Origin of the sequence: Vibrio sp. Vb2880 (assembly GCF_033337975.1) — a bacterium.
Taxonomy (GTDB): domain Bacteria; phylum Pseudomonadota; class Gammaproteobacteria; order Enterobacterales; family Vibrionaceae; genus Vibrio; species Vibrio alginolyticus.
On sequence record NZ_JAWORT010000015.1, the window covers coordinates 57,672 to 115,342 of the forward strand.

At 39.4% G+C, this 57,671-nt stretch carries 56 protein-coding genes (1 of these 56 only partly in view); 18 read left to right on the plus strand and 38 right to left on the minus strand.

The window, feature by feature from the left end; translation table 11 throughout:
• From R7M92_RS16445 to R7M92_RS16585, 29 genes are all read right to left on the minus strand, one after another.
• On the minus strand, positions 1-210 hold the 5' portion of the coding sequence (locus tag R7M92_RS16445) for a hypothetical protein (RefSeq protein WP_025636793.1). It extends 36 nt beyond the left edge of the window; 210 of the gene's 246 nt are visible here — the first part of the coding sequence; it begins with the start codon at positions 208-210; its stop codon lies off the left edge, out of view.
• Between the two features lie 72 nt (positions 211-282).
• A complete protein-coding gene (locus R7M92_RS16450) occupies positions 283-723 on the minus strand; it encodes a hypothetical protein (protein WP_025636794.1) in 441 nt (146 codons plus the stop codon).
• Positions 724-1,263: 540 nt separating this feature from the next.
• Positions 1,264-1,638, minus strand: a complete 375-nt coding sequence (locus R7M92_RS16455; protein ID WP_025636800.1) for a hypothetical protein — start codon at positions 1,636-1,638, stop codon at positions 1,264-1,266.
• A gap of 10 nt (positions 1,639-1,648) precedes the next feature.
• The gene (locus R7M92_RS16460; RefSeq protein WP_025636798.1) at positions 1,649-1,987 is read right to left on the minus strand and encodes a hypothetical protein; all 339 of its coding nucleotides are present in this window, start codon (positions 1,985-1,987) and stop codon (positions 1,649-1,651) included.
• 579 nt (positions 1,988-2,566) lie between these two features.
• Complete coding sequence (locus R7M92_RS16465; protein ID WP_025636717.1) at positions 2,567-3,748, minus strand: DGQHR domain-containing protein; 1,182 nt, start codon at positions 3,746-3,748, stop codon at positions 2,567-2,569.
• Positions 3,749-4,216: 468 nt separating this feature from the next.
• Positions 4,217-4,747: a hypothetical protein gene (locus R7M92_RS16470; RefSeq protein WP_025636817.1), complete on the minus strand. Its 531-nt coding sequence runs from the start codon at positions 4,745-4,747 to the stop codon at positions 4,217-4,219.
• Between the two features lie 1,228 nt (positions 4,748-5,975).
• Complete coding sequence (locus R7M92_RS16475) at positions 5,976-6,173, minus strand: hypothetical protein (protein ID WP_025636691.1); 198 nt, start codon at positions 6,171-6,173, stop codon at positions 5,976-5,978.
• Positions 6,170-6,760 carry a hypothetical protein gene (locus tag R7M92_RS16480; protein ID WP_077202324.1) on the minus strand — a complete coding sequence of 197 codons (591 nt, stop codon included), beginning with the start codon at positions 6,758-6,760 and terminating at the stop codon, positions 6,170-6,172. Before R7M92_RS16480 ends, R7M92_RS16475 begins: the two co-directional genes overlap by 4 nt.
• Positions 6,761-7,235: 475 nt before the next feature.
• Entirely contained in the window at positions 7,236-7,445 is a 210-nt protein-coding gene (locus tag R7M92_RS16485) for a hypothetical protein (RefSeq protein WP_025636820.1), read from the minus strand.
• A gap of 36 nt (positions 7,446-7,481) precedes the next feature.
• The gene (locus R7M92_RS16490; protein WP_025636822.1) at positions 7,482-7,775 is read right to left on the minus strand and encodes a hypothetical protein; all 294 of its coding nucleotides are present in this window, start codon (positions 7,773-7,775) and stop codon (positions 7,482-7,484) included.
• 788 nt (positions 7,776-8,563) lie between these two features.
• Complete coding sequence (locus tag R7M92_RS16495; protein WP_138058894.1) at positions 8,564-10,084, minus strand: LPD25 domain-containing protein; 1,521 nt, start codon at positions 10,082-10,084, stop codon at positions 8,564-8,566.
• A 513-nt stretch (positions 10,085-10,597) separates the two neighbouring features.
• Positions 10,598-10,726 (minus strand): hypothetical protein, encoded by a 129-nt coding sequence (locus R7M92_RS16500; protein ID WP_257390153.1) that lies wholly within the window; start codon positions 10,724-10,726, stop codon positions 10,598-10,600.
• A 50-nt stretch (positions 10,727-10,776) separates the two neighbouring features.
• On the minus strand, positions 10,777-11,208 hold the full coding sequence (locus tag R7M92_RS16505; RefSeq protein WP_025636572.1) for a hypothetical protein: 432 nt from the start codon (positions 11,206-11,208) through the stop codon (positions 10,777-10,779).
• Between the two features lie 184 nt (positions 11,209-11,392).
• Complete coding sequence (locus R7M92_RS16510) at positions 11,393-11,524, minus strand: hypothetical protein (protein ID WP_254919935.1); 132 nt, start codon at positions 11,522-11,524, stop codon at positions 11,393-11,395.
• 88 nt (positions 11,525-11,612) lie between these two features.
• Entirely contained in the window at positions 11,613-12,803 is a 1,191-nt protein-coding gene (locus tag R7M92_RS16515; RefSeq protein ID WP_025636575.1) for a class I SAM-dependent methyltransferase, read from the minus strand.
• 501 nt (positions 12,804-13,304) lie between these two features.
• The gene (locus tag R7M92_RS16520; protein WP_025636763.1) at positions 13,305-13,739 is read right to left on the minus strand and encodes a hypothetical protein; all 435 of its coding nucleotides are present in this window, start codon (positions 13,737-13,739) and stop codon (positions 13,305-13,307) included.
• A 26-nt stretch (positions 13,740-13,765) separates the two neighbouring features.
• A complete protein-coding gene (locus R7M92_RS16525; protein WP_025636765.1) occupies positions 13,766-14,158 on the minus strand; it encodes a hypothetical protein in 393 nt (130 codons plus the stop codon).
• 465 nt (positions 14,159-14,623) lie between these two features.
• Positions 14,624-14,917 carry a hypothetical protein gene (locus R7M92_RS16530; RefSeq protein WP_025636768.1) on the minus strand — a complete coding sequence of 98 codons (294 nt, stop codon included), beginning with the start codon at positions 14,915-14,917 and terminating at the stop codon, positions 14,624-14,626.
• A complete protein-coding gene (locus tag R7M92_RS16535; RefSeq protein WP_025636769.1) occupies positions 14,917-15,561 on the minus strand; it encodes a hypothetical protein in 645 nt (214 codons plus the stop codon). Before R7M92_RS16535 ends, R7M92_RS16530 begins: the two co-directional genes overlap by 1 nt.
• Before the next feature lie 441 nt (positions 15,562-16,002).
• Positions 16,003-16,698 (minus strand): hypothetical protein, encoded by a 696-nt coding sequence (locus R7M92_RS16540; protein ID WP_025636716.1) that lies wholly within the window; start codon positions 16,696-16,698, stop codon positions 16,003-16,005.
• Between the two features lie 71 nt (positions 16,699-16,769).
• On the minus strand, positions 16,770-17,255 hold the full coding sequence (locus tag R7M92_RS16545) for a hypothetical protein (protein WP_025636715.1): 486 nt from the start codon (positions 17,253-17,255) through the stop codon (positions 16,770-16,772).
• Positions 17,256-17,769: 514 nt separating this feature from the next.
• Positions 17,770-18,843: a hypothetical protein gene (locus R7M92_RS16550; RefSeq protein WP_025636739.1), complete on the minus strand. Its 1,074-nt coding sequence runs from the start codon at positions 18,841-18,843 to the stop codon at positions 17,770-17,772.
• 484 nt (positions 18,844-19,327) lie between these two features.
• Positions 19,328-21,184, minus strand: coding sequence for a DNA cytosine methyltransferase (locus tag R7M92_RS16555; protein ID WP_025636632.1), 1,857 nt, complete (start codon positions 21,182-21,184; stop codon positions 19,328-19,330).
• 625 nt (positions 21,185-21,809) lie between these two features.
• The gene (locus R7M92_RS16560) at positions 21,810-22,391 is read right to left on the minus strand and encodes a DUF2913 family protein (RefSeq protein WP_054574998.1); all 582 of its coding nucleotides are present in this window, start codon (positions 22,389-22,391) and stop codon (positions 21,810-21,812) included.
• 299 nt (positions 22,392-22,690) lie between these two features.
• Entirely contained in the window at positions 22,691-22,954 is a 264-nt protein-coding gene (locus tag R7M92_RS16565) for a hypothetical protein (protein WP_025633930.1), read from the minus strand.
• Positions 22,947-23,120 carry a hypothetical protein gene (locus tag R7M92_RS16570; protein WP_155486753.1) on the minus strand — a complete coding sequence of 58 codons (174 nt, stop codon included), beginning with the start codon at positions 23,118-23,120 and terminating at the stop codon, positions 22,947-22,949. Before R7M92_RS16570 ends, R7M92_RS16565 begins: the two co-directional genes overlap by 8 nt.
• 255 nt (positions 23,121-23,375) lie before the next feature.
• Positions 23,376-23,693: a hypothetical protein gene (locus R7M92_RS16575; RefSeq protein WP_025633931.1), complete on the minus strand. Its 318-nt coding sequence runs from the start codon at positions 23,691-23,693 to the stop codon at positions 23,376-23,378.
• A gap of 18 nt (positions 23,694-23,711) precedes the next feature.
• Positions 23,712-24,431, minus strand: coding sequence for a hypothetical protein (locus R7M92_RS16580; RefSeq protein ID WP_025633933.1), 720 nt, complete (start codon positions 24,429-24,431; stop codon positions 23,712-23,714).
• A 215-nt stretch (positions 24,432-24,646) separates the two neighbouring features.
• Positions 24,647-25,726: a hypothetical protein gene (locus R7M92_RS16585; RefSeq protein ID WP_025633934.1), complete on the minus strand. Its 1,080-nt coding sequence runs from the start codon at positions 25,724-25,726 to the stop codon at positions 24,647-24,649.
• A gap of 742 nt (positions 25,727-26,468) precedes the next feature.
• Between R7M92_RS16585 and R7M92_RS16590 the strand changes: the two genes are divergently transcribed.
• On the plus strand, positions 26,469-27,479 hold the full coding sequence (locus tag R7M92_RS16590; RefSeq protein ID WP_158083951.1) for a RepB family plasmid replication initiator protein: 1,011 nt from the start codon (positions 26,469-26,471) through the stop codon (positions 27,477-27,479).
• 1,121 nt (positions 27,480-28,600) lie between these two features.
• On the opposite strand, the gene R7M92_RS16595 is transcribed toward R7M92_RS16590, so the two are convergent.
• The 3 genes from R7M92_RS16595 to R7M92_RS16605 form a co-directional block, all read right to left on the minus strand.
• Positions 28,601-29,365 (minus strand): hypothetical protein, encoded by a 765-nt coding sequence (locus R7M92_RS16595; protein ID WP_025633937.1) that lies wholly within the window; start codon positions 29,363-29,365, stop codon positions 28,601-28,603.
• A gap of 116 nt (positions 29,366-29,481) precedes the next feature.
• Positions 29,482-29,823 carry a hypothetical protein gene (locus tag R7M92_RS16600; protein ID WP_042776211.1) on the minus strand — a complete coding sequence of 114 codons (342 nt, stop codon included), beginning with the start codon at positions 29,821-29,823 and terminating at the stop codon, positions 29,482-29,484.
• Positions 29,820-30,971 (minus strand): DGQHR domain-containing protein, encoded by a 1,152-nt coding sequence (locus R7M92_RS16605; RefSeq protein ID WP_077202323.1) that lies wholly within the window; start codon positions 30,969-30,971, stop codon positions 29,820-29,822. The genes R7M92_RS16600 and R7M92_RS16605 overlap by 4 nt, the downstream gene beginning before the upstream one ends.
• A gap of 147 nt (positions 30,972-31,118) precedes the next feature.
• Between R7M92_RS16605 and R7M92_RS16610 the strand changes: the two genes are divergently transcribed.
• Positions 31,119-34,826: a hypothetical protein gene (locus R7M92_RS16610; RefSeq protein WP_139351517.1), complete on the plus strand. Its 3,708-nt coding sequence runs from the start codon at positions 31,119-31,121 to the stop codon at positions 34,824-34,826.
• 7 nt (positions 34,827-34,833) lie between these two features.
• Positions 34,834-35,304, plus strand: a complete 471-nt coding sequence (locus R7M92_RS16615; protein WP_025633942.1) for a hypothetical protein — start codon at positions 34,834-34,836, stop codon at positions 35,302-35,304.
• A 243-nt stretch (positions 35,305-35,547) separates the two neighbouring features.
• Here R7M92_RS16615 and R7M92_RS16620 read toward each other — a convergent pair whose 3' ends face one another.
• Positions 35,548-36,243 (minus strand): hypothetical protein, encoded by a 696-nt coding sequence (locus tag R7M92_RS16620; protein WP_025633943.1) that lies wholly within the window; start codon positions 36,241-36,243, stop codon positions 35,548-35,550.
• A gap of 210 nt (positions 36,244-36,453) precedes the next feature.
• On the opposite strand from R7M92_RS16620, the gene R7M92_RS16625 reads away from it, so the two are divergent.
• The 3 genes from R7M92_RS16625 (at position 36,454) to R7M92_RS16635 (ending at position 39,259) form a co-directional block, all read left to right on the plus strand.
• Positions 36,454-37,089 carry a hypothetical protein gene (locus R7M92_RS16625; RefSeq protein WP_025633944.1) on the plus strand — a complete coding sequence of 212 codons (636 nt, stop codon included), beginning with the start codon at positions 36,454-36,456 and terminating at the stop codon, positions 37,087-37,089.
• A 155-nt stretch (positions 37,090-37,244) separates the two neighbouring features.
• Complete coding sequence (locus tag R7M92_RS16630) at positions 37,245-38,363, plus strand: AAA family ATPase (protein ID WP_025633946.1); 1,119 nt, start codon at positions 37,245-37,247, stop codon at positions 38,361-38,363.
• A 2-nt stretch (positions 38,364-38,365) separates the two neighbouring features.
• On the plus strand, positions 38,366-39,259 hold the full coding sequence (locus tag R7M92_RS16635; protein WP_025633948.1) for a DUF4435 domain-containing protein: 894 nt from the start codon (positions 38,366-38,368) through the stop codon (positions 39,257-39,259).
• Between the two features lie 62 nt (positions 39,260-39,321).
• Here the strand turns inward: R7M92_RS16635 and R7M92_RS16640 are convergent, their stop codons facing one another.
• The 3 genes from R7M92_RS16640 to R7M92_RS16650 all read right to left on the minus strand — a co-directional run bounded on the left by R7M92_RS16640 (position 39,322) and on the right by R7M92_RS16650 (position 43,247).
• A complete protein-coding gene (locus R7M92_RS16640; RefSeq protein WP_025633950.1) occupies positions 39,322-40,593 on the minus strand; it encodes a phospholipase D family protein in 1,272 nt (423 codons plus the stop codon).
• Between the two features lie 352 nt (positions 40,594-40,945).
• Positions 40,946-41,992, minus strand: coding sequence for a ParB N-terminal domain-containing protein (locus R7M92_RS16645; protein WP_025633951.1), 1,047 nt, complete (start codon positions 41,990-41,992; stop codon positions 40,946-40,948).
• Positions 41,993-42,002: 10 nt separating this feature from the next.
• Positions 42,003-43,247 carry a ParA family protein gene (locus tag R7M92_RS16650; protein ID WP_025633952.1) on the minus strand — a complete coding sequence of 415 codons (1,245 nt, stop codon included), beginning with the start codon at positions 43,245-43,247 and terminating at the stop codon, positions 42,003-42,005.
• A 254-nt stretch (positions 43,248-43,501) separates the two neighbouring features.
• Here R7M92_RS16650 and R7M92_RS16655 point away from each other — a divergent pair, with 254 nt between their 5' ends.
• The gene (locus R7M92_RS16655) at positions 43,502-43,795 is read left to right on the plus strand and encodes a hypothetical protein (RefSeq protein ID WP_025633953.1); all 294 of its coding nucleotides are present in this window, start codon (positions 43,502-43,504) and stop codon (positions 43,793-43,795) included.
• 296 nt (positions 43,796-44,091) lie between these two features.
• Positions 44,092-44,343 (plus strand): hypothetical protein, encoded by a 252-nt coding sequence (locus R7M92_RS16660; RefSeq protein ID WP_025633956.1) that lies wholly within the window; start codon positions 44,092-44,094, stop codon positions 44,341-44,343.
• 281 nt (positions 44,344-44,624) lie between these two features.
• On the opposite strand, the gene R7M92_RS16665 is transcribed toward R7M92_RS16660, so the two are convergent.
• Complete coding sequence (locus tag R7M92_RS16665; RefSeq protein WP_025633958.1) at positions 44,625-45,305, minus strand: hypothetical protein; 681 nt, start codon at positions 45,303-45,305, stop codon at positions 44,625-44,627.
• Between the two features lie 135 nt (positions 45,306-45,440).
• Between R7M92_RS16665 and R7M92_RS16670 the strand changes: the two genes are divergently transcribed.
• The 10 genes from R7M92_RS16670 to R7M92_RS16715 all read left to right on the plus strand — a co-directional run bounded on the left by R7M92_RS16670 (position 45,441) and on the right by R7M92_RS16715 (position 56,928).
• Complete coding sequence (locus R7M92_RS16670; protein ID WP_225455763.1) at positions 45,441-48,356, plus strand: hypothetical protein; 2,916 nt, start codon at positions 45,441-45,443, stop codon at positions 48,354-48,356.
• A 44-nt stretch (positions 48,357-48,400) separates the two neighbouring features.
• Positions 48,401-48,721, plus strand: a complete 321-nt coding sequence (locus R7M92_RS16675; RefSeq protein ID WP_025633960.1) for a hypothetical protein — start codon at positions 48,401-48,403, stop codon at positions 48,719-48,721.
• Complete coding sequence (locus tag R7M92_RS16680; protein WP_138058892.1) at positions 48,711-49,163, plus strand: hypothetical protein; 453 nt, start codon at positions 48,711-48,713, stop codon at positions 49,161-49,163. The genes R7M92_RS16675 and R7M92_RS16680 overlap by 11 nt, the downstream gene beginning before the upstream one ends.
• The gene (locus R7M92_RS16685) at positions 49,112-49,987 is read left to right on the plus strand and encodes a hypothetical protein (RefSeq protein WP_138058891.1); all 876 of its coding nucleotides are present in this window, start codon (positions 49,112-49,114) and stop codon (positions 49,985-49,987) included. The genes R7M92_RS16680 and R7M92_RS16685 overlap by 52 nt, the downstream gene beginning before the upstream one ends.
• Positions 49,988-50,353: 366 nt before the next feature.
• Entirely contained in the window at positions 50,354-51,352 is a 999-nt protein-coding gene (gene recA / locus R7M92_RS16690; protein ID WP_044129452.1) for a recombinase RecA, read from the plus strand.
• On the plus strand, positions 51,324-51,944 hold the full coding sequence (locus tag R7M92_RS16695; protein WP_148299822.1) for a hypothetical protein: 621 nt from the start codon (positions 51,324-51,326) through the stop codon (positions 51,942-51,944). The genes recA and R7M92_RS16695 overlap by 29 nt, the downstream gene beginning before the upstream one ends.
• Positions 51,945-52,080: 136 nt before the next feature.
• Positions 52,081-52,983, plus strand: coding sequence for a hypothetical protein (locus tag R7M92_RS16700; RefSeq protein ID WP_025633967.1), 903 nt, complete (start codon positions 52,081-52,083; stop codon positions 52,981-52,983).
• Positions 52,984-52,994: 11 nt separating this feature from the next.
• Positions 52,995-54,467, plus strand: a complete 1,473-nt coding sequence (locus tag R7M92_RS16705) for a S8 family peptidase (protein ID WP_077202322.1) — start codon at positions 52,995-52,997, stop codon at positions 54,465-54,467.
• Between the two features lie 121 nt (positions 54,468-54,588).
• Positions 54,589-56,094 (plus strand): 3'-5' exonuclease, encoded by a 1,506-nt coding sequence (locus R7M92_RS16710; protein ID WP_025633969.1) that lies wholly within the window; start codon positions 54,589-54,591, stop codon positions 56,092-56,094.
• A gap of 36 nt (positions 56,095-56,130) precedes the next feature.
• Entirely contained in the window at positions 56,131-56,928 is a 798-nt protein-coding gene (locus tag R7M92_RS16715; RefSeq protein ID WP_025633971.1) for a hypothetical protein, read from the plus strand.
• Positions 56,929-57,142: 214 nt separating this feature from the next.
• Here the strand turns inward: R7M92_RS16715 and R7M92_RS16720 are convergent, their stop codons facing one another.
• Positions 57,143-57,397 carry a hypothetical protein gene (locus R7M92_RS16720; RefSeq protein WP_203347291.1) on the minus strand — a complete coding sequence of 85 codons (255 nt, stop codon included), beginning with the start codon at positions 57,395-57,397 and terminating at the stop codon, positions 57,143-57,145.
• Positions 57,398-57,671: the final 274 nt, after the last annotated feature.

The window sequence follows — 57,671 nt, forward strand, 5'->3', positions numbered from 1 at the left end:
TATCGCCAATTTTACTCTTTGCTTTGTACTCGTTTTCGTTTTGATAGTTTCTACAATTTTATCTATTAGACCGAAAGCCTCTGCAAACCCAACAATTAGTACAAATACTGTAAAAGCATCAGCCACATTTGAGAAACCCAAACGCTCAAAAATAAATGTTAGAGCGTCAGCTACTGCGTAAATGCGTAATAACAATGCTGCTAAATTCAATATGTTCCCCCTACCCTTAATATATTCCTTTTCAATTAGCTAGTATGTTCAATTGATATATGTCAGATATCACTAGATAAGTTTGAAACTAGATAATAATGAATCTGGCTCATTGGTCTGTTCGATTATTAAGGGTTGTCCTGACACATCCCATTCATAAGTAGAAACCGTCTTTCCCCTAAACTGTTTCATCACTTTTAACCTAGGTTCATTAAACTTCTTCCCTAGAAGAAACTTACCTATTGAAATTACTTTTGATAAAGAAGAACCACGATGCCCTTCCTCTGATAAGCAACTTAGGATTTCTACGATATTATGTCTTGTGTCGATATCCGAGTTAGTACCTAAGATAAAAGCTATGTCTGAGTCCATGTATATTGAATCATTGATCACCTTTTCATAGGTAATCGAAATAAACTTACCCTCTACTAAACCGACATTGTTTTTCCCAACATAACCGAATAAACGACTGCAAATAATGGTGTAATTATTGATGATAACTTCTAATTTCATACTGCCCCCAAGCCTATGATATTTATTTGTTCAGAGTATGTATTATAAATAAACGCAACTATAAATACCATATTAGAACACACAATAAAGTAAAATATACTTAACTATTCTAGTTGACTTTAGACCGGACAAAGACGACACAATAGGGCTCGACAGAGGGTCAGCTTTTTAGGCGAAGCCGTTAAGAAAAGCGATACAAAAGCTTCTAGCTCGCCGAAGGCGATTCATTTAGACCACCAGCACCCTGCCATAGCAATGACAACGGGGTTTATGTTGGCATTGCTATGGCGCTGGAGGTCTAACAGCCTTGAGCGATACATTGAAATTCATCAAACCTTACCACTGCACTATGGATGACAACGGATTTTTGTTGGCGTCCATAGTGATTTAGGTTTGAATGAAATTTCAATGACAGCACTTAGCGAGGCACGAGCTTTAGTGATGTAGGGGTAAGTCCGGCGGGTGGGCCTCGGTGGCGACTAGGGGGAACCCCTGTTAGTGGAGAGCAAATATTGCCCAGTAAATCTGAGCAATATTTATCTATTGATGGTCGAATGACAACGCTGCTCTTTCAAGCTCCTTCTCTAGCTCCACAAGGCGTGTCGGAAGTAACGCAAAAGAAAACAAGGTCAATAATGATTCGATTGAATCCCGCCATTGAGCCGTTGACTGAAGTATTTCTAGAACCCCGAAATCTGCACAAATCTGTTTTAGCTTAACTTCATTGTTAGCTTTTTCTTCACGCTTAAGGGCAACCTTCAAGAATTCATCGAATTTATTCTGAGACATTTCTTTGACTGAAACAAAGCCAGTTCCTTTTTCTGTCCATACCATTAGATGCGGTTCTCCGCTGAATACACTGATCTGGTCTTTATAGTGCTTACTAATTAGCTCAATCTGTTTCTCAGTTCTCATAGTGGTGCCCCTACTTCAATAAACTAATGTGATTTGGTTTGTTACTCAATAGCTCTGCGATCTCAAACTGCTCCGCTACATACTCGACATTAGGGATTAAGGTAGGCTCCCATGTACTAAGCGCGACCTTTCTGCCTTGTTGAACATCATCAACAATGTTGTCTAGACTTTTGACGCTACATACCTCATACAAGCTTGTACCAAATTCATCATTCTCTACTACACATGTAGCGAACGTGCCAACGTCCTTAGATTCAATGATTAATAGACGTACTTCTGACTCCTGTTTAACCCCGCCTACTATATGACCAATAGTCACTTTTTCAATGTTTTGAATAACTGTCTTCATAATGCCCCCAAGCAATTTAACAATATAAACAGTAACTTACTTGTATTTATTATATCAAACCACCCAGTTAAATACCACATAATAACACGATGTATTGAAAAATAAGTATTGTCCTTTCGATTGACATTAGCCCCGACAAAGGCGACACAATAGGGCTCGATAGAGGGTCAGCTTTTTAGGCGAAGCCGTTAAGAAAAGCGATACAAATGCTTTTAGCTCGCCGAAGGCGATTCATTTAGACCACCAGCACCCTGCCATAGCAATGACAACGGGGTTTATGTTGGCATTTCTATGGCGCTGGAGGTCTAGCAGCCTTGAGCGAGATAAACTTTTGCACCCTAGGGTAGCAATCTGAATGACAAATTCTTTTCTTTGGCAATCAGATTGCTCTAGGGTTTCATTAAATGAAGCACTTGAAGAGGAACGATTCTTAGTGCTTAGGGGTAAGTCCGGCGGGTGGGCCTCGGTGGCGACTAGGGGAAACCCCTGTTAGTGGAGAGAAAATTGTGAATGCGTTATATTGTTTACTCGCAACAAAAAGCCCTGAACTTAGTCAGGGCTTCTCTAATTAAAGCTTGGTTAAGCGGCTTGTTCTGTTGCTCCATTAATGTCACCACTATCATCGCTCATACTTTGAGAACCAAAGTACTGATCCTCTAACTTTTGCCGTGCTTCAGAAAGTGGTACACCCAGGGTTGTAAGGAGTTTATTTGCAGCCAAGTCAATGCTAGTTTTATTCACTGACATATTGCCACTCTTGTCATCTATGATGCGGCCAGTAAAGTCAGACGTACCTAGATCGCGTGAGTAGTTAAGTTCTTCAAGCTTATCCCACTGAACTGCTTCGAGAGAGCCATAGTGATTCATTGCGATATTTCCAGCTACTGCAACAGCCTTTAGTGTAGCTACATGAGTTAGAATACAGGTATTACGGAATTCTTCTGCTGACGTATCGCTGAATGCTAAGCCTCCCCAACCCATGGCTCTAGAAACAGTAGTCCAAAACTCGTTTGCTAGCTGGTACTTTGAATCAGAGATTTCTTTTACTTCCTTACTCAACCCCAGCAGGATTTGGTTGATATCTTTGATAGCTTTCAAAGGAAAGTACTTTTCAGACTTCTTGGTGATCGTATTGTGCTCCATATCAACCAGGTCTTTAAACGCAACGCAGTTCTCAGTTATGTAACGAGCTAAACATGGAAGAGGGTCACGTGTATTAAAGGCATCTGAAATACTTTGTTGAGGTTTGGCCAAGTTTTGGTTGATGTCACAAAAGCCCAACTGCCTCTCTTTAAGTGTCAAGTTCGTATATAGCATAATAGGAACATCTACGTTCTCTAGATCAAAACCTAACTCGGCGAGTTCATCACACAACATTTCTAGAGCGAAGTCGATTCCAACAGAACGATGTTGGCCATCGAATAGCTTAATGGAACTATCCATAGATATATGAAGTAGACCAACTCGCGCTCCTTCCATAACCTCTTCAAATTCAGGCTTTTTATCTTTCTTCGACACAACCACACCAATGATAGTTGGGATGATGTAAAAACGCTTATAGTTGTTCACAAGGTATTTCGCGAAATCTTTCGCTCGCTTCATATTTACCTCTCGCTGGCTACGTTTAAGTACACTACCCTTGTTATCGATGTTTAGTAGTGAGACCAATACTGAAGCTGGAACATTCACTAGATGAAATGGTTTGAATTGCTTACCTACAGTACAAGGAAGTGAGTATGCGAAGTTTTTATCAATTGACATATTTTAGCCCCCAAGCTATTTAAAAATCAGTTAACATGAAAACTATGCCTTTGTTTTCATGTATTTATTATACACCCTCACCCCAAAAAATACCACATTGTAACACCAAATATTTAATAATTATTGTTGCCTTTTTTGATTGACATTAGCCCCGACAAAGGCGACACAATAGGGCTCGATAGAGGGTCAGCTTTTTAGGCGAAGCCGTTAAGAAAAGCGATACAAATGCTTTTAGCTCGCCGTAGGCGAATCTTATGACCACCAGCATTCTGCTAGGTCGGTGACAACGGGGGTTTGTTGGCAACGACCTAGCGCTGGAGGTCAACAGCCTTGAGCGGCAGCACTTAGTGAGGAACGAACCTTAGCGCTGCAGGGGTAAGTCCGGCGGGTGGGCCTCGGTGGCGACTAGGGGAACCCTGTTAGTGGAGAGCAAATCAACAACCTGCCGCTTTGGGCAGGTTGTTGATATCAAGCACAACAAGAGTCTACTGATACACCTTCTAGGTATTGATGAGCCTTACCAATGTCTGACCAGTAAGTCAGCTTTTTGAGCCTCATTGATGGGAACTGCGTTAATGACCAGATTTTATCAAAAGCGCTATTTGCCTTTTCTTCGTCATCATACGCTGAATGAATACTCCCAGTTATTGAGTTGTATAAGACGATAGCGTTATATTGTTTTGTGTTTGTTGACTTACTAACAGTACCAAATTCTGTTGCTGTGCCTGGTTCACATGAGCCTAGCTTGATTGTTTTTTTAGTGTCCTCTTTCTGTCCTACTTCATAAGCCGATGCTAGTTGAAGAGTACCAGCAACGCCTCCATTGCAAGCTGCTTCAGTGTCAGCTGGTAGGAATAAACCCCCATTGATACAAACAACCGCCTTTAACTCTTCGCAGTACATCACTGATAAGCGCTGGTTCGTGTTAGGGATGAATACCATAGCAGGTATAAAAGTTTCCTCTCCAGTAACCATATGTGTAAAAGTATTTAATTCCATACATGCCCCCAAGCATTTAAATAATTGATTAAACTGGCGTTATTATATACTAACCCTTACAAATATACCATATGATAACACAATATTTTATAAATTATTGTTCCCATATTTTATTGACTTTGGGAAGGACAAAGGCAACACAATAGGGCTCGATAGAGGGTCAGCTTTTTAGGCGAAGCCGTTAAGAAAAGCGATACAAATTCTTTTTGCTCGCCGAAGGCGATTCATATGGCCACCAGCATTCTGCTAGGACGGTGACAACGGGGGTTTGTTGGCATCGTCCTAGCGCTGGTGGACAACAGCCTTGAGCGGCAGAACTTGGTGAGGGACGAGCCTTAGGGATGCAGGGGTAAGTCCGGCGGGTGGGCCTCGGTGGCGACTAGGGGGGACCCCTCTTAGTGGAGAGCTAAAATCTCACAAACCCACCTAATAAAAAGAGGCTCCCTTGGGAGCCTCTTTTTAGCGTATGATAAAAATCATCGATATAGTCATGTTTGAGTAATCAAGCACTCTTTATGACCAAATAGTGTAAAACACCCTGAATATGTCAAATGTTCATTCCCGGTAAATCTATTCAGATACACTCTCATTTGAACTAGGTAGTAACCGGTATCAAAATGCTCGTTGCAAACTTCACAGTCGCCAAACTTACATGTACCACTGCCAAGCTGTGTTAGCCTATACACATGTCGTAGATCACTTGTATCAGTCATCACTCAATTACCTTGTAGTTTAATCTATCCTAGAACTGTAAAGCCTTTAAGTTTTGCAAACTTGTTTGACACACTAAATCCTTTGACGACATCTAAAGGTAATCTCTGTCTTTTTATTATCCACCATGCTTTTCTTATGTGTAGCAATGCGAGTCTACGTTTTTTATTTATCGTCTCTTCTTGCTTTGTTGGTCCGCAATTTCGTAGGTAACTAAGAAGCAAACAATACAGACCATCTAAGCATTCGACCTGAAACCAGATGTCACTGCCAAAACTTGGAATGTCCTCCAGTTCGAAACAAACCTGTTGCTTTCCATCAATTTCTCTAAATTTCATATTGCCCCCAAGCAATTGCTAACAACTATTATATATTATAGCAAGTGGCCGAGTTAAATACCACATTTATACACATGTAATTTTGGTAGTCTATTGAGAGCTTTGATATTGAAAGAGACTGATATTATGTTTTCTTCTGGCTTAAGGCTCGATAGCGGACCTGAGCCGCTATCATAAGGTTATTTTATTCTTAGATGCTCACCACGCTCATCCGGCTTTAGAGTGAAGAGTATGTAATCAACCTGCTCTATACAGATCTCATAATCATCGTTGATTAGTAGCACCTCCCTATCATCAGTACTGGATGTGTATTGCTGGGTAACCTTCCCTTTTAATACTTTATCTTTATTGAATACCTTTAATCCTACTAATCTCATACATTCTCCTTACTAGCAGTGATTGAATGATGAACGGCCTCCTTATGGAGTTCTAATATCTCCTTGCTTGTAAGGTAGCTATGAATCTCATTTATTTTCTTAATTACTTCAGAATGATCGTTGAAAAGTTGTTTGCGCTTATCCCATACGACTTCGTGGTGTGCTAGCTGTCCTGGTAGTGTCTTGTCATGAATGCCATAGACATATGTCCCTTCTCTGATTTTCTTTTTGACCAGCATCTTAGACATTAAAAAAATGATGAGTAGGTCCGTTTCTATGATCTGAGTAGTGAGGATAATACCGAAGAATAGACAGTCCTCCCGGTCTACGTCATCGATGTGAATCCCATTGTAACCATTCGAAAAGTAATACACTGGACTGCCTGGTTCCAGATTGTATGAAAAATAGAGATATGCATTTTCATTCTTCTGGAACAGCTCTTTCCTTCTCGCAATCTGAGTACCATATTGATCCATGTAATTATAGTTACAGATGTGCATTTCAGGGCACAACGATATGGTCTTTCCGCAGGTAGTTATGTACTTCTTTCTCTTGCTTATAGATAAGCTGCTTATTGTTTTGGTCATATTGCCCCCAAGCAATTGTTTTTCAAATGTATTGTTACATTAGCAATTAAAGAAATTATACTAAAACATGCCATAAGATACCACATTCACACACCTAATATGGTTAAATATACTTAACTATATTGATTGACTTTACCTCGGACAAAGGCGACACAATGGGGCTCGACAGAGGGTCAGCTTTTTAGGCGAAGCCGTTAAGAAAAGCGATACAAATGCTTTTAGCTCGCCGAAGGCGATTCTAATGGCCACCAGCATTCTGCTAGGACGGTGACAACGGGGGTTTGTTGGCAATGTCCTGGCGCTGGTGGACAACAGCCTTGAGCGGCAATACTTGGCGAGGCACGAGACCTAGCATTGCAAGGGTAAGTCCGGCGGGTGGGCCTCGGTGGCGACTAGGGGGAACCCCTGTTAGTGGAGAGCAGGTAAGCCGCAATGTTTACTCATTGCGGCTTACCTGGGGTCAAGTACCCATTAATTAGTAAACACTTAGGTTTATTACTTCCGTACCGCTTTCAGCCAATGTGGCAATTTCTGGCTCAATATCTACCAGTTGGTCATATACTGAAAGCTCCTTGGCAGCGGCTATGTCTAGATAATATTCAGTTTTATCGGGGGTAGTAGCAATTGCATTCGTCTCTGGCAACGATTCAGCTTGAAAAGCTGCTATTGGTAAGTACTTAAACATGTCTTTCCTCCTAACATTTACAAATGATCTTGCTTGTCAGATGACACTCATTGCTCTTTCGTAGAACAGACAGAAGTTCGCTCTGTCTGTTTGAATTCTCTCTTTAACCTTATCTTGCGTTGATTCTCTTAGCGCATCTAACACCTTTACTAATATGGAAGCAGTGAATGCGTCTATCAGTAGTGGTTGAAGACCTAGTTCTTTAGATTCATCAGTAAAAGAAATTGTTGTGAGTGATTTATTGATTAATTCATTTGGCCAAACAAAGAGCATTGCTTGGCCTTGAGCGACTTTTTTAAGATTATCGTAATTGCAGAACTCTGTTTTCATATTGCCCCCAAGCAATTGTTTTCAAATAGATAGTTACATAAGCAACTAAGGAAATTATACTAAAACACGCCCTAAAATACCACATTTACACATTTTACATAGTAAAATATACTGAACTATATTGATTGACTTTGGACCGGACAAAGGCAACACAATAGGGCTCGATAGAGGGTCAGCTTTTTAGGCGAAGCCGTTAAGAAAAGCGATACAAATGCTTCTAGCTCGCCGAAGGCGAATCATATGGCCACCAGCATTCTGCTAGGACGGTGACAACGGGGGTTTGTTGGCAACGACCTAGCGCTGGAGGTCAACAGCCTTGAGCGGCAGCACTTAGTGAGGAACGAACCTTAGCGCTGCAGGGGTAAGTCCGGCGGGTGGGCCTCGGTGGCGACTAGGGGTATCCCCTATTAGTGGAGAGAAATTTTTATGTTTCGATTGTAGTTGATTGGTTTTATGTACACCAGAGAAAAAAAAGCCCCGACAATATTGCCGGGGCTGGTCGCTTGGGGAGCGGTTATTCTGGTGCTGGTTCTCTATATACCAGCAATCTTCCACTAATTGACTTTTGATTGCTCTTTCCCTTATGGGGGACACAGATAGAGTACAAGGAAAAATGTTTAGCCTTCACCACTTCTGTTAGGCATTGGCTTTTAAACCTACGCTCGAGAATGTTCAGGCTGTCTTCTAAAGTATGCGAAAGAGGTTCAGGCTTTCTCTCTACTGCTGACCCACCTAAATTGTAATAATATAATTTCCACATAAAAAACAACCCAAAACCAATACCAAGTCTAATGTACATTCAAGCTAATGTTTGCTTCAAGTTCGAGTGTGAAAATCGTATCTTCATAGCTATAAACCACAGTGTTATTACTAACGATTGGTTCTGACATTAAGAACAACTCTGACATATCGAGAAATGACTGCTTATCTATCTGTTCCTGTGGAAAGCTACCCACCTGTACTGTGATAACCTTAGTAAATCCAATCCATTTCTTTACATCTTCATGTTGCTTTTTCTTATTGGCAATCATAGATTTGATGTAGCTACTTCCTTGCCCTTCCTTCTCTTTTCCACTTTCGACGCTGACGACTTCGGAATGATTAAGCTTGATAGGCTCCTTGTTAGAGTTGTCTTGCTGACCATTACTAGATGGCTCGTTAAGGCATGAGTAATCAGCCAACATACCAATGCATTTGAAGAAGCCATTTACATCCGAACGGTCAGTAAAATGAAAACCTGGGATAGCGCCATCAGATTTAAACTTTGAGTAATACCCATTGTTCTCCTTAGCCACTGAAAGCAACGACTTAAAAACATCAGGGCTTTGTTTTTCTTCGAAGTTCACCACGAAAACTAAATGGCCTTTTTTTGTGTGATGCATCACCTCAATTGGCTTGGCCTTCCCAACAATAGAGTTCTTAAGGTCTACTTCGGATTGATTACTACTGTTTTCTGTTTTCTTGCCAGTAACCTTCTTTTCTGGAATAGCTATTTCTCCATAAGGAACACTTGATTTTTTATCGTTCGTGTTGAGCACTATCTTTCTAATTTCTATACCGCAACGAATGTAATCTTTATTTGTCAGATAAAAGCCTCGTCCCATAGAATACTTTTCTCTGTGCTCTGTACTAAGCTCTTTGTCGGATAGGGCTGCGGTGTCTTGGTGGTTTAGCGCTGCTTTACGCATCTCAGAAAATAGATCTCGGGTGTGCTTTGACCATGCCAGGATGATGGTTCTATTAGTTTGTGTTTCATAATAATCAGTATAAGGGTCTGATCTATCACTCATAGAGGTAAATTTGGCAACGATAACCGCCTGGGCATCTTCAGGGATAGATAAGTTGTCCTGGAAAGCCTCTACCGCTTTCCGATGTTCCATTATGCGCTTTTGCCTTTCTTCGTATGCTTTCTTTTCTTCCTCTTCCTTGCGCTTAGCTTCTTCGGCAATAATAGAGGAATAAAGTGCCTTGTTCTTGCTGTTGTCGATATCTTCTAAATCGACCTTAGTTAGAAAACCAAACTCAAGCAGCTCTTCTCGTGTCAATCGCTCCTTGAATTCTTCTACATACGATTTCAACTTCCCTAGGCGCTCTTTTATACTTTTGTCGCAACCACGACCCAGGCTTAGGTCAATATTGAAAATCGTGCCAGAATCGAAAGTTACCTTAACATCTGTCTTTTCATACCCTAGTTCGCATTTTGCAGCTACTTCATGAGCAAGTTGTTCAAAATCTTCGATAGAGTAATCTTTCTCTTCAAGCATTTTTGATTCAGAAAATAATACAGTAACTGAAATTGGTTTAATCATCGTTGCCCCCAAGCATCGGAAAAATAGATTAAGAATAAGTTGTTCTCTTAACTTAAAAACATTATAACTCACACCCCCAATAAATACCATATTAACACACTATAAATAGTAAAATATACTTAACTTTATTTATTGACTTTGGCCCGAACAAGGGCGTCACAATAGGGCTCGATAGAGGGTCAGCTTTTTAGGCGAAGCCGTTAAGAAAAGCGATACAAATGCTTTTTGCTCGCCGAAGGCGATTCATATGGCCACCAGCATTCTGCTAGGACGGTGACAACGGGGGTTTGTTGGCATCGTACTAGCGCTGGTGGACAACAGCCTTGAGCGGCAGCACTTGGTGAGGAACGAGCCTTAGGGATGCAGGGGTAAGTCCGGCGGGTGGGCCTCGGTGGCGACTAGGGGGAACCCCTATTAGTGGAGAGAAAATTCATCTCAATATCTTGTTCACAGGACAAAAAAAAACTCAGTGCTTAACACTGAGTTTTTTTGAGGGGTTTTGAAGTATCTCTACTACTTTTGGTTCAGATGATGAACCGTTGGTATTGAGGTATATTTCACGTTCTCATCGATTTGACCCACCGCGCTGACCGAGGGAGAAAGTGCTGCTATTAATAAGAAAGCGATAATATTGTTACTCATAAGATTAGCTCCTAGTTGCCGAACGAAATAAAACTTTATACTGGTAATCCTCAAGAAACTTTAGCTCGAGGTCGAAGGCTTAAAATTCTCGTGTAAATAGCATATTTCTGTTTTGCCAAATCTTTAGTAGTAACATGTGAGCTCTTACCTAACTTAGGTTCTGTTTGACTGTCAGTGCCTAGCATTTCTTTTAACACTTCAAGCTCAGCCTCGAGGGTGTCATTTGATGAAATGTATCCAATATAGTTGAATACATCCTGGGAAGAGAAACTTAAGCCATCAGCTTTCTGGTGCTCATGCCGGGAGATATAGCAGCGCTTACCGTTAATGATATCGATATGATAAGCCTCTACAATGCGGTCACCGTATCCATCATCCCAGCCATTATCTTTGTTACGGCCATATAGCCGTGAATGTCTGTAATGAAACTTGAGAAATTGCTTCATTTCTTCAAAAGAAATGAGAATATTATTGTGTCTCATATTGCCCCCAAGCAATTGAATTTATTAACAAGCCATGTAAAGAGTATAACAAAACACGAATTAAAATACCACATTATAACATCTATGTTGTGGTATTTTTTCTATTACTCTGTTCGTCTTTAGTGAATTCCTGGGGTGACATGGCCCTTAAAAAATCTAAGGCCATGGCATTCTCAATTAACCACTAAATTTCTGTGCTGCCTATCCATTGCTCGCCTAGATAGACATCTGCATAATCGTATTCAAACTTAGAGCAGCACTCCTCTAAATCTTCGTAGGTCCAACCATCAGCTGGAGCTGGTACCAACTCCTTCAAGATAAAATTTTCCCCATAGCAATATAGATTAGATGCCTCTAGTCCAGTAATTAAACAGCTCTCGCCTTCTTTAGGTCTTGCTATACATTTAACACTCATTAGATTTACCTTTTGAAATCACTATTTTTACAGTCTTCACTTGTGTACCAGATTCGGAGAAAGTCCCTTCTTTACAACTAGTGACCGATGCGCCCAGCTCCTTCAGCCATTCTTGGAATTCTCTTTGAATTCTACGGGTCCCGTTAACCGCTCCATCACTTGCTATGGTAACTAAGCGGCCACCGATGTCTAAGTGATTGAACATCTTTCTTATATGCTTAATGTCCTGGTGCTTATTGAATGGGGGGTTAGCCAAAATACGGTCGAACTTATTACCCTCAGGGTACTCCATAAAGTCCATACAGTGAGTTGCGTATCTATGATGCTTAAGCATGTCGAAGTTCTGAGGGTTCAGCTCGATAGCAACACCATTATCACTAATTCGAGCCATACGATTTGCACACCTACCATCGCCGCAACTAGGTTCCATCCATCTATGTTCAGGCCTGAGATCTAAGTCAATCATCATTTCATCTGCTAGAGTGTCCGGAGAGAAAAACATTTGGTATTTTTTCTTATCATTGAGCTCTTCTCCTTCGATAAGTTTCTTTTGTATATCAACTACGTTTCTATACTCGAAATGAAATGCACCTTTTTTGTATTTGCCTCCAGCCTTAAGTAATAAGTTCTTTATCGCTTTGTAGTGCTTCAGCTGCTTTTGAGGTAATACTAGTGTGTTGTCTATTGGTAGAAGCAATGACAGTTCATGTTCAATGGAGTGATCATCAGATTGCTCTTTCTCATTAAGTTTGTTGAAAAAGAAATGGTCATGTGCATGCTTGATTACAGTCAAAGTATCCTCACTGATGAAGTGAATGTCTGGGTGGAAACCAAGAGCGTTCAAAAAATTGGCTTTATCAATGATCTTATTGCCTGTTACCTGGCGAGTATCGCACTCATTTCTCTCCAGCCATTGGTAATAGAAAGTGTCTTCTAAGGGTGCCGACATTTTCATATTGTTGATAATGAACAGACTCTTTAAGCAATTGGGCTTTGTATCGCTGTGAACAACTATTGCTCTTGAGGGACGACTAGCACCAAATTTTTTTTTGTATTCCGCTTTACTAGGGGTGTCTAGAAGTACGGAAGAGCCGCAGTCATAAAGCACCTCAACATTTCCTAATGATTGTGAAAGAATGAATGACAGACCATCTTCGTCTATAAATGTTGTAATTTCCATAATGCCCCCAAGCAATATATCTAATTGATTAACTGGTAATAATTATATCTAACCCCATAGACAAATACCATATTTAAACACTAAATAAAGTAAAATATAATTAACTAATCACATTGACTTTGCCCCGGACAAAGGCGTCACAATAGGGCTCGATAGAGGGTCAGCTTTTTAGGCGAAGCCGTTAAGAAAAGCGATACAAATGCTTTTTGCTTGCCGAAGGCGATTCATATGGCCACCAGCATTCTGCTAGGACGGTGACAACGGGGGTTGGTTGGAATCGTACTAGCGCTGGTGGACAACAGCCTTGAGCGGCAGAACTTGGTGAGGGACGAGCCCTAGTGATGCTGGGGTAAGTCCGGCGGGTGGGCCTCGGTGGCGACTAGGGGAACCCCCTATTAGTGGAGAGCAATTTTAAGTTTCTATTTTAGTTCTATGATTTCATTAACACGAGAGACAAAAAAAACCCCGACAATATTGCCGGGGCTGGTCGCTTGGGGAGCGTTAATCCCTGGTAGGTTCTGAGTCTAATGCTTTAACATAAACAGCATCAGCAACACCGTTTTCACACATTGAAGTAGCTGAAAAATTGTCTTTTGTGGTTTGACTGTAAAGTTCACTGTATTGCGAGTTACTGAGCCAGATCAGGCTGTTATCATCGTCCAAACCTAAAAATCCTTTGGTTGGTGAGTAGATACGATAAAAAGAGCTCAGCTCATAGGTTTTAAATACCCTGCTATCTGGTAATGAGAACCAATAGCAGTCCCAATCTAAGTGAATATAGGCTTGCCTCTCTTGACACGGTTGTGAGAAACCTATCACTTTGAAGCCTTGCAGAACTAAGCCATAACCATTAACGACAATGACCTCCTCTCCAGAAGTAAACCTTGATTCGCACAATGGTATTGAAGTTAAGCTATTTTCAATATATTTCAGCATGGATATTCCTCTCTTACTCCTTGAGATTAAGCTATTAAGCCAGTAAACAAATCTTGCTCTAGCTCTTTGGATGAGAACTGAAATCCTTGACTGATATTGAATTCCCGGTCAGCTACCAAATCGACAAAAAAGTCATGAACATTTTCATTTTTACAACACTCTTTAATGTTCTGGGCTGCAATATAGGCTGCATGCTTAGGATTGATAGCACTGACAACGAAAGCTTTGCTCTCTGAAGAGCCAAATCGAACTGAAGTTAAAAACTCCGTATATTGGTCAAACTCATTGCCCCGCAAAACAACTTTAATTTCACTACCCTTTGAAGTCTCAAGTTTTACATAAGAGAATCCATCTTCCAGCACTTCAAGTAGTGCTCCCTTGCAACCTTTAAATGCACCTTCAGTTACGATAATTTTCATAAAGCCCCCAAGCCCTGAATATCAATCAACGATTAAAGCATTTCTGCCCCAATCCATAATAGCCATTATACCAAATAGACTATTAAATACCACATAACAACACTAAATTTAGTTAAATATATTTAACTTTATTTATTGACTTTTGGCCGGACAAAGGCGACACAATAGGGCTCGATAGAGGGTCAGCTTTTTAGGCGAAGCCGTTAGGAAAAGCGATACAAATGCTTTTTGCTCGCCGAAGGCGATTCATATGGCCACCAGCATTCTGCTAGGACGGTGACAACGGGGGTTTGTTGGCATCGTACTAGCGCTGGTGGACAACAGCCTTGAGCGGCAGCACTTGGTGAGGAACGAGCCTTAGGGATGCAGGGGTAAGTCCGGCGGGTGGGCCTCGGTGGCGACTAGGGGGAACCCCTATTAGTGGAGAGCAATTTAGCCACCGAGACGATGGCTAAATTCTATAGGTTAGGACCACTCAAAGATCGGCAATGATCGCTCTTCTCCTGCATCTGAATCTAACTCTACACACTTAAAACCCAATTGGGCTGCTTTCGAAAGAATAAAATTTAGCTCGTCAGAATATTCTTTACGGATATTTAAATCGTGTTGTGTATGCAATTTAATGAAATAGCCCGTATTTCGTTTTGCTACTAATGAAAATTCTTCCTTAGAGATTTCATCAAGGGCAACTACATCTCCTTCCTTTATATGGCCAGTGCTAAGCTCAACTGTTGTATATTGGTTGTTGATATCAAACATTAGCCTTCCCCTTGGTCTAAATTGATGTTCGAGTGTGAACAAATGACCATCCTAAATGCGCCCTTTGTTTTGAGCTCTATTACGTGGGAAAAGACTTCTTTCGCCTCAAAAAACAACTCATCTTTAAAATATCCTTTTTGATACGTACCTCGGAGTGTACGAAACCCATCAAACTCCGGTACTCCCTTAATTCCTCGGTCCGTATTAGAGCGAGCTGAAACAACGACTATGCCGCCCTCTTGACTACAGAGCTTAGCTAGGTTTTTCCAGACCTGTTTTCTGGGTAAAGGGGGCAATACATTGGTGCAATATCCACAATATACAAATGAGTAATGCGCTTTAAGAATGTCTAGATCAGGACAAAATGTGTAATCGTACTCTGCACACATACCTGATAAATCGTATATAGCTTGAGTGTCCTTACTTTCTTGTTCACGCCCTTTCGCATAGTTCAAAGCTGGGGCTGACACTAAATGAGGGAACTGTGAGAGAAACTGTTTTAATGGGGCACTAACAGATTTACGTGCGATTGAAGTTTTTGAGGAGACCTCGAACTCCTTCTTGATCTCTTCAGGTGTTTGATAAAAGGATTCTGATTCAAATTGTTCTGAAACGGGTACTAACTTTAATGCTAAATTTTCCATACTGCCCCCAAGCAATGTATATCATTGATTAACTGTTAATAATTATATCTAACCTCACACATAAATACCATATTAATACACATATGATTGTTAAATATAATTAACTATATTTGTTGACTTTGGTCCGGACAAAGGGGCCACAATGGGGCTCGACAGAGGGAAAGCTTTTTAGGCGAAGTCGTTAAGAAAAGCGATACAAATGCTTTTAGCTCGCCGAAGGCGAATCATATGGCCACCAGAATTCTGCTAGGACGGTGACAACGGGGGTTGGTTGGCAATGTCCTAGCGCTGGTGGACAACAGCCTTGAGCGGCAATACTTGGCGAGGCACGAGGCCTAGCATTGCAAGGGGTAAGTCCGGCGGGTGGGCCTCGGTGGCGACTAGGGGGGACCCCTGTTAGTGGAGAGCGCTTGACTGGCCATAATGACCAGTCAAATTTTTCTACAGTATATATAAATCGTAGTAGCTAGCTTCTTCAGCTGTAAGCTTATACCCAGGCTCTACAGAGTGGGTAGATACGCGATCTTTACTACATTTAATGGCTTTAAGTGTGTTATTGATCTCACTGCAAGCATCAACAACAAACAGATCTGGGATAAAGCCATTCTTAAAAAAGCTTGATTGTTTATTGCGGATCATCTTTAGGAAGACTGTTTCAATTTTAGGTGGTAGCCCGTAAACAAGTGCATGCCTTACAGTCATTAAATTTATGAACTCATGAAGTATTTCGTGGAATGTAAATCGACCTACTTGGTGTTCTGAGGATTCTGTAAAAGCGGTACACTTGTAAATCAGATTGGTAAGGAGATTACATGTAATGTAATCAACCTCTAAAAGTTGGCCTTTGCATTCAGATTTTTTGATTCCTAAATCTTGTACTTGATTGACCCACTCCAGATAAGGGAGCACCGTATTTAAATCATCCAGTAAGTACCCAAGTTTGGTTTCGAATTCACGTACCTGTTTGTACCAGCATGCTAGCACCTTGTCGGAATTTCCGTATTTGCTCTGAATAGGTTGGGTTCGGATGCTTCTAAGACGTTTGCCTTGAATAGCATTTACGCACTTGAATGCTAGTGTAAGTGCTTTTTTTACTTGTGCCTTCTTTTCTTCGTTGATCTTTATGATTCTGTCCATACTGCCCCCAAGCAACTTTTTATAAAAAAGAGGGCCATTGAGCCCTCTATACACGTTAGATTTACCGATTACTATTCTTGACGGAACGGATCAATTACAAAGCCAAGCGCGTCTAGGGGTTGGCTATTGTATGCAGTAAGTGCTTCGCGACCTAAATCCAGTTCGTATCCAGAGCCAACAAAGTCATCACCTACAAAGCCACAAATAACATTGTTTGAGATACCTTCGATACCTTCCCAAGCTCTCCCGGTCCAATATTGCGATTCGACAATCCAAACACCTTCACGATGAACGCGCACTCTAAAAGCACTTTCACTTCGCTTAAGTTCTTCTTTACTTATATCGATGTTCACATCAGGATTAAATAGGTCACCAGATAGAGCTTTTAAATCTACATACTGGTCTTCTTGTTTAATGAATCGGATTTTCCCTAATCGAACAGCTAGGGCTACTTTGTCTATTTCGCCGTTTCTCTCCGTGGATGTTTCAGTCTTTTCGGGTGTCAGCTGATTAAGTAATGAAATGACTACTTTCTTATCGAATGATGAAATCTTCATATTGCCCCCAAGCAATTGTTTTAAAATAGATAGTTACATAAGCAACTAAGGAAATTATACTAAAATACGCCCTAAAATACCACATTTAAACATTAAATATAGTTAAGTATATTTAACTATATTGGTTGACTTTACCCCGGACAAAGGCGATACAATGGGGCTCGACAGAGGGACAGCTTTTTAGGCGAAGCCGTTAAGAAAAGCGATACAAATGCTTTTAGCTCGCCGAAGGCGATTCATGTGGCCACCAGCTTTCTGCTAGGACGGTGACAACGGGGTTTTGTTGGCATCGTACTAGCGCTGGTGGACAACAGCCTTGAGCGGCAGAACTTGGTGAGGGACGAGCCCTAGTGATGCTGGGGTAAGTCCGGCGGGTGGGCCTCGGTGGCGACTAGGGGTATCCCCTATTAGTGGAGAGAAATTTTCTTGCAAGGTCTCTATTTCTTTTATTGAATTTATACGGACAAAAAAAAGCCCCTGCTTTGTAAGCAAGGGCTTTTCGCTTGGGGAGCGTTTAATCAAATGTTTGAGGATCTAGCTGTTCAAGAAATGGTACTACGTCTCTCTTAAATACCGCCTCAGCATTCACAGTATGAGCGCGAACCCATGCATTATTTCGGGTTGGTGAGAATTTGAAGCTAAACTTTCTTAGTCTTTGGGTAACCTCTTTCGGTGGCCTACCACCTAACCAAATACCAATGCGCCCATCAATAACCCCGTGCTTAATTCCATTTTCTAATTCACCTTCTAATGAGTTTGAATTTCGACTTTCTTCGACTCGCTCTGCTTCGACTAAACGTTGTTTTAATCGTCGGATATTAGCATTTGAGTTTGCTAAGCTAAATCGTCCCCAAGTGTTTACTATTGGATTTGGCTCCAAAAACGTTTTAAGGAGGTTTTGAGGTATACCACGTTCAAGCATCTTGTTTTCAAGTACAGCAGCACTATTATCTGTAAGCTCTCCATTTTCAGACGCTTTATATGCAGCTGGCACTAAACGATTAGCTATTTTCATGTAGCCATGCATTGTTTCCGCTTCACTAATTTTAATTCTTAATTGCTCAACCGGGTTATCTGATGACATTTTGACAACTGAACCATCCCCATCGGGGAACAGTTTCTTTGCAATGGCTTTTAAGGCTCTCTGAGGATAATCTGCATATTGATTAAGCTTATCCCTACTATTCTTATTGGCCTTTTCTGCTTTCGCCACAGGGAATCTCGCTGGCCCTGTTACATGCCATGAGATACATTTGGACTCTGCACTTATGTACTCATCGAAGTAGCGTTTTAACTTTCTTTGAAATTCTTCAAACTCAATTTCAACAATTTCTTCCACTGAACAATTAAACGCCTTCGATGGTGCGCTTTCCGAAGTGGACTTGATCAGCTCATGAAGTGAAATTTTGAATGTCCGTAATGCGTTGCAGTAGTCAACTACTGCTTGAGCGGCGTGACGCTCAGGAAATTGAGATTGGCCATTAAAAGCTCGCTCAATTGATGAAGGATCAAGCTGGCTCTTATATTCAAGCAGATCCTTGTCTTCTCCAATGTATTCCTCGATTTTTTTATTAACTAAATTTTGCATCTGTAGCCCCCAAGCTATCTATGTTTAACAAATGATTTAACGTATTTATTTGATGTGTTAATTATACTAACAACCCCCAATAAATACCATATTAACACACAAATAAATGTTAAATATAATTAACTATTTAGATTGACTCTGGCCTGGACAAAGGGGCCACAATGGGGCTCGACAGAGGGAAAGCTTTTTAGGCGAAGCCGTTAAGAAAAGCGATACAAATGCTTTTAGCTCGCCGAAGGCGAATCATATTGCCACCAGCATTCTGCTAGGACGGTGACAACGGGGGTTTGTTGGCATCGTACTAGCGCTGGTGGACAACAGCCATGAGCGGCAATACTTGGCGAGGAACGAGACTTAGTAATGCAAGGGGTAAGTCCGGCGGGTGGGCCTCGGTGGCGACTAGGGGGAACCCCTGTTAGTGGAGAGAAATTCATAACCTGCAATAAAAAAGAGCTCTATTGCAGGTCGATATTCTATTTAGATTCTATGCCGCCATTCGCTCGTATTGTGTGTTTAACACATTGTTAAGCCACTTACCAACCCATTCACCAACCCAACAAAAGGCCGAGTAAATCACCGACTGGCCCAAACATTCGTGGGCTAGTCCTACGGTCAGATCGCGAACGAACGATTCTGGTATTTGCTTGCACTTGGCATGTTCAACAGTTGTAAATAACCTAGCTAATTTACCATTGCTATGGATTAGAAATGGATCGGTAGATCGACACTTTTGGTATGATTTGGTTATGCACCCTACCTTTGTAGCAGTAGGCTTAAGCCACTGGAGTCGAAAGCCTTTCTTTTGAGCAATGTCTCTCTTTTCCTTTTCCACTAAATATGTATAGGGCTTATAGCTTTCATGAGTTTCAGGTATATCATCGAGTACATCAGCTAAGCAGCTATATTTATAAGTTGTCCTTACCTTTTGGGGCATAAAGTCCTTTAAACCCTCTTTGAAGGAGCTGCAGTATCCAATACCACAAAGCCTCTTTCTATCTTCAAGTGCACCAAACTGAGAACCTGCTAATGTCATATTTATAAAGTTGTACCCAAACACTTTACTAAACGTATCTACGATAACAGCGTATGAGTTTGATTTAGTAAATGAAGTAACATTCTCAAAAACAGAAATAATTGGATTCGTTATCGACTGCCAATGCAAGAAATCGATAAAACACCCGCCTGTATTTTTGTGTGCTTCTGCAAATTTATTTCCGTTCTTAGATCTGCCGCTTATGGAACTCCCTTCGCAAGGCAGCGATCCTGAATTGACTTCCGTTCTAACGCCACCTCTGGACAAATCAACACTCTCCAATCGCATATTTAATCCGTATTGCTCTTCCGGTGCCTCCACAGCCCACACAGGATTATTTTGCAGACATGCATTGAAGTACCTTTCACTCGATTCGACAATTACCTTTACGAAAGTAGAAAGCTTACTCCGCTTAAGTCCATCGGAAATACTTGAGCACAATACCCCTATACCATTAAATATATCTGAAGTGGATAAAGGTATATTCGCTTTGTACTTTGACATAGCTCTCTGAACACGCTCTTTTTGTTTGAGATTCCTCCAAGTCTTTATCACTCTATCGAGACTTAACTTCTTGATAGGTGAAGCCGGAGTTAGTTCAACAGAAGCAGAACCAAGCTCAGCCCCTGTGATATTTTTAGATAAGTAACCATTCAATTCATCATTTTTTACGTAACCCATATTTTTCATAGTATGTGAAAATGCGGCTTCAAGAGGATCTGTCCACTGTGTATCTATAAAAATTGCAGATGGTTGAAGTGTTTTGATGAAGGCAGTCATTAAGTAAAAGTAACAATTAGCCTCTGGCGCACCTTGTAAGCTAATCACTTCAGCCTTGATGCTACTCTTCTTTAGATCAAACAGCTCTATTGGCGAGTTGTATTCCAACTCGTTAGAAAGGAGTACTAAATTAGAATTAAAGCTGAATACGGCATGGTTTAAAGGCTTAAGATTTCTCGTCATATCCTTAAACCTCAGCTCTCTGTCACGAATCTCTTGGACTGAATGCAATTCGACAATTCGGATTTCACCATCTTTGATGTAGGCTTTTACATGGTCTCCGAAAATATCTAAATCAGCGTGCTTTAAGTCAATGACAGGTCGCTCTTTACCGTTTCGTCTTGAGTTGGTCACTTGTCGAGAGCCGAAACGATCAATAACTATTTTAATTTCTTTCTTTGTACGGTCAGACTTAAGCTGAAACTTAGCCCCTCCTTTAAAACCCGCCATTAGTAAATACTGCCCTTCGAAGAATACTCTTAGTTTATTTCTATGGAGAGAAACTTTCTTCTCTAATACCTTTATCATACTGCCCCCAAGCAATTGATCTCACTTGCCTTAACTATGTCATAATTATATAAAAAACAACAAATAGATACCACATTTAAACACTAACCTTTGTGAAATATAATTAACTTATTATCTGGACTTTGGGCCGGACAAAGGCGACACAATAGGGCTCGATAGAGGGTCAGCTTTTTAGGCGAAGCCGTTAAGAAAAGCGTTACAAATGCTTTTTAGCTCGCCGAAGGCGGATCATATGGCCACCAGCATTCTGCTAGGACGGTGACAATGGGGTTTTGTTGGCATCGTACTAGCGCTGGTGGACAACAGCCCATGAGCGGCAATACTTGGCGAGGAACGAGACTTAGTAATGCAGGGGTAAGTCCGGCGGGTGGGCCTCGGTGGCGACTAGGGGGAACCCTGTTAGTGGAGAGCTTTCAAACCCATTAACTCCATTTGTTTGTGAGGAATAAAGTTTCGTTACTAAGCAATAAGTTTGATACTGAGTATTAAAGTTTTATACTTAATGGCAGCCATCAGAGTACGCCGCCATTTCTAAAACGTTTATGTCCAACTTAGAACTAGCTGGTGAAGCCAGTTCATGGAAGATAGAATGAGCGGGCGTTTAAATGATGGCTAGCCAGCTTTTTTAAGCTGGGTGTACTAAGATGTGGGCTTGATGTTTCTCGGTGTTCCACTCTTTCATTTCAGCAAGAAATAGGCCGTGAGCATTAATCGATTCAATTAATTCAGGTGCACGCTCTAGTTGGATAAGCATCGATAACGGGGTGAGTTGATTGTGTTCTTGGTCAAAACCGTGTTCGACTTGTTCCTCTAGCATATAAAGAATCCCAGGCTCCGCTTCACTACCCTCCTCAAACAGTCTTGATTCGATACCCTCTACGTCATAAAGGTGTACGAGTAGGTTATAAAGCTTTTCAGCACCGATGAGTTTTGTATGCTTCGATTGTGAATTAAGTTGATGCAGTTTCATTTCTAGGTTCCCACCTTTTTTTCTTGCTAAGCTGATCATCAGTTTGATGTCTTTTTTGATATTCGATAACGACTTATCGTTGAGCTTTGGCTTAAGGTACTTTATCAGTATGTCATTGCGTGATTTTACTGGAACAAAACGGGAAGATGCGGAAACCTGACACAGCAAATGAAGCAGGGCGTGGGTAATGACGTTGTGAAGGTTGTGGTAGTAGTCAAAGTCTCGTTTGATTTGCATAGCCAAGGTAGCGTTGTGGGTGGATTATAAGAATATTGGGGCTGGGCGTTTTAAATCAACCTTAATAATGAGTTCGGGAGTAGTTTCCCAGACATAGAGTTGTTCATGGATTGCTAATGTTTGATTTTCCGAAAATGATAATTGTCCAGAAACGTATTTGAATGGGACCGCTCAATCTGTGGATGCTCAAGACAACCAGCATGAAACTTTATTCCTCTCCTACACCAATACATCCCAGACCAATTAATAAACCAGGTCATCATATTGCATGATATGGGGCCTATTTTTTTATCTAAGGTTCACCTTTTACGATGAAGCCTTTCGTTGGCCTTTTTGTGCTTTTGATAGCAACCCATCGAATCTGTGCCGCTAAACATAGCCTTCCTGCGTCGTTCGTAAGCACTACTAGGATTTGAGTTACCTTTCTTCTCTTTTCGTTGTTCACTTGATAGAAACCTGTTAAGTGCTTCATCAAATGAAGATGTATCACTCTTAAATGCCCATCTCACTGCTAACAAAAAACCTGCAACCAATAATGTGCCTAGAAGTACTTTCTCACTCATTTGGTGACTCTTCTGTTGAGCTCTTACTATCTGTTGTCAACGTTCCAATTAACTCATCATCAACTGGACATTCATTGCATCGGTTCAGACACTGTTCTTTAACAGGGACTGACACACTACAAAGTTCATCATTGCTCTGTTCTATAAGTGTTTCAAGACGACTCATTATTTCCTTCCTATAGTTAGGCATTAAGCGATTGTGATTATAGAAAATTCATCCATTTCCTAAATTTACTGAGACAAAAGGTCATGACAGTTTGAGCAAACACCTTGCTGTTTTTCTCTATCCACTTTTAGCCAATAACATGCCTGGGAGTTCTCAAAACATGCATTATTATCACTACACCCGCAGCCAATGCAGACAGCTTCTTTAGGCTCAGGTCGAATATTATAAATAGATAAATCTACCATGCTTTCCCCTTTAATCATTTGTCTTAACGAAAGGGTCGGGACAATCATCTAAATCAACAAAGTGTCTGTCTGCGATTTCTTCTATCTTCGGATACTCTTCTATGAGATCGAAAACCGACCTACCTTTGAGGTCATAGTCGAACTGAATTCCAGCTCTGAACCAATAATCGATCTGTCTATTCAAGCAGTTCTTTGCTGTAGATTTAGTTGGCTTTTTAAGTAGTTCCTCTAAATCTTCAGAGTCAACATAACCACCCGTCATGTCTTCAGCACAGCCAACTTTTTTAAACAAATACTCCCAGTCGGCGTACAATTCTTCGTATGTCATTGGTGAATCTTCTCCTGGTTAAATAGACTTCATGTTCTTGCGTCGTTTAATTGCATCAACCTCACGATTGTAAGCCTCTAAAGGCTCAAGTAAATGAGCATATAGCTTTTCATTTTTGATGTACTCATCATGATTTATTAGTGCCTTAAGTTGTGCTACGGACTCTTTAATTGGCACTCGTACTACCCAAGAGTCTGTTTCAAAAGAGAATTGCCATGCTCTTTTAAAATAATTTTCGAAAGCGTTTAGAGCCTTACTTCTCATAGTCCAAACATTACGCCTTCTTAATGCGTGATCACTCTCTAAATAGTGATTAGCAATATTATCGTTAATGTCTATCTCCCAACTCTCAGGATCTAAAACAGAACTAGTAAAGTGAGCGACCGTCACCCATAGGCACAGCTGTTCTCGTGTAAAAGTATCCGGATTGGAATTAAGCGAATCTAATACCTCAATAGCATATTTTTTCGCTTGTTTATTGATGTTTGCTAACTCTTGAGCCTTACGTTTTTCGATACGGGCTTTCTTCTCTTTAATTTTGGTAAACTTTTCTTTTGCTTTACTCAAAGCCTTTGCTGCGACTTTCATCGCTTCAATTTCTTCGAGTTCAAACAAGTCTCTAGAGAATGGGTCTTCGACTACTTCTTTTAGAAGTCCATTTGATAGCTTTGTTAGAGCTGTTTGCTTTTTGCGGGTACGTTCGGATGTCCAGTGCTTTGTGAAGTCTAAATCTGACAAAATGTTTCCCTCTGAGTGCTGATTTATTAATTAGTGTCAAACGTTAAATCAAGTCGAAGTGTTTCTGATTAACTTCTATACCCATGCCTAGTTTCTATCCAGTACATACAGCTAAAATCTAGCGCTATGACCTTGTAAGTGCGACAGGGAGCAAAGGGAATCCGAGTTAATGTGTTTAGTTAGTGGAAGCATTAATCGGAATCCCCGAAAATCAACTAAAGCACGTTCGAAAATGCAGATGTATATTGAAACTCATAACCCATATCTTCGAGTTTCCATAGTAAGTCTCTATAAAACCCCCTTAGAGTGTCCAGAAGCTCATATAGAGCTGACGATCCTTTATATTTATAGTCCTTGTCCGTATCTACAGCTAAACGATGACAAAGAGTGGATAAACCATCTAAAGAACTCAGAATGTAACCGGTATTAACTAGTTCAAGTGCACTGCTTATAGTTTGTCGAGTAGATTCTGACTGAGAGCTTGCTTTATACATTGTCGCCAGCTCATCAAAGTACTGCTTACCATCCCAATACTTAACAGCTATTTCTTCTAAAGAGATTGGTTTAAATTGGCAAAATACATCAAGCATTGAACACGCCTTTAGAGCTTCAACCTTCTTGAGTGTATCTTCTAAGCCGCATTCCAAGGTTAATGGAGCGAGTAATGAAAGGTACTTTCCATCTTTTGAAAGTGAGACCTCATCCAGACTTAAATCGTCTAGCGCACCAATTATCGCACTTTGGTTTTCTTTTGGAACATCAGATATATCAAGTTGAACGAGGGTATGATCGTCTTGGTTGATAACATGAGCCTTAGATTGGTGAGACTGCACTTTCTCTAAAGTGAAGATATCCTGGGTTATGGGCAGTTGGATTAACAGATGTGTGTCTGATTTTGGTAACTCGCTAACTTTCAAACACCCATAAATGATATCCAATTGTTGTCGAGCGGATATTAATTTAAGTTCAGTAGCATGAAAGAGCAAAATTGAAAACCTGGCAACCGAGAACTTGTCTAAGCACTTATTTCCACTTTCATACCATGATACCAAGAAGTTCGTTATGTTTAGAATGAACTTGGCACGTGATTCTGGTTTTCCTATAGCTGATATAGCTACATCCAATTCCTTCTTAAATGATCCCATCTTAGCCTGGAACTTTAGGCCAGGCTCAATATCAAGTTCATCTACCATTTGAATTGCGCTGTTAATCACCTTATTCATACAGCCATAAGAGACTAGTAAATTTTTAGCGTAGTTTAGTTCTTCTCTACTTACAAAAGATCTTCTTTTCATTTTAGCCCCCAAGCTATTACATATATTTCAACGGGATAGAACCGTTAATTCCCCATTAGTATAACAGTAAATACCATATTATAACAGTTGTTTGTGTATGATTTTTTAACTTTCTTTGTTTATATGACATGATGGTTCTGGAGAGCCTCGGAAGATTAAACCCATTGTGTTCGTGCGTATGATCCTTAAACCAAATGGTTAATTAAATGAATGATCTAAAGATCGTCATTGAAAATTTAGGGCAAATGCAAGCTGAGAGCGCCTCTATGCTTATGATTGGACACAACCCGGTATATGTGTCTAAATAGAGCAAATTAGCTCATATAGCTCTACTGAGTGGCTTTTTGAGTTAACATGCAAAAAAAGAACTATTACTACTTCTTTGTTCTCCAAGATCGTCCCTTTACCCTTCTAACTGATTAATTTCTAGACACTATTTAATAATAATATTTTTATTGATCTTATTAAGATCTTTTTTAAGATCTTATTAGGGTGTTGATAACTTATCTATGTTTTTATAATTCAAGTAGTTAGGAATTCGTTTAAGATCATCTAGGACGAAACACTATTACATTTAGGAAGATTTGAAGATCGCTTAGGACGACTTACCGTGCCATCTAGGACGCTTTCGGTTGTGGATAAGTCTGTATAAGTATGTATAAGGTTGGTTTGCTTACTTACTGGCACATTTAAGCCTACAATGTTACATTTGGTACAATTTCTTATTGTGTGTATCAGTATCATGACCGAGAACAACAGCAAAAACGATCTTACTGTTAGACAAGCGAACGCTTTAACAACGGCAGCTTATAGCCTTACTCGTTATGAGAAGCGGCTTGTATACATGTGCCTCAAGCGGATTAATCAGGAAAACCCTACTCCCGAACATTTAAAAACAATGGAATATGGTCAGTATCCGATCACTATTTCTAACAAAGAGTTCATCGAATACTTCGAGATAGATGATGAGTCGAAGAAAAACCTATCAAGAGACATACAACGCGCAGCACAATCTTTACATGAGAAAAGTGTGGTTATCTATCTTCCTGATGAAGACAGCAAAGATGGTGAAAAAGCTTATGATGCTATCCACTGGACCACTAAACAGAGCTATCGTCCTAAACGAGGACATGTAGTGCTGTATTTGAATGCTGAGTTGATTAGTATCATTAACCAAACCACATCAAACTATACACAGCTGCTGATAGGTGAAGCAGGAAACTTATCTTCCGTTTATACCATGAGGCTTTATGAGGCTATCAATCAGTGGAAGAATTTAAGAAATAACCTAATTCTAGATGTTGATTGGATGCGCTCTAGGTGGCAACTGCCCTCTTCGTATGACAGAACTGCGGTTCTTAAGAAACGTTGGCTTAACCCAGCAATTGAAGAACTTAATAAGTTGCACATTTTCAAAAGTCTTTCCTACGAGGATGTTCGAAAAGGTACCAAGACTGTCGCATTTAAGTTTACCTGGGAGCTTTCTAAAAAGGCCCCAAGTAAACTATCCCTTGCAAGGTCAGCAATCAAAGCTATCAATGCCAACCTTCAACCAAAGCAGAGTGAAATGGTCGCATTGACTGAGCAGATTGGAGAACTATTGCTGAATGGTGAAGATATATCCCCTGCTGTCCTAAGCGCTATTAAGAAGTTTGGTGAAGAGTCAAAAGATGCTAAAGGTACATCAATGAAGAAATCAGATGACGTCATTGATGTAACCGACTATGAAATAGTCACAGATGATGAAGATTAGCTTCAACTAGCACACCAAAGAAGTAAATTTCCATCCAACTAGCACATTCAACAATCAAGTGTGCTAGTTCTGCCTCAAAATACCGTCCTAAGTGTCACCTTTACCAGATATTGCTGGTGGCTAAACCTCTCAATAACTGTGATCCAACTCCCTAATTGTTGTTTTTTATCCGTGATTGAAGTTGTTTTGTGGGTGATGAAGACCCAATTCTTTCTTTATAACCTGCTTTTTTGCTTCCTTTGAATGAAAACCCTGTAAATGAAGGTTAAGCTAATTTTTCAGAACTCCTTCTAACGTATTGAATTATAAGGATAGTATCTATTGCTTCTAGTTGGAGGGGTGACACTTAGGACGAAAGTAAGGGATCAATGAATATGCAATGCGTTTTTTTCTCTATTTTCGTCCTAGGTGTCACTGTTCTATGGCGATGTTTTAATCGGATTTTTTATAAGTATATGTATTTTAATTGTTTTTCTGTGTCAAGAGCGTGAGGGGTGACATTTAGGACGGTTTTAAAATGATACTTTAAGAAGCAACAATGTGTGTCCAGTACTCTATAGAATAAAGCTCAAACTTAATGATTATAACTGACTGAAAATAAAAGATATTTTATTTGTGCCTTAGGCTGATATAAAAAGCTACACACTGGAGTCATACTTTCTCTACGTTCGATATACAGTAAAGAGTGATAGGTGACATCTAGGACGAAAACATTCGTAGGGGTAAAATGGTTTAGCCCAGTTGGGAATTTAAGAAAAGCTAGTTACTATAGATATCATTGAATATATTTAAAGCATTGAAAATAAAGATAAAAATCTCTTCTCTGTGACATCTAGGACGTAAAGCCTACTTGAGTATAAGAAAGTAGAAAAGCATATCAATGAGTTAAATATATGCGGTGGCACTAGATAGAAAACTTTCGTCCTAGATGTCACACTTAGATAGAGGTGTTCTTCTATCTTATTGATTTACTATGGTCCAATAGTGTCTGGGGTGACATTTAGGACGAAAACTAACGCTTTAAGAAAACGTCCTTGATGTACCACTTGTATATTAAGACCTGGTACACCAAGGAAGGTTTGTTTGAGAGGCCCAGAAAAGCTTTTACAAACTCAAGCTATCTAGTAATAGTAGGTCTTCCCGGATGGAGGTCGAGTGCTTGTGGTACCACCATTTACAGTTTTGTATCTGGAACCGGAAGGTTTGTTGTAATGTGCCCACCCTCTATACCTTACTCTCCATGGATCATCTGCACCCATTGTGTAGTATCCCATGTCAGCAAACGCAGCACGAGTTAAGCTTACTCTACAGCTAGGTGTAGCAGTTGATGTCACTGGCCCGGAAATTTCAAATAAACCAGCATTAGCGATTTCATCAGTGAGATTGTATATTTTACTATGATCAGTGATGGCTATTTTTGTGATCCCTTTGGTTTCCAGGTTATATGTTACAAGGAAATCAATGTTCGACGAGTTAGGCCAATATGAACCATAAGATGAGCTAAAGTACCCACTTGCTTTGCTGTCCATTGCGCTTTTAGCTCTTTTTGGAGAAAAACATGCTCCCCTTGCGACATTCACAGAAGCACATCCACAGTTAATAGTAATATCTACTGCCTCATCTTCATCCTCTCCAGGTTTGGGGATCTCAAAGTCCCCTACTGGATCATCTGGGACGGTTGGGAGCTCAACGATTGTTTCGTCAGAGATGTTTCTGGAGCCTAAAGTATCATCCAAGCCAACTGCACTTGTTTGGTTCATGTGTGAAGGAACCTTAATAACTTTATTGTAGCTCCCTGCATTGTGTGGTGCTTTGATTGAAGCAATTACAGAGGGGGCGGAAACCGCTAAAGCAATCCCCACTGTAATGAGATTAATGTTATTCATTGCAATCTACCATTGTCATTTATGGATAAAAAGCAATATAGGCCTTGAGCGAATTACAATCAACTTTAGTTTTCGAACTAAGGAAATTGGTTCACGGTTTCTTTTAAGGGTTGTACTCAACTTTCACCATAATTTGATTTGTTGGTGAAGGCGATACGGTACCGACAGTAGTGCTCTGCAAACTCGAAATCATCTTCATCAAAGATTGTGCTTTCGTTACACCATAACTTTTTATGTTCGTCACGTATCCTTACCGATTCAATGTGAATTTCAAATTTACATTGGACATCATTTAAGTAAGCAGATATGTGCTTTCCTAACAGTGGTTCTATGCTGTATATGTTGTACTCATTAACACCTTCCTTAATTGCTCGAGATAGACCCATTCTCGCCATTGTCATCGCATTAGGGCATCGATGTGCTTTCAGGTCTAAGTCATTACTCTCTGGTGACTTCATACTTCTTCTCCCACTGAGGGTAGTTCTAGTTCTTTACAAATAGCAGTAGCACAGCTTCTCTCTGAGCTGCGGATCATTCTGTATTTAATACTTCCATTTCTTGAAATAGATTTCTGTACTACATTATTCTCTAGCCAAAAGTCATGTGTAATATCTTTCACAGGCAATCGAACTATCCCATCTAGTACTGACCAATCAATGGGGGCTTTATGCATTCGAGACAAATGCTCTTCAAAGATAGATCGAATTACTATCGCAGTCCCTTTCCAAAATATACTTTTCGTGTACATAACATTTGGCCCTGAGTCTGAAAGAAACCTCATAGGTATAAGAGAAAAAAACTTGGTGAGGAATGGAGTTGTTAAGCGAATTATTTCAGCTTCGGTATCGCTTGAACCTTCAAGCAATTTGTTCATTTTTACAGGAGTTGTACCTAATGCGGTACAAATGAAATCGCCTAACTGCTTCAAGTCCATTAACTGGGATTTCTTGGGTTTTCCTGTGGTACTTATAAACCGCTTTAGTGAATGACCATCAACTAATACATTATCGAGTATCTGGTCCCTAATTAATCTGGAAAAGCTTTGCGAGCTGTCAAAGAATAAGTTTTGTGCTGATGTTGGTTTACGAAGGTGTAAGTGGTAGTCAGAAAATACCTGTCTAATCTTTTGAGTGACTGGCTCTAAGGTGTCCGTGTTTGTAACAATGAATTTAACTCCCAGCGTATGGTACTGAGTAGGACTAGCATTCGTAACTCTGTCCTTAAACAAATTCAAACGGTTCTGACCATCACATACAAGACGGTCAGATGAACTTTCTAATGTGGCTGTGACGACTTCTTTGTTACCAATAGATATTTCCTCATGGAGTTTTAATGAAGAAACAAAGACAGTAATGCTAGGGAGTACTGTATCCTCCCTATTGTCGAAATACTTAATCAAACCTTGTGCACGACCTTTCTCAAGGTCTCTCTGTCTTTTTTGATACTCATTTAAACTATCTGAGCTCTCTTCTTCAGTGAAGTTCTCAGCAAATTCTTTGCCTGTTATTACCCCCTCAAATACAGAAATGCCATTCGTGCAAATACCCTCGTTAGCTCTGAAGAGTACTAATTGAAGGTCTTGTTCAGAATAAATTGGTGTGTACATGTCTTGACCCGATGACTAAAAGAATAGAAGTAAAATACCATATAAATACACCTCCTTCAATATATGTGCACAAAAAAGTGCACTAAGTATATTTAAGTCTATGAAGTGTGTTTAAATATGGTATTATATAGTTGTCGGTCTTTAGTAATGGTTCAGCCAATGGTTAATATTTTTGAAACAACAAACCTAATAGAAAACGAATTGGTGGCTTTGCACGAGAGTGTTAGCTTCAAGTTCAATGCGGTTGTAGAAGAGTTTATAACGATTTTGCGATCTAGTGATTCGCTAGTGTTTGTTCCTTGCAGTATGGGTAAAGACTCCAGCACAGTTTTGAATGCTGCTTCTGAAGCTTATCGAGTTTGTATTCAAAATGGTTGGATCGAAAAAACTCGCCCCTTAATTGTTTCAACGGTTGACACTCTTTCGGAATCACTTCCAATGGTTATGTACACCAGGTGGGTTAAATCTAAGTTTATTGACTATGCAAAAGATAACGATATTAACGTTTACTACGATATTGTCACTCCGTCATTTCATGAAGAGTACGCGAACAAATACCTGACTAGTAATAAGCTAATACCAAATGCACAACGTAATAGTGACTGCAGCTCTATTCTCAAAATTGTTCCTAGCGAAAGATATTTAAAAAACCTATTGGACCGCTTTAAATCAGACGAAGAACTACAGCAATACACCCGTTTTGATGTGATTTGCGCTACAGGGCAAAGAAACAACGAGAGTACAAAGCGAAAAGGTAATATGGTTATTCAGGGAACCAGTGATAAGTCTATAAGTGATTTATTGAAAGAGATGAAAGAGTCTGACTTAAATACAGGCTACCCACTGTTTCTATACGCTCCAATACGTGACTGGTCTACCCAAGAGGTTTTCACTTCCTTAGAACTTTCTGGAGCTAAGCCTCTTACTCGTAGTTTAGCTGGGCTCCCTCCCCTTCCCGGCTTCCTTTCTGATTTCGCCCTGCTTTTGGCCATTTATGGGAATGCTTCTTCTGATGTCTGTGAGATTGCAGTAGGACAAAAGAATTCAAATGGTTGCAATGGATCTAGTCGATTTGGATGCACACTATGCACAATGGTTCAACACGATAAAACCCAAAACTCACTAGCTAAACATACTCGATGGAAAGTGTTTTTACAGGAAGAGGTTCTGCGCATTAGAGATTTCATGTTTCAGCTGAGTTGCAATATGGATGCGAGAATGATGCATGCCAAAGCTATCGATTTTGCAGCATATCAACGAGTAGCATTTCAGCCGAACGTTCTAAAAGTAAAGTATTTAGAAAAGTTGGTTAGGTATTTTGCTCAAATTTCAATTGAGTCATCTAAAAAAGCTGAAGAGTTCAAACGACTATATAAAAGTGGGTACGTCGACCAACATGAAGGCGTTATAGACATCAAAAATGATAGAAGCTTGAACGCTAAAGCCAGAAGAGCATTTCTTGATATGTACATTCAAGAGGCCCAGAAACCCTTAATAAACATTTTTTCTGAAAAGCATGCTGCTTATCTTTCGTTTAGATGGAGTCTAGATGGAGTAAATGCCCTTCCCTATAGACCTTTGGTTATCTGGAATGAACTTTTGAGAGGTAATGGCTGGATTCCTTATCCTAAAAGTAATGCAGAGTACGAATCTATTCATGGAAAAATCAGCATTAACTCATCGAAATTACCTGAAGCCGTATTAATGAAAACTCTTAATGTTGACAATGACCCAGTGCGGTTTATTGATAATCATAAGTCCTTTCTTAGCTACTGGGAGCGTCCAATAGATGCGAGCGATTTGAATGAAAGCGATTTTAACTGCACCACGAAGATCCTCCCTAAAACACAGTTACCTGTAAAAGTGAGTATTGCTCATAATTTAAAGCTGGAACCAATCAGCCAGGACACTTCTCGATCTAAACATTGTGATCTCTTAGGAAGGATTTCAGTGATGGTCAATGCTGAGAGAGTTGAACTCTTTGATTTGATTTCAAGTAACTCTGATAAGGTAATCAAGTTGGAGTGTAATGGACGTAAAGCTTCTAGTGCATTTTCAGAGTACTTTAAAACTAGTCTACTTAAGGGTTATGCAAACAAAAAAGCACTAAATTGGTATAACGAAATTGATGAGCAAATTAGTAGCATTGAATTTAGTTCTATCCAAGAAGCTACGAAAGTGATTTATGCATCCTTTAGTTCTATGTTTGGCGGTGGAAAGATAAACACCAAGCTTTCTATACCCTATCTATCGCATGTTACTGATATCCAATACCAGGAAAAGGCTCGAAAAGTTAAACCTTCATTAGATTTCACAAAACGTGTAGCAAAAATTAGATCAGGTAAACTTACTAAGGGAACAACAAGACTCTCTTTCTATAATCTTGAAACAAATCCAAGACTTCACTATGCGCATGCAGATAATCATAGAGTGCTTCACCCTGACATCGATCTCTTGGGCGAAGAAGTTAAAGATGTTTTTACACCAGCACATTATATTGACCCTAATGCCGCTCTAGGCGACAAGTTAAATATTGTAGTTAATGAAAGAACTCTCAGTCAGTGGCACTTAACCCAACCTTACGAAAGAATTAAAGCTGAACATGATCTTGCACTCATTCAGAACATAAGAAGACGTAGATTGTCTCTCTCTAATAGAAAACAATCAGTACGGTCCACGCAATTAGGAGCTGTGGCACGTTCTATGGTAGAGACAGGGGCCGTTAGGATATCGTTAAAGTACTACCCGACATTCCTCGACATAGCCAAGAGAACAGAGTTACTGTCAGAACTTGGTTGTTTCGACTACCAAGACATGAATGCATCAGAACTAAAACAATTGCCTTTTATGGTTTCTATGCAAAAGCATAGGATCGATAAAGCTAAGCTATTACTTCATGTTCGGGAGCGTAGAAACGCAATAAGACACAAAATAAAGCTGCAACTGTCTAGGCCGTTGGAAGGCTGTGAGAGTAGATTAAGGAATCACTGTGATAGATTGAAGAAATACCTGGCTCGATTTGGTGAATCAACTGTCAAGCTAAACAATCCCACACTATTCTTGACCGATAATCAGCCTCAGATTCATCGAACATTAAAGTGCTGGTCTTTATTAAGCTCAGACTCGTTCAAATCGATTGAAGAGTTCTACAAAAGTTCTCTCTCTACTAACCAACTAACAGAACTGAATGCTAAGCCATCTATTAAGAAGGAAATTACACACTTTACAATCGAACAGCTAAACTCAGTTGTTTCAGTACTAGAGCAATCTATTGCGATGAACTGGGCACTTAAAGGAGTGTATTCAAATGCCATTAATAGTATTGATAGTGAAACAGTTTCAAAAATCGCTAAGGTATCTAAAGACCTATCTAACTTGAAATTTGACGATGTTTTTAAGTATAAAAGTTCAGAGGAATATCTTTGTCTAAAAACTGAATTGAGAAATCTGAATGCAGCTCTATACACGCGACTAAGTAATATCGAAACACCAGCCTCAAATGTGATTAACTTAGACAAACAAGATTTTCTAGCTTCATTTAACCCAAGCGTAGAAAACTACTTAACTCGGTTGGGAGAATATGAGTCAAACCTATCTGAGGCTCTTATCACCCTCGAGTGGTTTAAAGCTCAAATTGAAGATATAAAGAGATTTTCTCTTCGTGAAACAATATCAAAGTTTTCACTCGAACAGCGTCTATCTCTATCAACGGATTTATGTACAATGCCAGTAAATACGAATGTTACAATTTCTCCTGATCGAGTCGATAGTAATATGCATACGACAAAAGTAACTAAACGTTCTACAAGAAATGTAACGCCAAAACCCTTACTCGAATCACTATTAAATCTATAAAACAATTATGTTTACTTATGACTATAAAAACGATTTATCTCTCTTAGCTGAAGCGTTTAAACAGAGTGAAAGCACAATAAAACTGTGGCAGAAATCAAAGCCGAAACAGGCTTTCATGTTGGATAATGCATTCAACTACTGTAATGATTACGATGAACTAAAGCTATTTGTCAACAGGCTGGTGGAATTGGAAACCATAAAAGAGGTTAACGCCGAACTAGGATTGCCTAGTGCTCCAGATCGACTTGTAGATGAAGGCTTCTCTAAGTCTGCCTATTGGAAGTGGTTTAAGGAAAACAGGCACTTGTATGTTGCGATGGTTATGGGGTATTCAGAGTTTAAGGTTCAGAACCTAGTAACCAATACTAACCAGGATTTGATAGCCAAGATACTAACTAACCTAAGTAAAAAGGAGCTGGTATCGCTCTACACCTCTGACCCAGATAGTTTAATTAAGTTAATCAATACGCTTAAGTGATGTGAATTTTTGGGGTGATATACAGTGTATATTCTAATGGGACCAGTATTGATGTCACATTGTAAATATACACTGTATATTTTAAAGGGAGCTATTTGTTAAAATAGTATACAGTGTATATTACTCAGATATCCATCTGGCATAGTGTTCCAGAACTCTTGATTAACTATTAATCAACATGGTTGTTCAAAAAAAAGTATTAGAATATACAATGTATATTCTTAATCTAAAGTGTTTTAAATACTACAATTTTTCAGAATCAAGCGCGTAAGTACCCATCATAGTTGCATCAGCCGAACTGTTTTTCATACTTATGAAAACCACGGACTTACTTTTATCGAATTGGTCATTCGTGCACCCAATTAGACAACGACCCACTTTATGTGGTTTTGTTAATTTGTATATTCCAATGCCGATAGCATTGATTGCTCTAGCGAAACTCTTAGATAGTCCTGCCATAATCAACTTGTTGGCCATTTCGGACAGCTCCTGAGCATATGAATCTGTCATGTTTTCTGCCTTTATCTTTATCATTGAGCTCGAACCAAGCCACCAGTTGTTGTAAGCACCAGACTTACCTTGTGCGAGGACAATGTCTTCGATTGTGTACTCAATACCGAAAATGGTGAGTATGATACAACCACGAATGGCAAAATTGAGTTTACGTGGAATGTCATCCATATAGGTATCTGCTATTGCACCTCCTAGGCCGTTTTCTTTGGGCCAATTTACATTTGACACTAGCCAGTTAGAAACTTCATGTGACCCCTTCCTGCCAGCAAGTACAACCAATTTTGCTGGCTCCTTGTGACAAGCGTTGTAGCAACGGACTCCATCATAAGGTTGACCATGGGTGATACAATGGGATTGTTCTATGAAATTGATATTAGTTAAGCCATCGAGATTAAATTCAAATGCGTTTGAATGAATGGTAGCCACAAAATACTCCTTAGAAAAAGCTCACTTGCCGATACGAATTAATGAATACAGATAAATACTTTCGGAATAACTAATAGTTCATAAGTAAACAGAATGTAAGGTGAGCCTAAGAAAAAAGAATCTAAGTTTGAGCTCTGTTGATACAAGAATGATCTAAGCTTGTTTAGATGAATTAACAAAATAATAGTAAAATTAAGATAAGGGAGATCCATGGAAGGATTGGGTATTATTGTCTTTAACGGTATAGGGATGCTTCTGTGTTTCTCTATTGGTTCTTTCGTTGCGTACTTTGGTTATAAAATTTTCAAAAGAGGCGCCTCGTTAAAGGAAGAGGAGCAACTAATCGAATGGAACAATCTCAAGGTTTCATCAAAAGGTGGAGGAGCAATAGTTACATCATGTTCAGCAATTTGGGCAATTGTGGGCTTATATGTTAGCCCTGGCATTTCAAATACTCCAAATGGGCCGGATTATACATCAATTCATAATAAACAGAATATAGAACTTAAGGTTGCAAGTGCGTACGTTGATGACCCTGAATCTATATTGGATAACCCTGAAGAGTTAAAAAAGTATTTTTCCGAGAGTTTGTCATCAAGAGACTATGACGTTGGAATTATTCACGTGAATGGCCGAATTGGAAGGTTGGATTCAGACTCAACAAACTACTTGGTTGATAGTTCAGGAAATACGACCTTAACAGCTGAGGCAGAAGGGGAGTTTGGTAAAGTACTAGTTTTATTCAGACCAAAAGTTAATGAAAAAAATCAATTGATATTTGATGCAGATGCTTTGGTTAAGAATGTGGATATAAATCGTCTAGATAAAGTAAAGAGTTCAGACTAATAAATCTTTACTATTCAAGCTACGTTGGTCTTTGGTCATTACCCATAAATCACTGAATAACCCACAGAAACAGAAATACCCAGAATCAATATGCACTTTACGACATTACCTCTAATGGTACAATGCGACATAATTTTCAATAAAAATACTACAAAATGTTCCTAAGAATAGAAAAAATTACAGTTAAGAATCTGTTTGGTTTTTTAAACTATGACATTGAACTTCCAGAGTCCGATCATGTGGTTATTACAGGCCCCAATGGCTATGGTAAGACTATGCTTCTCAAATTGATTCATAATGCTATCTCAAATAACTACAAAGAATTATCTAAAATAAGTTTTGATACATTCGAACTGAAAACCAATCTTGGTCTTGTCCGTTACTTCAACTCAGAATCTGGTATGCAGATCGAGTCATTTCTTAATGACGCAAAAAAGATCATCATTCCTTCAACCCAAAACTTGTCTGAAGAAAAGGTATTTGATTACAGAAAAGCTTTTTCTATTCTTATCCATTCTGTACATCTGAATGACGAAACTGAAGCATATAGCATCATTACAAAGCAAAGAGCGTTTCTAGAAGATAAAATGAAGTTTGCGCTAAGTAAATTGCACAAGCTTGACCAGTTGGTTTATGACTTATTTTCATGCATTTCAATAGAATCACACGAAGTTCAAAATAACGCATTACCGTACATGCAGAAAGAGAGGATAGTTGGCCTACAAGACCTGTTAGCACCTTACACTCGTTTCGGATTGCTACCAAAGTCGAGTAAGTATCTCGAATTGAATGACTTAAACCTTGTATCAGACTACACCATTAACTTGAGTGATAAATTGGATGAAATATTCTATGAAGAATCTTTGCATGAAGACTTTGTAGGACGTTTGAGCGAGTTCTCGAAGCTAATTGAGAAGAAAAAGTTTTCATTTAAAACTATAGCAGTTAACCCGGAATACGGCTTCGCATTCTTCAATCATGTTGGTGCTAATATACCTTTAGAAAAGTTGTCTTCAGGCGAGAAGAACCAAGTATCTATTTTCTTTGATCTAATTTTCAAAGCAGAAAATGGTGCAATCATTTTGATAGACGAACCTGAGGTATCTCTACACATTTCATGGCAGAAAGACCTCCTTAATGAGTTCTCTCAAATATCAAAGTTTAATCACTACTCACAGCTTATAGTAACAACGCATTCACCGGATGTGATTGGTGATGAATGGGAAAGTTCAATTGACCTCTTTGACAAGCATGTGATTGCAAAGAGTAACTAGTTATGTCGAGTTTAAGAGATGCTACCAGAGAACGTAGCGATGAAACTAAATTTAGCGCTCTGCTTTTACAGGTCCAAACTGACCACGTAGGCAATAGGATTATATTTGTTGTTGAAGGCGACTCCGATATTACTCTGTTTAACATGGTGTTGAGAAATACAGAGTTCTTTTACTGCACTCCAGCAAGTGGAAAGGCGGATGTCATAGAAGCTGTTGATAGGCTGAGGACTCGTATTTCTAATCAAGTTTACGGTATAGTCGATGCAGACTTCGACCACGTACTAGAAAAGACTTACAACGATACATTTATGACGGACGTGCATGATGCAGAAATTATGATGCTTCATGATGAATTTATCACAGATTTTATAACTGAACATACACAAAATCATATTCTGGGTCCGATGCAGATCGATGAAGTTGGTCAGAGATTAATGAGTAATCTGATGAGCGTCTGTAATGAAATCGGTCTTGTAAAACTCGCTTGTAGGTTGCTGAATTTGAATGTGAGATTCAAAGGTATGAACTACTTTACTAGCGAAGCTGTGACGGTTAACGATTTTAATGTGTCAATAAACATTCAAATCTTAATCGAAGCTGCAATCAGAAGAAGTCCGAGAGTAGAACAAACTCATTGTATCGACATATACAATAAATACGTAGAGTTAAATCAAGCTGGTTATTGTATATATCAGACCGCGAATGGGCATGACTTTTGCCAGTTGCTGGCTCAAGTGTTTAAGCAACCATTATCATCAGATAGAAATGTAACTGTCAAAGGGGTAGAGAAGTATCTTCGAAGCAAATATACAAAGGAGAACTTTGAGCGGACTAATTTATATGAGCAAATGATTAGACTTATTGAGACCGATGCAGAGGTAGAAGAAGTAGCGTAGTTTTTAGGATATCATATTGCCTCATTTCAACAGAAGTGAGGCGTCAATAACTATAACTTTCGTTACTCACTTACTTGAACAACTTTGTTGCCGAAGTATCTTAGTACTTTAGTTGTCCTACCGTTGATGACTGGCAAATCTTCTTTGTTAATCCATCCAATTAGCTCCTGAACATTAGATTTTCCGAATTGGTTCAACTTATACTCACTATCGTATATGCAGTTTGCCATACGTGTTACAGGGTCTCCAGTGCCGTATAGTAGGTATATCAGAGTCTTTTTTACCCTCTGTTCTTCATTACTTCCCATAAAGCTCTCCTTTAATGTATTGAGGCCACCTTTGTAGAAGCGAAACCGGTCATGGAAAGAGTGCAGAACGCAAAGTGCCTCAACTATATCAATCATTGAAGCTGATATGATTGCTTCCTTTGAACCGAGGACTTTTTTTATAAGGGGATAATTATGCGGAACAATGCGATCCTCAAAATGTTCCCATTTTGTATTCATCCATTCATTAATAAGTTTTGCCGTTTTAGACCGTTGTTGTTCATCCCATCCAAGAGGTTGGTGCTTCCAAGTGTCTTGAGTGGCATAGAAGTCGCGAACAAAGCTGAAGAATGAGTCAATTTCTAATCTTAATGGTATTAAGTCACCGTTAACTTTTCTATCGAAGGTTTTGTAGATTTCTACTATTCGATTAAAAGCACTAACTGATTCTTGATATGAACGCTGGTATGTATCTTGGAAAATAGACTTCTGTGATGCTTTCTTTTTACCGCGATTGATGTTCGAGAAGTTCACATCCCCCATGGTGTCGATGACATCGTGTTCCATGTCATTTAATAGTTTATTTGCATGATAGTACTTGTTATAGATACTCCGATAGCATTTGACTGCATCTCTATTGAGCACTTTTGCGTCACGCCAGTATTCACTGAATAACTCTTGCAGTTCTATAAATCTATGATCTTCCGGGTGGATGCCAATCATAACTTCTTGATTAGAATATATGGCGGATCGAGTTAGATTCGCTGAACCCAACAAGATGGACTTATCACCAAAAATGTAAAGCTTAGGATGGAATGAGTTGGTCGTGAAGAACCTAGCTTCAACCTTATTATTGTTTAGTAATCTATCTAGTGCAGATGGTGAGGTTGGAAAACCAAGTCGCACAATGATTTTTAAATTACATCCTTTTCCAAGGACCTCATCTATAACATCAAACTCTGTGAAAAAAGCTGAAGCAATGAATAAGTCCATTCCATCTTCTATATGATCTGTGATGCCATGTTTAATGAAATCATTTTTTGAAGTTCGATTAGTATACAAGTCCATTGGTTTGCTCTCATCACTCTCTTAAAATAGTACAAGCCATTGAGGTTGATAAAAGAGTAACTTATATCAGTAAAAGGATACACTGGCCTAAAGAATTCTGTGGCTACAAGCTTATTTTCGCAAGTTTGGAGTTGATCAAGTAAAGATATTAGGGGAGGGGGAGTTGTATATTTTCTGGTTTGAAAAAAAGAACCCCCTCCTACGCAAAAGCGTAAGAGGGGGACAGAGATAAACGCTTGGGGGCAATTTAACTCCGAAGCGAATTATATACAGGTTTACAGCTTAGTTCAAAGAAAATGACACTATAAACAGTTAAATGCCCAATTTTTCAGCATGATAGATAAACGCCACACTATATGGATAATCCCCAATCTCCTAAAAGCTGATCAAGCTGCTGCTTTTGCTCATCGCTTATATTTTTAACTGTGAAACTGAACTCACCTTTCAAGGAGTCATGTTTTACGTGAACTTCAGAGCCGTTATCAAGTTTCTTCTTAAGTTTCTTTGGCTTTGTCAATGCATCTTGCCCTTGATCCTCATCATGCTCGGCATAGCTGTATGACAGAATCTTTTTTACGATTTGAGCGTTGGCGTGTTTAGCACTTAATGCTGTAAGCCTTAGGTTTTCTGTCTCTTCTAATAAAGATGAGCAAAAATTTTCAAAGCCTGATTTTTCTTTATCAGAAAGGCTAGTTATTTTCTTGTCTAATTCAATTATTGAAGGTCTTCCTAGATCAGGAACACTAGGAATGACATCTATTAGCCATTTTGGTAGCTCTGCCGCTTTTATACCAGCTGAGACTAAGTTTTTGTCATAGCCTTTCTCGGTGGCAATCTGAATATTGTTCAAACCTTGTTCTTTCTTGAGGTTCAGCCATTGCTTACCTAACTCATAGAGAGACATGGGTCTATGTGTATTACTTACTTCAGATAAAGACTGCTTACTTTCGCGTGTAATATTTTGACTTGTAGCATAGATCTTAAAACCGCGCTTACTGTAGAAACAACCGCTTCTGCGTTGAGAGCCATCAATAACTTCATAAGTGACACCCCCTTGTGAATCAGTGTGTTTTATAGCAAGACCGGGATAGAGTTGACCCTTATCAGAGATCTTGTTGGTAATATCTATAACTGACAGCCGAGACATAATTGATTGATCTCGAACATTATCCTCTGATACGAATGTTTCGGCTTCAATTTTATCAAAAGGAATTTCGACCAGTTGAAACAAGACTTCTTGGCCATCAACCGCAATTTCTAGTTCGGATACTCCTGCTTGAGCTGCCTCGTTAAGGAGTTGCTCCTCTTTCGTTGTGATTGCAACACTATCTGATGATAACTTCGAGGTACGATTACCACCTGGTGTATAAGCTTGGACATTTCTTCTATGACTTGACATGGTGCCCTCTTTATAAATCGATATCTTTTAAGTGATCTTTAAGCTCATTTGCTAAATCAATTACTGAGTCCTTAGAGTCACGTAGCTGTCGAGGGATACAAATACCTTCGCTAGAAGCGACATCTAGTACTGTTCGATAATTTTTGGCTGCGGTATCAAAAGCATTTGAGCGAATGATGTAGTTATTGAATACCATGGAACGGTACTCATCTTTGATACGATTTGATAGCTCAGTATCTCGGTCTTTCTCTTCTTCGACGTTGGTACGGGCAATTTTAATCCAACGAATACCTTCTGAACCTTCTGGCAAAGCTCGAACCTGGTTAGGTAAATTATCCAAGAATTGAGTTGTGGAGCTCCAGTCGAGAGCCTTTGGAGATACTGGTACCAACAAACCATTACAAGCGTACAGTGCACTCCAAGTAAGCGGGTTGATTTGAGGTCCTGTATCAATAAAGATTAAGTCGTATTGGTTACGAATAGGGTCGATAACTCGTTCTTTTAATCTTGGAATTAGGTTTTCTTCTCCGAGCCAATGTAAAGACGAAAATCGCTCATCCTCAGGAAACGCTGGCATGATTCGAACATTAGGTAAGAAGGTATTAAGGATTGCTTCATCAATAATATCCTCATGACTTAAACCATAATTCACGAAATTTTGATATAGAGAATCTTTACCCTCAAGATCCGCTGTCATAATGTCAACGGCAGTGAGTTGGTCCAGATCATTTTGTTTGTATTCCTTAGATTGAGCGAACAATTTAAGTGAACCCTGTGGATCTAAATCAATGATTAGAATGCGGATACGTTCAAGGTGCTGTAAACCTAATGCCTGAGCCAGGTTAATAGTCGTCATGGACTTACCTGTACCACCTTTCTGGTTCTGTACATTGATAATATGAGTACCACGATTAAAATCAGACCATTTTGGCTTACCAGCTAAATCGAGAATTTCATGAATATAGTCTGGCGAATACGCATACTTACCACGGATCATTTCAGGTGGTTGATAGCCTTGCTCCACCCAATCTTCTTCCTTTTTCTTAAACGTGTTGACAGAGTCCCAGCCACACATTTTGCTCATTTTGGTTTGTGGAACTGAGTGATTAAGAATGACCTTGCTGACTTCAAACTGTTCATCGAGTACAACCTTCGATTGCTGAAGGATGTTTGCTCGACGTTCTGACTCGGTACGACTTACGCTCTCGTTTGCTTTTTCCAAATTCTGCAAAACGGATTCAGTGACTGATGACATTGTGACTCTCCATAAAATTGACAGTCACATTGTCAATTAACAGGTGATGACTGTCAATGATAATTAATGGGTATCAATGATATGTTGAGGCTATCATTTTTATTTGAGGCTTTCATCACAGAATCCTAATGAAAAAAGTCAAATACAGTGCGAACAGAATCTATAGGTTGATTTTGTCGCTGTATATGGTCAGATATCTGAGTGTACAGAAACACAATGTATAAGCTAAGCTATTAATAAATAGAGAAAAAATAATGAGCGACATTAAAGAGCAATTGCTAGTATTTTTGAGAGAACGGACCGCGGTAGAGGCTGTTGTGTCTCCGAGTGTTTATGTAAAAAGTACTGCAATCCCACGCGAAGATAAGTTAGAAATTGTATTACATCGGCAGTCTACTCCATATAACAGTAAACATTTCATTGATGTGATGATAGAAGTACCTTTAGAAATCAACAGAAAAAATTACGAAATTATTAAGAGCTGGCCTATGTGCAAACTAAACGAATACTCAGATTCTAGTATGTTATTAGTGAAACGCGAAGACTAAAAATCTTGAGTTGTTGAGTAAAGTATGCTTAACGTATATAGTTAAGCATACTTTACAAAGATAGGTTTCTTGTTACCGTGACTAAAGACGAATACATTGAGTGCTATAAACGAAAAGGTTGGACTACAGCACACCTAGCCAATCGGTGGGGGTTTAGCAAGGTAAGAGTCTACCAAATTGCAGAGGAAGTTGAGCTAGGGCATAGTAAGAAACAAGCTCATATAGATATGCTTAACGGGCTACCCAAAGCGCCAAAATCTATTCGAAAACCCTATAAAGAAAACTAGGAGAAGCTTGTGAAAAGGCTTGAGAATGTAATGGAGAATAACAACCTAGCTTTGAGCTTTGGTCCTGCAATAGACTTCTTTGTTGACTGGGGCTTCAAGATAGCGCTTTTAATTTTTGTAGTGGTGTTTATTTCATCTCTAATCACTACTTACTTCAATGGTGCACTACATACTAATGCTCTGTCTGTATTTGGATTGACAGGTTATTTAATCGCTAGTGCTATATATCAAGGCCTGAACGATCATCATCGGGGATACTAATATAAATTTTTCATTTGGCGCTATACAAGAATTGAATCGCGTTCCGTCGCCGGAACGCTGTGAGTCAAAACAAGGTCAAACGTGATATGACATTCAAAGCCGTGCTCCGTTCGGAGACCATTTACTAAGTTGGTGCTCCTCTTTGTTTGGTTCATTTGATAGTGTTTTTGCCTGAGGTTTTTGACCAAGCAAAGCACTTCTTGATCGCTGCTTCTACGATAGATATTTCTACAAAACTACCACTTGTTTAATCCTCTTCGGTATCAAGTGGCATTAGCCATTTATTGAAAGCACCCTAAATCTAACAGTTGCCTTTTTATTTCAGCGAACTGGTCAATGTCAATTATGCTTAGTTGCAGCATTCTATTTGTAATGAATTTTGGTGTTACGTTCATCTGTAAAGCTATCTGCCTCAAACCAATATCTTGACTCAAGTAATTCATCAATTGCTCGTCACTCGAACTGTTCCAGCTATTGGTGGAACGAGGAACACTTTGAGTGATAGTAGTGTTGGTCGAGGTTGCATTTTTCGGCAATTGTTTAGGTTTAATTGATATTTGGTTCTCTGTGTTGTGGCATAAAGAACTTATGCTTTCTACTAGCCCAATTAGACCGTACTCAAAATGAATGTATGGAGTGAAAGTGATAGAAACTATAGATGCATTAGATAGTATCGACTTCGCTAAATCCATTTCGTTGCATTTGTTTTTAGGGATCAACAAATTTATCTTGCCTTCACATTTAGTCTCGATACCAATTACAAGTCCGCCTCTTTTTTCGTGCATTGCATCACTAATAACACCAGCAAAAGTACATTTGGGGCTAAACTTTGATACTCGTTTTCGCCAAGCGTCTCGGTCACGACTTTGCAGTGAAGTAATATATTGCTGACTTGTAGAGGCTGATTTTGGTCCAACAGAGATAATCCATTTAATGAGTGATGGCCAATTTGAGATTTTCATGAGCTGTACCTGAAGGATAATTACACAGTATAAATACCACATTAACACACGCGCGAGTTGAAATAAATCGAATTTATAAAGATTATGGAATATAGTAAATATGTCATTTGAGGATAAATAACAAGGTCTAAAATTATGGTTTATAGCTATATCATTACCCGAGATAGAGAGCGTATTGTAGACAACCTAATGGAACACGGTGAGTTTTCTAATGGTTCAATTAAAGGTAAAGAGTTAAGCCTTGATCATCCATTAGCAAATGAGATGGTAGATACCTTAAAACTAGTGCCTCAAGGCATGGCCAATACCTATTACACCCTTCACCATTTGAAACAGCAAGATTGGGATGTGACTCATGAAAATGGTTATGAGAACTCTCTCATTGCGAGCTTTAGTTTAAATGGAAACCTAAGTTCACTTTTAGATAAAGTCAAAAGTGGAGAGGGGTTTAAGGTAGAAACGAATACCTTCCAGGAGTTCATTGAATCGAATCAAGGTATCGATTTAATCGTAGATTTTCAAAATACGATCACTCAGTCTGATTGTTGGACACCCCAAGGAAAATTAAACAACCCATTAATATCGAACTTCACTGTGGATATGGAGCGTCTTTCAGAGTGGCCCGGCATGCTCGAAGCACTAAATAATCTAGGTATTGATTCAACAAATTTAGAAAACGCTATTAGTGAAATTGGTTTAGAGTCTGCTCTGGAGCTTTGTAAAAGACCAGAAGTACTTTTAGCTTATCAATATAGCCAGGGAAGATTTGCAGACTTGCCAAAGAAGAATCTACCCGGTGCAAGATTTATTCAGAATTTAGATTTAGTAGAAATTGCTGAAGAGTACTTGAAGTTCACTACTGCTCAAAAGCTTGAGGGCGTTGAACCAGACTTTAAACAGTTTTTGTTAGAGCAAGGGGAATCATTAAATGACAAAATTGATAGCGCCGTTAAATCACAAGTTTTATCGTTTATGAATGAGATGCAGCTCGATGACTCCAAAGAAAGTATTGAGTTACTAGACGAAACTGCAACAACACTATACAAACAATTAGATCCGCGAAACGAATTAATGGGCTTAAGGTACCACCTTGAAAAATTACTAGACGTATATACAAAAGAATCAGAAGTAGACCATGAAGCTCTATCATTACAATTAAATTTGCAGTTGGATGAGTACAGTGAGAGGGATGCTTTCAATACTTGGTTATTAAACAACATCTTAGAATGCAAGTTAGAGCCGAGTGTAGAACTAAAAAGTAAACATGAAGCTATGGCCTTCCTTGAAAACTCCAATAATGTCACTATTCCGCAGATGATGGCAGCATTAGTACATTTATCTAACCAAGACCTTAGTAAAATACAAGCGACCCTGGATGGTGAGCTTGTTGGGCCAACTAACCATACATCTGAGTATTATGCGGACCTTATTAAAAAATTTGAAGGGATAGTATCCCAGTTATCGGTGGACCAAGGTATTGATGTATCAAAAGCAAAGGAAGATGTATTCAGTAGAATAGTGGAATCTTTATCGCTAAACAAACCTGTTTCGCAAGAAGCTTTGAGCGATAGTTTATCGAATGAATTATACCAGCTAGCTGAGGCTACAAGGTTTTCGCCAATAGGTTCTGAGAAAGCTGACCCCATTCAAAAACTGACCATAAAAGATGTTCGAGCAATCATTTTACCTGAAGCAGTAACTGAGCCTGAAATTATCGATCAAATGTTGGCAATAGAGAAGCTGAGGGAGGAAGGCTTTAAAGGTAAAACTATTCTTTACAGTGAGCTCGAGCGTGATGGTAAAGCTCAAGCTGTACATTCTTTTATAAAACATAATCCTGACACGTTAAGAACAATAGGTGCTGCTCCCACTTCCCAAGTAGATCCTGAGCTGGATATCCCCAAATCAATAAAGATTCTTGAAGAGATTCAGGCTAATCACCCTTACTTAAAGATTCGTGTACATGAAACGATAGATTCAATGAACTTTCTTAGTAATGATCTGAAAAGTTACAGCTCTACACTCGCTGGGGTTGCCCACAATGGTGAAATGCATGTGAATCTACAAAGTGAACATAACGCATATGAGTCAGGACTTCGAAAGACTATTGCACATGAAGCGGTACACTTGGGATTTAAGAAGATGTTCACAAACTCCGAGTATGTGGACCTTATGGAGACTGTTTGGCAAAACATTTCCACTGAAGACAAGGCTACAATAAAACAAAACTATGGGCACCTTGATGAAAACAAGCCTCTAGATAGACGTAGCCTTGCGGAAGAATGGTTAGCTATGAAGGCTGAAAGTATTGATCTAAGAGATATTGATCGTATACAGCCAGTTATTAAGGTTTCATTGGTTAACAAGCTCCAAGGGTTTAGGGATTCTGTTCTCAAGAAATTAGGCAAGGTTACCGAGACCTCTTTAAATGTGGATGAGCTCCTGGTAAACGCGATTAAAAAGGCTGGAGAGTTCAACCAGTTCATTGATGGTAAAGTAATTGATCAAGGTTTGGTCGTTAGAAAAACAGGTTATGTTGAACATGAGCATCAGTCGTTTGACCTGTATCGTGGTTATAAAGCGAATTTAGACGCTGGTAGAAATTTATCTACAGAGGTGCAGATTGCAGCTAAACAAGACTTTATCCATAAGTACTCGAACAATGGGCACATTAAACTCTTAAATATCACTTTCGATAATAATAATGAACCCAAACTTGAAGGTAGTCAGTTAAGCCTACCGTACTCTGCAAACCCCAAGGACCTTCTTGAGATATTAAGGCAGGTTGAGGTAAGTTCGTGGACAGGTAAACCATCTTTGCATTCTAACATAAGTACTGAAATAGAAGCTGTTGACAGGGCTGAAGCAACTCCACCAGCAGTTGTTAAAGCCAAGCTTGGTAATATAGTTAATGAGTTCACTATAGATACATCTGTGAATAATGAAATTCTCAATAAGCTTTCTGGACCAGTAAAAGACAAGTGCAAACAAGTAGACGAAAAAGTTAAACAAGAGGTTGACACTGATATGAATTTAGGAATTGGATTTTAAATTGTATATGCTGTAACCTATTATAAAACAACAGGAGGCTTCCTATGGTTGCTGCAATTGCTCTTCTTCCATTACTTGGTGTTATAGCGGCTATTTTTTGGGGGTTGAATATGTACTACACACTCGTTCCTAACTGGTTAATTCCAGTAGTGTGCGTCGTGGTAGTCGCCTCAATATTCCAAATTAAGGTGACATACAAAGAACTAAATGAATCGGAAATAGATAGTTTTATTGGGCGGTTCTTGTTCTCAATACATCGAACAGTTCGACAGTATATGAGAGCGGCATTTATGCCAGTTGTACCTGATTTTAGTTTTGTAAAACAAACCCTCAATATCATGACGAAACGAAAAGATGATGAATAAGAAATTAATGTTAGCTGTAATGTTGAGCGCCTCCCTTTTCGGTTGTGCTCAAAATGATAGTCTTGATCCAGTATTTGGTTTTACTGGTGAATATGGTGCTGGTGGTACAAGAATCCCTAATAATCCAGCATACTTAGTTGATCCTGGGTTAACTACTGAAACTGAACTATTTAAGATATTCGGTGAGCCCCAACTAACCCAAAGTTTCCCATGGGGTAGAGTAGTTACTTATAGATATTGGGAAAATAAAATTGGGTTGCCGATGTATGAAGAGTATGTTGACTTTGTTTTTAACGATAGAGGTTTCCTTGATAAGGTGGCAACCTATTCTCAAAGGGGCTCTAAGCGGGTTGAAACAAATCAATCCAAAATGATAGAGAGAGAAGAAGAGTGTCCAAGTCACTACACAGTGTGCCAGTCATACGAAAACTTCAGTCATTAGAATCCTCACTTCATGCGTTTGCTCACTCCTTAGAGCAAACGTACTTTAACGTTCAGTTAAACAATCCCTCTGACATCAAACCAATTAAAGCGGTCATTAGAGCTATAACGGCGATCACTTACGATGAATACCAATCAGGACGAGAGTTAAACCAGTTACCTGGAGTGGTCTTCATTCCTGAAGATGTAGTTCCCAAATTACTAGAAGTAAATCATGCCAAAAAGGCATTTTCAGACGCTGTAAAAGAAGCTAAGGCCTCGAGTAAATGCAAAAGCAATACTGCCGCATTGAATTATGTAAGAAAATTATTAACAGAGATAGGCATGCAAAGGGTTCACTTTAAACAATGTGAACGCTTGCTGGTGGTAGAAGAGGCGCTACCTAAAAAAATAGTTTTTTATAACGAATCAAAAGGGTGGGGTAACCAAAAGAAATACTCAAAAGAAGAAGCGCTTGAGTTAGCTAAAGAAATCATTGATAACGGTTCTGATAGCTTTGACATCGTTTCTAAGAAAATTGCAGAGATTTCTGATTCGGAGTTTCTTGTGCACCGGACGCCAAGTCCAACAAGTATTAAAGCGAACATCACTAGATATGTACCAGGAGTGGGAGAGAAAAGTCATTCAAGAGTTGCTTCGTTACCAATATTTGTTGTAACTACCGATATGGATTCAGCGAGAACGGTACTCATTGGTTCTATGGTTTCGATTGAGTCTACCCCAAAGTCTAAAAGACTGGGGTCTAGTAAAGCTCGTAGTAAGTTTGAAGAGCAACCCTATATCTCAACTTTGCGTCTATATCGATATAAGCCCGAATATAGATAGAAAAATTTACAAACCAATCTATAATATATGATATTAAATTGGAGGGTTAGAGATGCACAAGCGTAGAGATAATTTGCAAAAGACGATACTCATTGTTTGGTTTCTGTGTTCTAGCATTGTACTTGGGATTCAGCTATTACCTAGCCCAATTGATAATGCAAGTGCAAGTCAGATAGAGTCAAAAGCCGGAAATCTGGAGCCAGATGACAGCCTGATCAATCTGGATACAATTCTTACCTATATGCCTACCGAAGTACCTCATTCCAGAAATAAACAGTAGCTATAAAATGATTTAATATGGTATTAAATACCATTGACAAACACTTTGCTCAACTATAATATATAACAAAACAGAGCGAGGTAGTTATGGTTACAATAGCTAGCAATAACAGCAATCCTTCACCTAAAAGCGTGGCTCTTGCTGCTGCTTTAGGGCAAATTGAAAAACAATTTGGCAAGGGTGCTGTGCAAAGCCTTGGGGGCGAAGCAACAACTAACAATCTTGACATCGTATCTACAGGCTCACCTAAGCTTGATAAAGCTTTAGGAGTGGGCGGGTTAGCGCGAGGTCGTATTCATGAAATTTTTGGCCCGGAGAGCTCCGGAAAGTCGACATTGGCATTGGAAGTCATTGCTGAAGCACAAAAGAAAGAAAGTATTTGTGCCTTCATTGATGTTGAGCATGCGCTTGATCCTGGATATGCCAAATTAATTGGCGTTAATAGCGAAGAATTGTATGTTTCGCAGCCCAATAGTGCGGAGGAAGCTCTGTCTATTGCAGAAACTCTTGCTCTATCGGGAGCAGTAGACATTATTGTTATCGATAGTGTCGCAGCAATGTGTCCTAAAATGGAGTTAGAAGGAGAGATGGGGGCAGCTAGTATGGGCCTTCATTCGAGGTTAATGTCGCAAGCATGCCGGAAGCTAACAGGTATTCTAAAGAAAACGAATACCATGGCTATTTTCATAAACCAAATTCGTTTTAAAATTGGTGGTTTTGGAAACCCTGAGACAACAACAGGTGGAAATGCTTTAAAGTTCTACGCTACAACGCGAATTGATATTCGCAGAACGGGGAGCTATAAAGTCACCGATTGTACAATGGGTAATGAAACCAGGATTAAGGTTGTCAAAAACAAACTTGCCCCTCCATTTAAACAAGCTGAAACCAAAATATTGTTTGGTAAGGGTTTCGATTACTACGGTGAAGTTCTTGATTTAGGCTTAGATGCTCGAATTATAGACAAACGTGGTACTTGGTACCTTTACAAAAACCTTAAGCTTGGGCAGGGCAGATTGTCAGCGACAGAGGCCTTAGAAAACGACAAAGTCCTTCTTGAAGAGATATTATCTCGGATTAATTAGATTAAGGTATGTTGCGGGAAAACCGCAACATAAAGGCATAATGTTATTTAGTGACTTTCAGAAAAATCTAGACAAATTACCTTTTGATGAATTGCAATCACGGAGAAAGGGGCAGTCTGTACGCTCATTAGCTTATTTTCTTGGCTCAAATGAAGTCGCGATTCAAAAGTACAAAAATAATCCCGACGAACCTGTAAAGGAATCGCATATTCGATGCGTTGATTTTCTTTTGAAAATGCCAAAAGAGCAACAGATCCACATTCTATCTCAGAGTGTAAACAATCCTATCTTAAGCGTTACAGAGTCACAGCGCTGTAAAGTGAAGCATTATGATGCTCTGGAGAGTCGTCTCCTGAAGCTGGGTATGTCGAAGTTAGGGGTGTATTCATTATTGGGTACTCGTAATAGCGTTGTGGATAACGCACGAAAAAAAGGCGCCATGTCAAAAGGCTTGGCAGCGATCGTTGGGTTAACGAGTCGATTTAGTAATGATGAGCTCTTGGAACTAGCTGTCGAATACGAGACATCTGAGCGAAAATTGCCCGCTTTGAAAGAAAAGCTTATGAAAAAGCATTCTAAGTCCTCAACTTAACGACAAAAGTTGAACTGCAAGCTCAAAACGTGAATCTGGATAAGGATAATCTGAGAGCAATCAATAAACTAGCGAAATCGCTGGTTTATTTAGAAAACTAATCTATGTCATTTACGTATAAAAAAAAGGATTTGAAGTGAAAAACTACTTAGCACTCTCGATTTTAGTAGTCCTATCTGGCTGTGGTGGTGGCGGAGAAGGTGGTGGCACCAATAGCAGTAGTGGCGATAAGTCACTTGTACTTACTGTAACAGATCCAACTCAATCACTAGTGGAGAATGGGGAGTCAATAACCGTCCAATTAGAAACAAACTCAAAATCAGATAACTACACTCTTACTGTAAGAGATCCACAGTCGGTTCTCAATCAAATTCCTCTAAGTGAATATGAAAAAAATATTCATTGGTCTGTAAATAAATCGAATTTAATTCTTTCAGCAGATGAATTACTTAAGTCTTCAGGTGATTTGAGCCTCACACTGACACTTGAAGATGGCAGCGAGCAAATATCTACGAACTTTAGCCTTGATATTGTTAACACAAGTCTTAATGAGCGTCTTGAAGTCGCTTCAACGTACATCGATAACAGTGAAGAGATTAAGCAGTTTTCGGAGCTACAATCACTCCAACATGCTTATGAAAAGGTTTTTTTATTGATGGGTCATGGTCAGCTCCCATTTACACCCGAATTTGATGAGCAGGTATACCTGGACAAACTAAACGACATCAAGTTGGCAGTAAGCAAGGTGCATAATGGTGGTATAGAGACTCTACTTGTTAATCCATTATCAAGTTTTGAATCTGAACTAAACGCAAGCGCTAAACAATACATAGATCATCTGAACAAGATTGCCGCAAAAGAGAATAGCCTGAGTGTACTCCCAGCAGTGGATTTCAATGCCTCTTCGACAGGCTATTCATTCTTTAAAGGTAATGTGAACTACGGTCAGTTTACTGAACTGTCAGTTTTCAAGTTCAACCCTGAATTTCAGTTTGTTGAAAATTTAACTGACCCTACTTACGGCAATTGCAGCATTTAAGGACAAATAGAATGAACAAAATCACCCTATCTCTACTAATTAGCGCTGCAGTTTTTAACGGTTATGCTCATGCGAACATTGCAGAACCTATCTTATTTAAAGGAGTCGATCCTTTAGCGATGTCAGACTCAACTGGTTACCACCAGTCACAGTTAAATACCTATTGGGCAGACCAAGACTTACTTAAAGGGGCGAATAGTATTTCTAAGGCCAGAGATACTGCAAAAACCAATAACGTGACACGTGTGGGTGTTATAGATGGAGGCTTTTTAAATACTCCAGAGCTTCCTTTTGTTGATGGATATAGTTTTATCGGAACTGAAGGTTACACAGCAAATTTTGACACACCGATATCTGACCGTGGTGAACACTGCGATATAGGTCATGGCAATATGGTTGCATCACTAATTGGTGCCAACCCTCAAGGGGATGGCGTAAAAGGTGTAGCTGATGTTGAATTGGTTGCAGCTCGAGCACTGAAATGTAGTGAAGCAAAAGTTGAAGACTTAACTGCTGCAATCAAGTGGCTGAGTGGACAAGAGGTTCCTGGTGTACCGCTAATTTCAGAGCCAGTTGATGTTATAAATATGTCGTTAACGTTGCGGAACACAATGTGTGGTGGTGACGTTCAAGACGCGATTCGAGTAGCGCAAGATAAGGGGATTACTTTTGTGGCAGCGCAAGGGAATCGAGGCGTTAATTATGAAACAGGGTTACCAAAAGATTGTCCCGGTGTGATCGGAGTAGGCTCAAACCAATTAGATGGATATAAGTCTGGGTTTTCTAACTTTGATGTTAACGTAGACATTGTTGCTTATGGTGACCGCCTCTCATTGCCGACAATCGTTGATTCGAATAATGATGGAGCTTTGGACTACACCGAAACGGCTGGAACGAGTCTTTCGACACCTCTAGTAACGGGCACAATTGCACTAATGCTCAACGAAAGTCCCGATTTAACTCCTACAGAAATCATTACCATTCTTAAACAATCGACAGGCAAACCAATGGTCGGTGAAGCGGGAAGTGGTTTTCTTAATTATTCTTGTGACAATGGATATTGCGGCTATGGTGTTTTGAATGCATATGAGGCAATGCTTCAAATGAGAAAGTTGTCAGAGGAAGGGGTAGCGTTAAAAAGTCCACTAGCTGGTGAGTGTGATGTAGAGTTTTACTTAGATACTCTCGGTGGTTCTATTGATGTTTGTTCAATGGGGGAGTTTAAGTTAAATGATCATGTCACTAGCGATAACACCAAAATAGAAGTTTATAAAGTTTCAAGCCTTGATTCATTAGATGTGGCAGGTGCTGAATTAGTTACAGACACTACAAATGGAAAACTTATGCTTCCAAATGTGGGTAATGAGCTCTTTGCCTACCGTATGTGTGAAAAGAACTTCGTTGATGAGTACCATTGCTTTAGCGATGAATTAACGCCACTAACGGTTTCTAATCTCGAAAAACCTCACCAATGTAATCTCTAGAAACTGAAATCTAACTAATTGATAAACCCTGGATATTTTCCGGGGTTTATTATATATGATAGTTGACTGCTTTTTGTTTTGCTGTCACAATATACCATATTAAAACGGCTTTGGGGGCAGAATGAAACCAACGTTAGAACAACAAAACGTCATATACAAACCTGTTAGGCTTGCTGTGATCAAAGCGCTTGCAGGAACTGGTAAAACTACATTATTTAGATTGTTCGCGAATGCATATCCAGAGCTAAGAATGCTCTATATTACTTATAATCGTCCGATCGCAGATGCCGCTAATTTACCTCCCAATTGTCTATCACTCACTGGCCATCAGTTAGCATATCAATTCGTAGGAAAATACTACCGCCACAAGTTTGCAGAAAACCTCAGCATGGGGCTGATTAGAAAGCACCTCAGGTGCGACTGGTCCATCGCAAACGGGACTATGGTTACTTTAGAAAACTATTTTTGTAGTGAAGACCAAGAAATAGAAAAAAAACACGCTCCATACAACCCCAAAAATAAAAAATCATTGGATATTCAAGAGCAGCTAGTTTCTAGTGCCAAGCAAATCTGGAATGAAATGCAGTTATTGGAAAGTCCGGTTCCCATGACGCACGATGGTTACCTAAAAGGTTTCTCTATTGCCCAAGTAGATTTGAGCGAGCATTTTGATGTGCTACTTGTAGATGAGGGGCAAGACCTTAACCCTGCAGTGAGAGCTTTTATGAAAGCTCAAACTAATATGAGAGTCTATGTATGTGGCGATGAGTCGCAACAAATTTATCGTTATCGCGGTGCCGAAGATGCACTGAAAGTTCAAGAAAATAGTGGAGCCGAAGTTTTCTCATTAACCCAGTCATTTCGCTTCAATGAACAGGTTGCTACATATGCCAATGCCTTTCTGAACCAACTTGGTGTTCATGAACGGCTTAAGGGGACCGATAATGGCATTATCGAGTCTGTTTTAACTTCAGAAAACGATTTAGATGAAAATCTCCAGATAGCCTATATCAACCGTACGATCGTATTAACGATTGAAGTCGCGATAGAAGCTGACGAACGTGGCAAGAGCATTTACTGGACTGGAGGTTTTAATAACTATCCATTTAACGAGCTCTTTGATTTACTCTACTTGAAGCTAGAGCAGTACGATAAAATACGCTCACGTGACTTTAAGCGTGATTTTACTACATTCGAAGATTTCGTAGAAGTTGCAAAAAAAACGAAAAACATCGATATGGCTAGAATCCTCAGACTTGTCTCTAAATATGATACTGGTTTGTTTGATATTTATGAGAACTTGAAGCGTTCTAAAGTGGATAATATTGAGGCTGCTGAAGTTGTCGTAGGAACTTGCCACAGAACGAAAGGCCTAGAGTTTGACCAGGTGGTGCTAGGGGATGATTTTTGTGACCAATTGAAATTAATCGAGCGTACAGAAGACGAAATTCGAGATGAGTTGAATCTAATGTATGTCGCCATCACAAGAGCCAAGTTACGATTCGTAGAATCCCATCCGTTTCATTCTGTACAACGTTGCTCACAAAACATTTTTGAACTGGCAAGAGAGTTTCAAAAGAACAAAAGAAGTAGCTCAGGCCGTTTTAAAAAGAGACGCCAATCATAATTCTATCGAGATGAGTAAATTAGGAGAAGTAAGTAAATGGCACTATTTGACAGAGAAACGAGAGAGTTGATAGAAAAGTTGATCAATCAGGTTGATGTTGATCTTCGAACCGATTTTAGTATAGGTATCATTTCTAGTGAAAATGAATATACATCTGTCCTAACTGCAGAAATTCGTAATAGGATTAATGCTAGGCTACCGTTAAAATCAGCTGCATTTTCACAGAAGTTGAAATCAAATGAAGAGCAAGCATGGGGCGTTGATGCTTGTGTTTTATTGATTGATTATGACAAGGGAGTCGGGAAACTATGTTTGTTTGAAGCAAAAAGTGATCGGCCAAATTGGGACTATCTGAAACCTAATTATCAACCACCTATCTCTCACTTTTCATCTCAGATAGCCCGTCAGGTAGCACCTAACAAACAAGGATTTGTTGTATGGGAGCAGTTTTATTCCAGCAAACCAAATGGTACACCTATAGGTGACCGAAATCCTAAGGGGTCTACCTGTATTCTCCATCATCTTGCATTCTACCATAATGGTACACCTCCTAATCCGAAAGTTTGGACTGATAATGATATTGATACCCTTGCTCGTGAGTGGCAAAAGGTATCCACAATGGGGGGCCTAGTAAATACGGTTTGCAAATGCAAATTGGGCAAAAGTTTCGATGTTAGTAAACTAGAAGAATTACTCAGTGAACGTATACCTGTGAGGCATATTTTGTTTTTAGAAGGGGGCCGGGCTGTCACAGAAAAAGATAGCTATCATTCTATTGCAAAACAATATCAGGAAAGGTTCCCAGACTATAAAGAGAGCACTGGTAGGCAGTAAGTGCTGATTTATTACTTGGTTTTTTTATCTTAGGTGATTGCTATAACAAGAGCATAATGATTGAAATTCCCTCAATTAGTTAAGTAGACTCGCAAAGTGTAATTCGAACTTTTCCAAATTAGTCAGTTGGTCTTCTCACTTAATGACCAACTGACTAAAAAATAATATGGACTGGATGGCATAGCTTTTGGGGTGCGTTCAGCGTTAGACCTGATTACCTAAGCTTACTGAGCCCGGCACCTAAATGAGAGCCTACTTGTCTTAACTTTTCCTCTTGTTCATGTACCGTGATTTCCAACAACTCACGTTCATTTTCAAGCATGTTGATTCTGTCTTGGCAGTCTTCTACAGCATCGTCATACCCATAGCCGTACATCCTTGCCCCAGTCACTCTGATTAAACCGACTAGCTTTTCTTGTTCGTCGATGTACTTCTCATACTCAGTACTTTGATTATTTACTAAACCCATATTCCCTCCGCTTCATTTCTCTTAGCCTTGTTCGCCCTTGCTCATCGCCAAAAGCCATATCAAACAACTCTCTGGGCGCGAGCTCTTGTACAGTAACTTGTGGTTCTTGACCTGTCTCAAGTTTAGACGTTCGCTTTCCCTTAAAGGGGAGCACATTTGATTTCATTAGTTCTCCTTAAATTGCAATGATTTACCTTGAATGAATGAAACCAATTTATCTTATGGAAAAGCCGTGGACAGTAGCACAAACGCATTAATTCTTGACCTTGACAAT

Coding starts and splice junctions, on each gene's coding strand:
- R7M92_RS16450 (WP_025636794.1), bottom strand. CDS start 723: ATGAAATTAGAAGTTATCATCAATAATTACACCATTATTTGCAGTCGT.
- R7M92_RS16455 (WP_025636800.1), bottom strand. CDS start 1,638: ATGAGAACTGAGAAACAGATTGAGCTAATTAGTAAGCACTATAAAGAC.
- R7M92_RS16460 (WP_025636798.1), bottom strand. CDS start 1,987: ATGAAGACAGTTATTCAAAACATTGAAAAAGTGACTATTGGTCATATA.
- R7M92_RS16465 (WP_025636717.1), bottom strand. CDS start 3,748: ATGTCAATTGATAAAAACTTCGCATACTCACTTCCTTGTACTGTAGGT.
- R7M92_RS16470 (WP_025636817.1), bottom strand. CDS start 4,747: ATGGAATTAAATACTTTTACACATATGGTTACTGGAGAGGAAACTTTT.
- R7M92_RS16475 (WP_025636691.1), bottom strand. CDS start 6,173: ATGAGATTAGTAGGATTAAAGGTATTCAATAAAGATAAAGTATTAAAA.
- R7M92_RS16480 (WP_077202324.1), bottom strand. CDS start 6,760: ATGACCAAAACAATAAGCAGCTTATCTATAAGCAAGAGAAAGAAGTAC.
- R7M92_RS16485 (WP_025636820.1), bottom strand. CDS start 7,445: ATGTTTAAGTACTTACCAATAGCAGCTTTTCAAGCTGAATCGTTGCCA.
- R7M92_RS16490 (WP_025636822.1), bottom strand. CDS start 7,775: ATGAAAACAGAGTTCTGCAATTACGATAATCTTAAAAAAGTCGCTCAA.
- R7M92_RS16495 (WP_138058894.1), bottom strand. CDS start 10,084: ATGATTAAACCAATTTCAGTTACTGTATTATTTTCTGAATCAAAAATG.
- R7M92_RS16500 (WP_257390153.1), bottom strand. CDS start 10,726: ATGAGTAACAATATTATCGCTTTCTTATTAATAGCAGCACTTTCTCCC.
- R7M92_RS16505 (WP_025636572.1), bottom strand. CDS start 11,208: ATGAGACACAATAATATTCTCATTTCTTTTGAAGAAATGAAGCAATTT.
- R7M92_RS16515 (WP_025636575.1), bottom strand. CDS start 12,803: ATGGAAATTACAACATTTATAGACGAAGATGGTCTGTCATTCATTCTT.
- R7M92_RS16520 (WP_025636763.1), bottom strand. CDS start 13,739: ATGCTGAAATATATTGAAAATAGCTTAACTTCAATACCATTGTGCGAA.
- R7M92_RS16525 (WP_025636765.1), bottom strand. CDS start 14,158: ATGAAAATTATCGTAACTGAAGGTGCATTTAAAGGTTGCAAGGGAGCA.
- R7M92_RS16530 (WP_025636768.1), bottom strand. CDS start 14,917: ATGTTTGATATCAACAACCAATATACAACAGTTGAGCTTAGCACTGGC.
- R7M92_RS16535 (WP_025636769.1), bottom strand. CDS start 15,561: ATGGAAAATTTAGCATTAAAGTTAGTACCCGTTTCAGAACAATTTGAA.
- R7M92_RS16540 (WP_025636716.1), bottom strand. CDS start 16,698: ATGGACAGAATCATAAAGATCAACGAAGAAAAGAAGGCACAAGTAAAA.
- R7M92_RS16545 (WP_025636715.1), bottom strand. CDS start 17,255: ATGAAGATTTCATCATTCGATAAGAAAGTAGTCATTTCATTACTTAAT.
- R7M92_RS16550 (WP_025636739.1), bottom strand. CDS start 18,843: ATGCAAAATTTAGTTAATAAAAAAATCGAGGAATACATTGGAGAAGAC.
- R7M92_RS16555 (WP_025636632.1), bottom strand. CDS start 21,184: ATGATAAAGGTATTAGAGAAGAAAGTTTCTCTCCATAGAAATAAACTA.
- R7M92_RS16560 (WP_054574998.1), bottom strand. CDS start 22,391: ATGCAAATCAAACGAGACTTTGACTACTACCACAACCTTCACAACGTC.
- R7M92_RS16565 (WP_025633930.1), bottom strand. CDS start 22,954: ATGAGTGAGAAAGTACTTCTAGGCACATTATTGGTTGCAGGTTTTTTG.
- R7M92_RS16570 (WP_155486753.1), bottom strand. CDS start 23,120: ATGAGTCGTCTTGAAACACTTATAGAACAGAGCAATGATGAACTTTGT.
- R7M92_RS16575 (WP_025633931.1), bottom strand. CDS start 23,693: ATGACATACGAAGAATTGTACGCCGACTGGGAGTATTTGTTTAAAAAA.
- R7M92_RS16585 (WP_025633934.1), bottom strand. CDS start 25,726: ATGAAAAGAAGATCTTTTGTAAGTAGAGAAGAACTAAACTACGCTAAA.
- R7M92_RS16590 (WP_158083951.1), top strand. CDS start 26,469: ATGACCGAGAACAACAGCAAAAACGATCTTACTGTTAGACAAGCGAAC.
- R7M92_RS16595 (WP_025633937.1), bottom strand. CDS start 29,365: ATGAATAACATTAATCTCATTACAGTGGGGATTGCTTTAGCGGTTTCC.
- R7M92_RS16600 (WP_042776211.1), bottom strand. CDS start 29,823: ATGAAGTCACCAGAGAGTAATGACTTAGACCTGAAAGCACATCGATGC.
- R7M92_RS16605 (WP_077202323.1), bottom strand. CDS start 30,971: ATGTACACACCAATTTATTCTGAACAAGACCTTCAATTAGTACTCTTC.
- R7M92_RS16610 (WP_139351517.1), top strand. CDS start 31,119: ATGGTTCAGCCAATGGTTAATATTTTTGAAACAACAAACCTAATAGAA.
- R7M92_RS16615 (WP_025633942.1), top strand. CDS start 34,834: ATGTTTACTTATGACTATAAAAACGATTTATCTCTCTTAGCTGAAGCG.
- R7M92_RS16625 (WP_025633944.1), top strand. CDS start 36,454: ATGGAAGGATTGGGTATTATTGTCTTTAACGGTATAGGGATGCTTCTG.
- R7M92_RS16630 (WP_025633946.1), top strand. CDS start 37,245: ATGTTCCTAAGAATAGAAAAAATTACAGTTAAGAATCTGTTTGGTTTT.
- R7M92_RS16635 (WP_025633948.1), top strand. CDS start 38,366: ATGTCGAGTTTAAGAGATGCTACCAGAGAACGTAGCGATGAAACTAAA.
- R7M92_RS16640 (WP_025633950.1), bottom strand. CDS start 40,593: ATGGACTTGTATACTAATCGAACTTCAAAAAATGATTTCATTAAACAT.
- R7M92_RS16645 (WP_025633951.1), bottom strand. CDS start 41,992: ATGTCAAGTCATAGAAGAAATGTCCAAGCTTATACACCAGGTGGTAAT.
- R7M92_RS16650 (WP_025633952.1), bottom strand. CDS start 43,247: ATGTCATCAGTCACTGAATCCGTTTTGCAGAATTTGGAAAAAGCAAAC.
- R7M92_RS16655 (WP_025633953.1), top strand. CDS start 43,502: ATGAGCGACATTAAAGAGCAATTGCTAGTATTTTTGAGAGAACGGACC.
- R7M92_RS16665 (WP_025633958.1), bottom strand. CDS start 45,305: ATGAAAATCTCAAATTGGCCATCACTCATTAAATGGATTATCTCTGTT.
- R7M92_RS16670 (WP_225455763.1), top strand. CDS start 45,441: ATGGTTTATAGCTATATCATTACCCGAGATAGAGAGCGTATTGTAGAC.
- R7M92_RS16675 (WP_025633960.1), top strand. CDS start 48,401: ATGGTTGCTGCAATTGCTCTTCTTCCATTACTTGGTGTTATAGCGGCT.
- R7M92_RS16680 (WP_138058892.1), top strand. CDS start 48,711: ATGATGAATAAGAAATTAATGTTAGCTGTAATGTTGAGCGCCTCCCTT.
- recA (WP_044129452.1), top strand. CDS start 50,354: ATGGTTACAATAGCTAGCAATAACAGCAATCCTTCACCTAAAAGCGTG.
- R7M92_RS16705 (WP_077202322.1), top strand. CDS start 52,995: ATGAACAAAATCACCCTATCTCTACTAATTAGCGCTGCAGTTTTTAAC.
- R7M92_RS16710 (WP_025633969.1), top strand. CDS start 54,589: ATGAAACCAACGTTAGAACAACAAAACGTCATATACAAACCTGTTAGG.
- R7M92_RS16715 (WP_025633971.1), top strand. CDS start 56,131: ATGGCACTATTTGACAGAGAAACGAGAGAGTTGATAGAAAAGTTGATC.
- R7M92_RS16720 (WP_203347291.1), bottom strand. CDS start 57,397: ATGGGTTTAGTAAATAATCAAAGTACTGAGTATGAGAAGTACATCGAC.